41 protein-coding genes, 4 tRNA genes and 2 pseudogenes (1 of these 47 running past the window's edge) are annotated in these 57,671 nt (G+C 71.6%); 24 read left to right on the top strand and 23 right to left on the bottom strand.

Features of this window, described 5'->3' with window-relative positions:
• The 4 genes from ACWCXX_RS20625 to ACWCXX_RS20610 all read right to left on the bottom strand — a co-directional run.
• Nucleotides 1-1,500 carry the 5' portion of an MFS transporter gene (locus tag ACWCXX_RS20625; RefSeq protein ID WP_451129203.1) on the bottom strand. The gene continues 183 nt to the left of window position 1, outside the view, so only the first 1,500 of its 1,683 coding nucleotides appear in the window; its start codon is at nucleotides 1,498-1,500; its stop codon lies off the left edge, out of view.
• Between the two features lie 175 nt (nucleotides 1,501-1,675).
• The gene (locus tag ACWCXX_RS20620; RefSeq protein ID WP_451129297.1) at nucleotides 1,676-2,200 is read right to left on the bottom strand and encodes a DoxX family protein; all 525 of its coding nucleotides are present in this window, start codon (nucleotides 2,198-2,200) and stop codon (nucleotides 1,676-1,678) included.
• Nucleotides 2,201-2,238: 38 nt separating this feature from the next.
• Nucleotides 2,239-2,901, bottom strand: a complete 663-nt coding sequence (locus ACWCXX_RS20615; RefSeq protein WP_451129201.1) for a hydrolase — start codon at nucleotides 2,899-2,901, stop codon at nucleotides 2,239-2,241.
• A 122-nt stretch (nucleotides 2,902-3,023) separates the two neighbouring features.
• Nucleotides 3,024-4,910, bottom strand: a complete 1,887-nt coding sequence (locus tag ACWCXX_RS20610) for an amidohydrolase (protein WP_451129295.1) — start codon at nucleotides 4,908-4,910, stop codon at nucleotides 3,024-3,026.
• Nucleotides 4,911-5,363: 453 nt separating this feature from the next.
• Between ACWCXX_RS20610 and ACWCXX_RS20605 the strand changes: the two genes are divergently transcribed.
• Both ACWCXX_RS20605 and ACWCXX_RS20600 read left to right on the top strand, forming a co-directional pair.
• The gene (locus ACWCXX_RS20605) at nucleotides 5,364-6,335 is read left to right on the top strand and encodes an alpha/beta hydrolase (RefSeq protein WP_451129199.1); all 972 of its coding nucleotides are present in this window, start codon (nucleotides 5,364-5,366) and stop codon (nucleotides 6,333-6,335) included.
• 17 nt (nucleotides 6,336-6,352) lie between these two features.
• Nucleotides 6,353-7,072: an alpha/beta fold hydrolase gene (locus ACWCXX_RS20600; protein WP_451129197.1), complete on the top strand. Its 720-nt coding sequence runs from the start codon at nucleotides 6,353-6,355 to the stop codon at nucleotides 7,070-7,072.
• Nucleotides 7,073-7,143: 71 nt separating this feature from the next.
• Here the strand turns inward: ACWCXX_RS20600 and ACWCXX_RS20595 are convergent, their stop codons facing one another.
• Both ACWCXX_RS20595 and ACWCXX_RS20590 read right to left on the bottom strand, forming a co-directional pair.
• A complete protein-coding gene (locus tag ACWCXX_RS20595; protein WP_451129195.1) occupies nucleotides 7,144-8,295 on the bottom strand; it encodes a low temperature requirement protein A in 1,152 nt (383 codons plus the stop codon).
• Nucleotides 8,296-8,360: 65 nt separating this feature from the next.
• Entirely contained in the window at nucleotides 8,361-9,623 is a 1,263-nt protein-coding gene (locus tag ACWCXX_RS20590; protein WP_451129193.1) for an FAD-dependent oxidoreductase, read from the bottom strand.
• 233 nt (nucleotides 9,624-9,856) lie between these two features.
• Between ACWCXX_RS20590 and ACWCXX_RS20585 the strand changes: the two genes are divergently transcribed.
• The 6 genes and pseudogenes from ACWCXX_RS20585 (at nucleotide 9,857) to ACWCXX_RS20560 (ending at nucleotide 18,659) form a co-directional block, all read left to right on the top strand.
• A complete protein-coding gene (locus ACWCXX_RS20585; RefSeq protein WP_451129191.1) occupies nucleotides 9,857-10,432 on the top strand; it encodes a Dps family protein in 576 nt (191 codons plus the stop codon).
• A gap of 211 nt (nucleotides 10,433-10,643) precedes the next feature.
• Nucleotides 10,644-11,360, top strand: coding sequence for a GPR1/FUN34/YaaH family transporter (locus ACWCXX_RS20580; RefSeq protein ID WP_451129189.1), 717 nt, complete (start codon nucleotides 10,644-10,646; stop codon nucleotides 11,358-11,360).
• Nucleotides 11,361-11,773: 413 nt separating this feature from the next.
• Nucleotides 11,774-14,074: an ATP-binding protein gene (locus ACWCXX_RS20575; protein ID WP_451129187.1), complete on the top strand. Its 2,301-nt coding sequence runs from the start codon at nucleotides 11,774-11,776 to the stop codon at nucleotides 14,072-14,074.
• Nucleotides 14,075-14,628: 554 nt separating this feature from the next.
• Nucleotides 14,629-15,444, top strand: a pseudogene (locus tag ACWCXX_RS20570) (IS5 family transposase).
• A gap of 1,178 nt (nucleotides 15,445-16,622) precedes the next feature.
• Complete coding sequence (locus ACWCXX_RS20565) at nucleotides 16,623-17,954, top strand: hypothetical protein (RefSeq protein WP_451129185.1); 1,332 nt, start codon at nucleotides 16,623-16,625, stop codon at nucleotides 17,952-17,954.
• Nucleotides 17,955-18,173: 219 nt separating this feature from the next.
• Nucleotides 18,174-18,659: a DUF1269 domain-containing protein gene (locus ACWCXX_RS20560; protein ID WP_451129183.1), complete on the top strand. Its 486-nt coding sequence runs from the start codon at nucleotides 18,174-18,176 to the stop codon at nucleotides 18,657-18,659.
• Nucleotides 18,660-18,768: 109 nt separating this feature from the next.
• Here ACWCXX_RS20560 and ACWCXX_RS20555 read toward each other — a convergent pair whose 3' ends face one another.
• Together ACWCXX_RS20555 and fusA are read right to left on the bottom strand one after the other, a co-directional pair.
• Nucleotides 18,769-20,418, bottom strand: coding sequence for a hypothetical protein (locus ACWCXX_RS20555; protein ID WP_451129181.1), 1,650 nt, complete (start codon nucleotides 20,416-20,418; stop codon nucleotides 18,769-18,771).
• A 741-nt stretch (nucleotides 20,419-21,159) separates the two neighbouring features.
• Nucleotides 21,160-23,253: an elongation factor G gene (fusA, locus tag ACWCXX_RS20550; RefSeq protein ID WP_451129179.1), complete on the bottom strand. Its 2,094-nt coding sequence runs from the start codon at nucleotides 23,251-23,253 to the stop codon at nucleotides 21,160-21,162.
• A gap of 491 nt (nucleotides 23,254-23,744) precedes the next feature.
• On the opposite strand from fusA, the gene ACWCXX_RS20545 reads away from it, so the two are divergent.
• Nucleotides 23,745-24,377 carry a class I SAM-dependent methyltransferase gene (locus ACWCXX_RS20545; RefSeq protein WP_451129177.1) on the top strand — a complete coding sequence of 211 codons (633 nt, stop codon included), beginning with the start codon at nucleotides 23,745-23,747 and terminating at the stop codon, nucleotides 24,375-24,377.
• Nucleotides 24,378-24,414: 37 nt separating this feature from the next.
• Here the strand turns inward: ACWCXX_RS20545 and ACWCXX_RS20540 are convergent, their stop codons facing one another.
• Together ACWCXX_RS20540 and ACWCXX_RS20535 are read right to left on the bottom strand one after the other, a co-directional pair.
• Complete coding sequence (locus ACWCXX_RS20540) at nucleotides 24,415-24,747, bottom strand: hypothetical protein (RefSeq protein ID WP_451129175.1); 333 nt, start codon at nucleotides 24,745-24,747, stop codon at nucleotides 24,415-24,417.
• Nucleotides 24,748-24,860: 113 nt separating this feature from the next.
• On the bottom strand, nucleotides 24,861-25,739 hold the full coding sequence (locus ACWCXX_RS20535; protein ID WP_451129293.1) for a DUF2510 domain-containing protein: 879 nt from the start codon (nucleotides 25,737-25,739) through the stop codon (nucleotides 24,861-24,863).
• Between the two features lie 116 nt (nucleotides 25,740-25,855).
• Between ACWCXX_RS20535 and ACWCXX_RS20530 the strand changes: the two genes are divergently transcribed.
• The 6 genes from ACWCXX_RS20530 (at nucleotide 25,856) to ACWCXX_RS20505 (ending at nucleotide 31,952) form a co-directional block, all read left to right on the top strand.
• Entirely contained in the window at nucleotides 25,856-26,635 is a 780-nt protein-coding gene (locus ACWCXX_RS20530) for a crotonase/enoyl-CoA hydratase family protein (protein ID WP_451129173.1), read from the top strand.
• A gap of 265 nt (nucleotides 26,636-26,900) precedes the next feature.
• Nucleotides 26,901-27,947 (top strand): S66 family peptidase, encoded by a 1,047-nt coding sequence (locus tag ACWCXX_RS20525; protein ID WP_451129171.1) that lies wholly within the window; start codon nucleotides 26,901-26,903, stop codon nucleotides 27,945-27,947.
• A 126-nt stretch (nucleotides 27,948-28,073) separates the two neighbouring features.
• Entirely contained in the window at nucleotides 28,074-28,808 is a 735-nt protein-coding gene (locus ACWCXX_RS20520) for a FadR/GntR family transcriptional regulator (RefSeq protein ID WP_451129169.1), read from the top strand.
• Between the two features lie 197 nt (nucleotides 28,809-29,005).
• Nucleotides 29,006-29,773: a (Fe-S)-binding protein gene (locus ACWCXX_RS20515; protein WP_451129167.1), complete on the top strand. Its 768-nt coding sequence runs from the start codon at nucleotides 29,006-29,008 to the stop codon at nucleotides 29,771-29,773.
• Nucleotides 29,770-31,323 carry a lactate utilization protein B gene (locus tag ACWCXX_RS20510; protein ID WP_451129165.1) on the top strand — a complete coding sequence of 518 codons (1,554 nt, stop codon included), beginning with the start codon at nucleotides 29,770-29,772 and terminating at the stop codon, nucleotides 31,321-31,323. Before ACWCXX_RS20515 ends, ACWCXX_RS20510 begins: the two co-directional genes overlap by 4 nt.
• Complete coding sequence (locus ACWCXX_RS20505) at nucleotides 31,320-31,952, top strand: LutC/YkgG family protein (RefSeq protein WP_451129163.1); 633 nt, start codon at nucleotides 31,320-31,322, stop codon at nucleotides 31,950-31,952. The genes ACWCXX_RS20510 and ACWCXX_RS20505 overlap by 4 nt, the downstream gene beginning before the upstream one ends.
• A gap of 41 nt (nucleotides 31,953-31,993) precedes the next feature.
• Here the strand turns inward: ACWCXX_RS20505 and ACWCXX_RS20500 are convergent, their stop codons facing one another.
• The 3 genes from ACWCXX_RS20500 to ACWCXX_RS20490 form a co-directional block, all read right to left on the bottom strand.
• The gene (locus ACWCXX_RS20500) at nucleotides 31,994-33,895 is read right to left on the bottom strand and encodes a DUF2264 domain-containing protein (protein ID WP_451129161.1); all 1,902 of its coding nucleotides are present in this window, start codon (nucleotides 33,893-33,895) and stop codon (nucleotides 31,994-31,996) included.
• Between the two features lie 335 nt (nucleotides 33,896-34,230).
• Entirely contained in the window at nucleotides 34,231-35,760 is a 1,530-nt protein-coding gene (locus ACWCXX_RS20495) for an amino acid permease (RefSeq protein WP_451129159.1), read from the bottom strand.
• A gap of 85 nt (nucleotides 35,761-35,845) precedes the next feature.
• Complete coding sequence (locus ACWCXX_RS20490; RefSeq protein ID WP_451129157.1) at nucleotides 35,846-36,853, bottom strand: hypothetical protein; 1,008 nt, start codon at nucleotides 36,851-36,853, stop codon at nucleotides 35,846-35,848.
• Nucleotides 36,854-37,297: 444 nt separating this feature from the next.
• On the opposite strand from ACWCXX_RS20490, the gene ACWCXX_RS20485 reads away from it, so the two are divergent.
• Complete coding sequence (locus ACWCXX_RS20485; RefSeq protein ID WP_451129155.1) at nucleotides 37,298-38,731, top strand: FGGY family carbohydrate kinase; 1,434 nt, start codon at nucleotides 37,298-37,300, stop codon at nucleotides 38,729-38,731.
• A 523-nt stretch (nucleotides 38,732-39,254) separates the two neighbouring features.
• Here ACWCXX_RS20485 and ACWCXX_RS20480 read toward each other — a convergent pair.
• Together ACWCXX_RS20480 and ACWCXX_RS20475 are read right to left on the bottom strand one after the other, a co-directional pair.
• On the bottom strand, nucleotides 39,255-39,914 hold the full coding sequence (locus ACWCXX_RS20480) for a hypothetical protein (RefSeq protein WP_451129153.1): 660 nt from the start codon (nucleotides 39,912-39,914) through the stop codon (nucleotides 39,255-39,257).
• Nucleotides 39,915-40,065: 151 nt separating this feature from the next.
• Nucleotides 40,066-40,599 carry a DUF309 domain-containing protein gene (locus ACWCXX_RS20475; protein WP_451129151.1) on the bottom strand — a complete coding sequence of 178 codons (534 nt, stop codon included), beginning with the start codon at nucleotides 40,597-40,599 and terminating at the stop codon, nucleotides 40,066-40,068.
• Nucleotides 40,600-40,708: 109 nt separating this feature from the next.
• Between ACWCXX_RS20475 and ACWCXX_RS20470 the strand changes: the two genes are divergently transcribed.
• The 5 genes and pseudogenes from ACWCXX_RS20470 to ACWCXX_RS20450 all read left to right on the top strand — a co-directional run bounded on the left by ACWCXX_RS20470 (nucleotide 40,709) and on the right by ACWCXX_RS20450 (nucleotide 47,022).
• Nucleotides 40,709-43,342 (top strand): ATP-binding protein, encoded by a 2,634-nt coding sequence (locus ACWCXX_RS20470; protein ID WP_451129149.1) that lies wholly within the window; start codon nucleotides 40,709-40,711, stop codon nucleotides 43,340-43,342.
• A 50-nt stretch (nucleotides 43,343-43,392) separates the two neighbouring features.
• Nucleotides 43,393-43,466 (top strand) — tRNA-Pro (locus tag ACWCXX_RS20465).
• Nucleotides 43,467-43,736: 270 nt separating this feature from the next.
• The gene (locus tag ACWCXX_RS20460; protein ID WP_451129147.1) at nucleotides 43,737-44,750 is read left to right on the top strand and encodes a hypothetical protein; all 1,014 of its coding nucleotides are present in this window, start codon (nucleotides 43,737-43,739) and stop codon (nucleotides 44,748-44,750) included.
• Between the two features lie 152 nt (nucleotides 44,751-44,902).
• Nucleotides 44,903-46,040: pseudogene (locus ACWCXX_RS20455) on the top strand (hypothetical protein).
• Between the two features lie 139 nt (nucleotides 46,041-46,179).
• A complete protein-coding gene (locus ACWCXX_RS20450) occupies nucleotides 46,180-47,022 on the top strand; it encodes a hypothetical protein (protein ID WP_451129145.1) in 843 nt (280 codons plus the stop codon).
• Between the two features lie 22 nt (nucleotides 47,023-47,044).
• On the opposite strand, the gene ACWCXX_RS20445 is transcribed toward ACWCXX_RS20450, so the two are convergent.
• Nucleotides 47,045-47,120 (bottom strand) — tRNA-Trp (locus ACWCXX_RS20445).
• Between the two features lie 105 nt (nucleotides 47,121-47,225).
• Here ACWCXX_RS20445 and ACWCXX_RS20440 point away from each other — a divergent pair.
• Together ACWCXX_RS20440 and ACWCXX_RS20435 are read left to right on the top strand one after the other, a co-directional pair.
• Entirely contained in the window at nucleotides 47,226-48,632 is a 1,407-nt protein-coding gene (locus tag ACWCXX_RS20440) for a vWA domain-containing protein (RefSeq protein ID WP_451129143.1), read from the top strand.
• Nucleotides 48,629-50,470, top strand: coding sequence for an AAA family ATPase (locus tag ACWCXX_RS20435; RefSeq protein WP_451129141.1), 1,842 nt, complete (start codon nucleotides 48,629-48,631; stop codon nucleotides 50,468-50,470). Before ACWCXX_RS20440 ends, ACWCXX_RS20435 begins: the two co-directional genes overlap by 4 nt.
• 57 nt (nucleotides 50,471-50,527) lie before the next feature.
• Here ACWCXX_RS20435 and ACWCXX_RS20430 read toward each other — a convergent pair whose 3' ends face one another.
• From ACWCXX_RS20430 to ACWCXX_RS20415, 4 genes are all read right to left on the bottom strand, one after another.
• Nucleotides 50,528-51,742, bottom strand: coding sequence for a ribonuclease inhibitor (locus ACWCXX_RS20430; RefSeq protein WP_451129139.1), 1,215 nt, complete (start codon nucleotides 51,740-51,742; stop codon nucleotides 50,528-50,530).
• Complete coding sequence (locus ACWCXX_RS20425) at nucleotides 51,739-53,094, bottom strand: SDR family NAD(P)-dependent oxidoreductase (protein ID WP_451129137.1); 1,356 nt, start codon at nucleotides 53,092-53,094, stop codon at nucleotides 51,739-51,741. The genes ACWCXX_RS20430 and ACWCXX_RS20425 overlap by 4 nt, the downstream gene beginning before the upstream one ends.
• Before the next feature lie 36 nt (nucleotides 53,095-53,130).
• Nucleotides 53,131-53,203: transfer RNA gene (locus ACWCXX_RS20420), tRNA-Ala, on the bottom strand.
• A 6-nt stretch (nucleotides 53,204-53,209) separates the two neighbouring features.
• Nucleotides 53,210-53,283 (bottom strand) — tRNA-Gly (locus ACWCXX_RS20415).
• Between the two features lie 177 nt (nucleotides 53,284-53,460).
• On the opposite strand from ACWCXX_RS20415, the gene ACWCXX_RS20410 reads away from it, so the two are divergent.
• Nucleotides 53,461-54,714 (top strand): cytochrome P450 family protein, encoded by a 1,254-nt coding sequence (locus ACWCXX_RS20410; RefSeq protein ID WP_451129135.1) that lies wholly within the window; start codon nucleotides 53,461-53,463, stop codon nucleotides 54,712-54,714.
• 52 nt (nucleotides 54,715-54,766) lie between these two features.
• Here the strand turns inward: ACWCXX_RS20410 and ACWCXX_RS20405 are convergent, their stop codons facing one another.
• The 3 genes from ACWCXX_RS20405 to ACWCXX_RS20395 all read right to left on the bottom strand — a co-directional run bounded on the left by ACWCXX_RS20405 (nucleotide 54,767) and on the right by ACWCXX_RS20395 (nucleotide 57,281).
• Nucleotides 54,767-55,261 carry an FBP domain-containing protein gene (locus ACWCXX_RS20405; RefSeq protein ID WP_451129133.1) on the bottom strand — a complete coding sequence of 165 codons (495 nt, stop codon included), beginning with the start codon at nucleotides 55,259-55,261 and terminating at the stop codon, nucleotides 54,767-54,769.
• A 110-nt stretch (nucleotides 55,262-55,371) separates the two neighbouring features.
• Complete coding sequence (locus ACWCXX_RS20400; RefSeq protein ID WP_451129131.1) at nucleotides 55,372-56,271, bottom strand: hypothetical protein; 900 nt, start codon at nucleotides 56,269-56,271, stop codon at nucleotides 55,372-55,374.
• The gene (locus tag ACWCXX_RS20395) at nucleotides 56,268-57,281 is read right to left on the bottom strand and encodes an SPFH domain-containing protein (RefSeq protein WP_451129129.1); all 1,014 of its coding nucleotides are present in this window, start codon (nucleotides 57,279-57,281) and stop codon (nucleotides 56,268-56,270) included. Before ACWCXX_RS20395 ends, ACWCXX_RS20400 begins: the two co-directional genes overlap by 4 nt.
• Nucleotides 57,282-57,671 lie beyond the last annotated feature (390 nt).

Raw genomic sequence — 57,671 nt, 5'->3', positions numbered from 1 at the left:
AGCGAGATGCTCCGACCAGGAGGCGACGAGGTAGTTCTCGATGAAGTGGGCCGGATCCTGCCCGTCCTGATACAGGCCCCATGTGAGTGCGCCGGTGCGCCGACGGGCCCGACCGACGTGCTCCATGCGTTCTTTGAAAGACGTGCCGTTCTCCGGGGCGACCCGGTAGGAGACAGTGACCAGTACGGGGCCCACAGCCGGCCCCGGTTCGAACACCAGGGGTGGGACGGGCCAATGAACAGAGGGGGAGGGGTCGAACTCCTCCCCGTCCTGCAGAGGCCAGCGTCGCAGACTGAAGGCACAGACGATCAGTAGCGCTCCGGCGGACAGCAGAGGAACGGTGAGGCCCAGACCGGCGGCGAGCGTGCCCCACAGCGGTGCCGCCAGTGCTTGACCGCCCTGGAAGACAAGGAGGTAGACGGCGAGCCCGCGGGCCCTGACCCAGCCGGGGAGTTGCGTCTGCACGGCCGCGTTGAGAGTGGACAGGACGGCGATCCAGGCAAGGCCGGCGAACAGCAGCGCGAGCGTGACCAGCCAGGGGTTGCGTACGGTGGCCAGGACGACCAGGACACCCGCGAACAGCAGGGCCCCACAGCCCAGGGTCCGGCTGGCGCCCAACTTCCGGTTGGTGCGGGGCAGGACGAAGGCGCCCGCCACCGCCCCGACGCCCACGGCCCCCAACAGCAGCCCGTAACCACCTGAACCCAGGTGCAGGGAGCGGCTCGCGACGAGCGGCAGCAGTGCCCACAGAGCGGCGCCCCCGGGGATGAAGAGAATCGTACGGAGGAGAACCCGGCGAATGCCCGGGGCGTACCACACGTAGCGCCGGCCCGCGTCGAGGGCGGCCAGCAACTTCTCACCGTGAGGCACGGGAGTGCGGGGTTCGGGACGTCGCCAGAGCAGCAGGACGACGGCGATGCCGAGGTACGACACGGCGTTGAAGGCGAAGACCCACGCCGGATCCGCCGCTGCCACCACCACGCCGCCCACGGCCGGCCCGACGGCACGGGCCAGGTTCATGTTGACGCCGCCGAGGGCAGCAGCCTGCCCGAGCTGGTGGCGCTTCACCAGCTCGGGCTGGATCGCCTGCCACGCCGGGCCCATCAGTGCCGTCCCACAGCCCAGCAAGAAGGTGAGGACGAGCAGCAGTACAGGGGTGAGGAGACCCGCGAACGTCAACGCGGTCAGCACTCCGGATATCGCGAACAGCGCGCCCTGCGTCACCAGAAGCACCGTCCGGCGGTCGTAGCGATCGGCCACCACGCCGGACGGCAGGGCCAGGAGCACGACGGGAAGGCTCGACGCCGTCTGGACCAGTGTCACCAGCGCCGGGTCGTGCCCGATCAACAGCCATTGGGCCCCGACCATCTGCATCCAGCTGCCGATGTTGGAGACCAGCTGGGCGATCCACAGGGCGCGGAACACACGTGCCGCGAGAGGGGCCCAGGCCGAGTCCCGCTGTACGGGCCGGGCGGGTGGGGAAGGGGGCGTGAGGTTCATGCGTGTCCCTGCGGGAGTACGAACGCGTCCGCTCCAGGGCGGTGACGCGATGACGATGGGCCGGGGGTACGCCATACGGCGACGGCCGGCCCACCGACTCCCACCAGAGGCAGCATCTCTGGGAAGGCAGTGGACCGTGCCGTCGTTCTCCGCATGGTGCCGAGGAATCAACTCGTCACTCAGCGGACCGTGGGTGACGCGCTCCTTCTCCTGCGGGGGCCTTCCGGTGCAGCACCACGCGAGTCAGCAGGCCGCTCGCCGGCCCCAAGATGATCGCGGTCACGGAGATCCACACCGGCCAGGGGGTGACGGCCAGCGCGTGGTCCACGGACCATCGACCCGCCCCGGTGAGGGCCAGAGCGGCGGAGGCGACGACGAGGACGAGAGGGTACTCGTAGCCGTCGTTCTGGACCCAGAGCCCCTTGGGCCACTTCACGGTGCCGGCGACCGTCATCACACCCATGGCTGCCATCGCGGCCAGAGGGGTGAGCAGGCCGGCCGCCAGGAACAGGCCGGCGCCGATCTGGCTGGCTCCCGCAGTGAGCGCTGTCAGCCGACCACCGCGGAATCCGTCCCCTCGGAATTCCTCGGTCCCGCCTGCCAGCCCTTTTCCTCCGAGGTGGAAGCTCACCTTCTGCACACCGTGCCCAGCGATGAGGAATCCGACCACGAGCCGCAGGATCAAAAGTCCAGCGTCCATCATGTCCCTGCCTGTTCCCGACGTGTCCGTGGTGAGGGTCAGCCCGCGGCGTGAGCGCCGATGACAGCCTGCGCGTAGACCATGCCGAGGCCGTAGGTGCCGCCGTGCGCCTTGACCACGTCGCCCACCGCGGCGTACGTCTCGGTCCGGGCCCAGTCGCGCTGGAGCTCCAGGAGCACCTGCACCCAGGTGACCGGGATGGCGCCGGCCTGGATCATGCGCTGCACGGCGTGCTCGTGGGCCTGCGGGCTGACGCCGCCGGACGCGTCGGTGACGACGTAGACCTCGTAGCCCTGAGCGATGGCGGAGAGGGCGGGCAGGACCACGCACACCTCGGTCCACAGTCCGGCGATGACGAGCTTCTTGCGACCGGTGGCCTTGACCGCCTCGACGAAGTTCACGTCCTCCCAGGCGTTCATGGTGCTGCGGTCGATGATCTTCTGCTCGGGGAAGACCTCGGCCAGCTGCGGCATGAGCGGGCCCGAGAAGGACTCGGCGGCCACCGTGCTCAGGACGACCGGCACATCGAAGACCTTCGCGGACTTCGCCAGGCCCACGGTGGAGTTGATGATGGCGGTGCGGTCGCCGCTGCCGGTGCCGAAGAACATCTGCGGCTGGTGGTCGACGAACAGCACCGCGCAGTTGTCCGGCGTGAGCAGATCGGGGCTGGGGGCGGCGGTGACCTGGGCGATGTTGACCATGATGGGGTGCCTTTCTCGGGAAAGTGATGGCGCGGACCGCTGTCCGGGCCGTGGTGGTCCGTCCGATCGGACGGAGGGTTGGTGTCGGAAGGAGTGACCGCGGGTCAGCAACTTCCAGAAATTCAGAGGTCGAAGCAGGGATCGAAGGGCGTGCCCACTGCTTCCGGGGCCAGGCCGCGGGCCGTGCGCCACCGGCGGTGTTGCTCCGACTCGGCGACGGCTTCGCCGAGCAGCTCCGCCTGGCGGGCACCGGTGAGAGGTGTACGGCGGGAAGCCTGGTAGCCGCCGAACCGCGCGACCGGGCTCCAGGCCGGGACCGGCGGAAGTTCCTCGTCGAGCCCCTCGTACTCGGCGGCGGCGTAAACGATGCGGCCGCCCGTCACGGTCAGGAGCGATTCGATGCCGGCGATCTCCGGTTCGGCCACGGTGAAGTAGTCGTCGGACAGCACCGCGAGGTCTCCGTAGCAACCGGGCTTGAGAACGCCCTTGACCTCGTCCTCGCCGGTCAGCTTCGCGCCGGTGTGTGTGAACATCGACAACGCCGTCTGCCGGTCGACGCGGTTGGTCGGCGGCCGCAGCGTCAGGTCGCCGACGGAACGGCCGCTGACGAGCCAGTGCAGGGCAACCCAGGGGTTGTAGGTGGAGACCCGGGTGGCGTCGGTGCCGGCGCCCACGGTCAGGCCGCGGTCCAGCATCGCCCGGATCGGCGGGGCATCGGCGGCAGCCCCCGGCCCGTAGCGCCGCAGGAACGCCTCGCCCTGGAAGGAGAGACGGTTCTGTACGGACATCGCGCCGCCGAGGGCGCTGATGCGGTCGAGGCTCTCCGCGGAGACGGTCTCGGCATGGTCGAAGAGCCACCGGTTCCCGGCCGGGAACAACCCTTCCGCGGCGAGCTTCTCGAACACGGCGAGATCACGGCGGATGGTCTCGTCATAGGTGGCGTGCAGCCGGAAGCCCCACCCGTTCTCCATGAGGAGACGAACCGCCTTCTCGAATTCCCCCTCGTAGTCAGGAGCAAGTTCCGGGCGCGGTTGGGTGAAGTTCTCGAAATCAGCGGCCGCCCAGGTGAGATTCTCACCCGCGCCGTTGAGGCGCAGCCATTCGTCACCGTCCTCGGGCCGGGACGTCTCGATCCAGCGAGTGAGATCGTCGATCTCCTGACCCGCAGTCTGCGGAAAGAGATGATAGGAGATGCGCAGCGACAGCTGGCCCGCCTTGGCCAGTTCGATGACGGTCGCGTAATTGTCGGGGAAGTTCTGGAAACCCCCTGCGGCGTCGATCGCCGACGTGAGCCCGAACCTGTTGAGCTCGCGCAGGAAATGACGAGTGGAGGTCTTCTTGTCCTCGCCCTCCAGCACCGGCGCCTTGGCGAGAGTCGAGTAGAGGATCAGGGCGCTCGGCGCGGCCAGCAGCATGCCGGTCGGTTCGCCGTCGCGGCCCCGCACGATCTGCCCCCCCTTGGGATCGGGGGTGTCCTTGGTGAAGCCGGCGGCCTTGAGCGCCGCCCGGTTCAGGACGGCCGACTGGTACAGGTGCAGGACGAACACGGGAGTGTCGGGAGCCGCCGCGTTCAGTTCGGCGACGGTCGGCAGCCGTCGCTCGGCGAACTGCTCCGCCGACCATCCGCCGACCACGCGGACCCACTGGCCCTTGGGCGTGCGGGCTGCCTGTTCACGCAGCATGGCCAGTCCCTGACGCAGACTGTGCACGCCGTCCCAGCGCAGTTCGAGCACGTAGTTGAGGCCCCCGCGTATCACGTGCAGATGCGAGTCGTTGAGGCCCGGGATCACCCGTCGCCCGAGCGCGTCGACCACCTTCGTGTCCGGGCCGATGCGGCCGGCCACGTCCCTGTCGTCGCCGATGACCGTGATGACACCGTCGCGGATGCCCAGTGCCTCGGCGTGCGGCCGCGACGGGTCTCCGGTATGGATCCTGGCGTTGCGGACGACCAGATCGGCGGCATCATCGACGGGCTGTGGAACCAGCCCGCCAACGGGCATTGTTGACATCTTCTGGGACTCCCTCTGGAAAACGACTTCGATCCGAGCCATGGACCTGAAAAGGTGGACTTCGGCAACTGCGTCAGTCGATGAACGCATCACCGCTGGAATCGGACGGCGAAAAGTCCACCGGAAATTTTCACACCCTCTGAACGCCGAGATCGGACCGGTGCCGGTCGGCGGCAACCGCTGCATCACCACGATAGGCATGGTGTCTCCGGCGGGATTACACCCGAGTGCACAGGAATTTGCCTCACCGTGCACCGTGCTTCCCGACCCTGTCATGGGAGGCAGGAAGGGACAGGTGGCGAGTGCACAGCAGGGAAAAGAGCTGTGCACTGTCAGAGAAATCATCCTGGCCGACGGAATTAGCCTCGCGGGAAGTCACTTCGGGCGCCGCAGGCGGCGTCCGACCCGTCATGCTGGAAGCGCCGGCATGCTCTGTACATCCTGGAGACCGCTGTGTCTGATGCCACCAAGCCGGTTCAGCCTGTGCTGGAACCCGCCGCAGCCGCCTTCGCCGAGGCCACCGCCAACCCGCCCTATCTGTTCGACCTCCCCCCGGCGGAGGGCCGGAAGGCCGTGGACGAAGTCCAGTCCGGCAAGACCGACAAGCCGGCGATCGACGAGGAATGGATTACCGTCCCGGGCGGCCCGACAGGCAGCGTCCGTGCACGGATCGTCAAACCGGCCGGCACCGAGGACCCGCTGCCGGTCATCATCTACATCCACGGCGCCGGTTGGGTGTTCGGCAACGCTCACACGCATGACCGCCTGATCCGCGAGCTCGCCGTCGGCGCCGATGCCGCAGTGGTCTTTCCGGAGTACGACCTCTCGCCCGAGGCCCGTTATCCGGTCGCCATCGAGCAGAACTTCACCGTGGCCCGTTGGGTCGTCGAGCAGGGCGCGACGAAGGGGCTGGACACCAGCCGCATTGCGGTCGCGGGCGACTCGGTCGGTGGCAACATGACGGCTGCGTTGACCCTGATGGCCAAGGAGCGCGGTGGCGTTCCGCTGGTGCAGCAGGTGCTGTTCTACCCCGTCACCGACGCTTCCTTCGACACCGGCTCCTACCACCAGTTCGCCACAGATTACTTCCTGCGCCGCGACGGCATGCAGTGGTTCTGGGACCAGTACACGACGGACGAGGCGGAACGCGCAGAGATCACCGCATCTCCCCTGCGAGCGTCCATCGAGCAACTCACCGGCCTTCCCCCCGCCCTGGTGATCACGGCGGAAGCCGACGTGCTGCGCGACGAGGGCGAAGCCTACGCGGGCAAGCTCCGCGCGGCCGGCGTCCCCGTCGTCGCCGTGCGCTTCCAGGGCATCATCCACGACTTCGTCATGCTCGACGCCCTGCGCGAGACCCATGCGGCTGCCGCCGCCATCACGCTTGCGGCCGACACCTTGCACGTCGCCCTGCACAGCGCCTGACCACGAGGAACCACACCATGAGCACCTCCACTCCCACTGTCGTCCTCGTGCACGGCGCGTTCGCCGACGCGTCCAGCTGGATCGGCGTCATCACCGAACTGCAGAACAACGGCATCCCCGTCATCGCTCCCTCCAATCCGCTGCGCGGTCTCGTCGACGACGCCGCGTACATCGCCTCCGTGGTCGCCCAGATCGACGGTTCTGTCATCCTGGTGGGGCACTCCTACGGGGGCGCGCTGATCACTGTTGCTGGGGCCGCCGACAACGTCGTCGGCCTCGTCTACGTGGCCGCGTACCTGCTGGAGGAAGGCGAGAGCCTCGGCGAGCTCCAGGGCCGTTTCCCCGACTCACCCCTGGTCAGCAACCTCAAGCAGTGGACGTACCCGGCCGACGGCGGTGAGCCGGCTGTCGAGGTCACCATCGCGGAGGCTGCCTTCCCCTGGGTGTTCGCCGCGGATGCACCGACCGACGTGACGAAGGCGCTGGCCGCCACGCAGCGCCCACTGGCCGCAGCGGCCTTCGAGGAAACCGCCGGTGTCGCCGCGTGGAAGACCAAGCCCGCCTGGGCCCTGGTCGCCGGCGCCGATGAGGCGATCAACCCCGACGTCCAGCGGTTCGGCGCCCAGCGGGCCGGAGCGACGGTCGCCGAGGTCGCGGGAGCGTCTCATGCGGTCGCCGTTTCCCAGCCGGGCAAGGTCGCCGACCTGATCCGCGATGCGGTGCGGGCCACGAGCTGAAACGAGAAGAACCAGCTGCGCGGACGAACTCGGTTCGTCCGCGCAGTGCTGTCTTCGCCTGGCGTTCCATTTCACCGCCGTATGGACTCAGCCTTATCGGCGAGGGTGACGACGATGACCAGAGTCGCCGCCAGCAGGCCGGCCATCAGAGCCGGCGCAGGAGTCCAAGCCGCTCCCAGAACAGCGACCGTCCCCACGGGGAACGCGAACCGTTCGGTCCGGCCGTGCGGATGCGGCCGTACGTGGACGGTCCACACCGCGGTCAAGAAGACCGCCAAGGGCAGGGTGATCGCGACACCCGCCACCGACGGAAGGAACGGGGCGACGCTACGGCGGGTGATCAGCTCGGCGTACACCGCCAGGCCAGCCCCTTCGGCAGCCGCTGCCGCGAAGACCAGGTAATGGCCGTAAGCCCAGGTGAACCTCTTGCGATGACCTTGATGCGTTGTGGCGAGCAGGGTGTGAGCGGGCTTGGCGAAGTACAACCACCACATGGCGAAGACGATGAGCAGACCACCCCCGGCCAGTAGGTACAGTGCCGCGGCGTTGTGGTTCCGCCCGAAGGCGTCACGGACCGCTTCCGAAGCGGCCGCGACGGACTCGCCGAGCACGATGAGGACGAACAGCTCGTACCGCTCGGCGATGTGGCGCGGATGCCACGGGGTCATCCCGGCGGACTGTGCCCACACCGGCACGGCCACCTCGGCGGCGATCAGCACCGCGATGAGCGGGAGCCGGGCGGGGTCCGGCAGGAGGAGGGTGCAGACCCATCCCACCTGGCAACCCGTCACTCCGATGACGAAACGCAGAGCTGTCCGGCGCCGGGGAGGGTCCGACCGCGCGACCCGCAGCCACAGGACGGCCAGCGCGGTGCGCAGTACGACGTAACCCCAGATGACGACCCGCAGGTCACCCGTATCGGAAGCCGGCGGAATGCCGGCGGCGAGGACCAGGGAGCCGGTGATCTGAATCAGCACCGACAAGCGATAGGGGACGTCATCCGAGTCGTAGGCGGAGGCGAACCACGTGAAGTTCATCCACGCCCACCAGATCGCGAAGAAGACCACCGCGAACCGCAGGACACCAATGACGTAGTGCCCCTCGACCACTGCCGTGCTCAGACCGGCGGAAGCCTGGGCCACCGCGATCACGAAGCAGAGGTCGAAAAGGAGCTCCAGGGACGTGGCCGTCCTGTGCGGTTCACCAGGGTCACGACCGGGCATGCCACCGTTCCCGGTCCTTTCCCGCCTTCGTCCGGGCCACCACACGTCCACGGAAGGAAGGCGACTCAACCCAGCCCTCCCAGAGCGGCTTCCACCGTTCGACGGAAGGGAAGACAAGCAGGAACCCTGGACCGCATGCGCTCGACGGAGATCTCGGCATGGACAGCGACGTTCAGCCCGTACAGGACCTCCGCTCCCGCCGGTCCGGCAGAGGTGGCTCCGACAAGGACGCCACGGTCGGCATCCTCGACGAGCTTGACGAACCCCTCACGCTGTCGGCCCTGAGGTCCGCGACGCCCGAAAGAGTTGATCGGCAACAGGCTGGTGCGCACCCGAAGCCGTTGGTTCCGCGCCTGGCGTTCCGTGAGACCCACGGAGGCGATCTCGGGATCGGTGAAGATCAGGCGGGACAGCTTCTCGTAATCGGTGTCAGGACCGGGCCATCCCAGGATGTCCCGTACGGTTACCTCGGCCTGGTACATCGCGACATCGGTCGAGATGCCTCGGCCGGTGACGTCGCCGACCGCCCAGAGTCCCTTCCCGGCACGCATCTGTCCGTCCGTGGGCACGGCCCCTGCTGAAGCGTCCAGCCCTACGGTGTCGGCCCCCAGCTCCACGAGGCCGGCTTGCTGCTCCATGGCGACGAGCAGCCGTTCGGCACGTAGCGGTTCCCCGTCGCCGTCGAGGTGGACCGTGAAGCTTGTGCCGTCATGGCTGACCTCCGACACTTCCGTGGAGGTGAGGACGGTGACGCCATCCCGCAGCAGAGTCCTCTCAGCCAACATGCTTGCTTCCGGCTCTTCTTGCGGGAGCAGCCGGGGCTCCCGCTCCACCACCGTGACGGCACACCGGAAGCGCGCGAAGAGCTGAGCTGTTTCCACCCCGAGGCCACCGGCGCCCAGCACGATCAACGACTCGGGCAACTCCATGGCAGCCAAGGCGTTCTGGTCGGTCCAGTACGGAGTTCCCGCCAGCCCTCGTACAGCGGGAAGTCGAGGTTGTGCGCCGGTGGCCAGGACGGCACCCTGCCGGGCGTGGAAGGTGCGCCCGTCAACTGCCACCTTGCGCGGTCCGATGAGCCGTCCCTTTCCGCGTACGAGCCTGCTCCGCTTCACCATTGAAGGGCCAGCGGCGAGGTGAGCCGCCGAGAAGCGGGGCACGGGGCCGGTCGGCATCGTGGCGGCGAAGTATCCGGGGGGCAGGCGCTCGCTGCCGAAGAGCCTCGGCTCGATGCCCACCACGTCCAGACCGGCTTCTGTCAACGCGCTCGTGACGTATCCGCCTGCGTGTCCCAAGCCCAGGACGACCACGTCGGCCTGCTCGTTCACACTCGTTTCCCTTCCTCGTGCCTGACGGCTCATGTCGTCCGCGAAAACTAGAGGGGGAAACCCGTCAGCTTGTGCGCGTCGGCGCACGGGGACTTGCTCAGGAAAGAACGCCTGCGTATGTCCGACGCGCCGTGCGCTGCGGGACACCTTCACATGCGCTGACGGGCAAAGGCCGCCCTTCGCTGACACATAGCATCACTTGCGCAAACACCCCGAACCGCAGGAGGCGGACCATGACCATCGAAGCACAGCATGTGAGCAGCCAGCCACGGCTGCACCAGACGGGCCCCGTCATCCAGGAGTTCGGGACCGTCAAGCAGCTTCCGCTCGGTCTCTCCTACGACGCCCGCATGTACTCCTGCCAGAGGCTCAACAAGGTCCTGGCCGACACGCAGATCCTCTACGGCCTCTACAAGAAGCACCACTGGCTGATGCGCGGCGCGACCTTCTACCAGCTGCACCTGCTGCTCGACAAGCAGGCCGGGGAGCAGCTCGACATCGTCGACGCCCTCGCGGAACGGGTTCAGACCCTGGGCGGCGTGGCGGTCGGAGACCCTCGGCACGTCGCCGAGATCACCTCGATCCCCAGGCCCCCGGACGGCGTCGAAGAAGTACCGGTCATGCTGTCGCGCCTGCTGAAGGCCCACGAATCGATACTCATCGACGCCCGCGACGCCGCTGCCCGGGTGGGCGAGCTGGGCGACGACGGCACCAACGACCTGCTTGTCTCGCAGGTGATCCGGACCGGTGAACAGCAGGCGTGGTTCCTGGCCGAGCACCTGGTGGACACACCCCTGGTGCGTGCCTGAACGAGTCGGCCTCAGACGTCTGCGCCCCACTGCGACACCACTGGACACCACGCCGTGCCGCGTCGTGTCCGGTGATGTCGCGGGCTCCGACCAACAGTCTCCGATTCATGGGGAACGGGGCGCGCCTGCTGTCCGACAGGGTGTCGCCGTCCTCCGTCGGTGCACCGATCCGTCTCGCTCCCCGATCAGAACGGCTCACAGGAGAACCACCATGGACCACGACTCCGAACCGCCCGAACAGCAGACCCTCCGGGCCGCCCGGCACTTCGAGCCGGACTTGCGCCCGATGACCCGTATCAACCTCCGCCCCATTGCTTCCCCGATGCCGGTCGGCTTTTTTGCGGTGGCAATCGCGTCGGTCATCGTCGGAAGCCTGCAACTGGGTTTCCTTGGCGACGAGGCCCACCTGGCCGTGGCTCTGACCATCCTTCCGGCCTTTATCCTGCAACTGATCGTCAGCATCCTGGCCTTCGGAGCGAGGGACGTGCTCGCCGCGACGCTGATGGCCTGCTTCTCCGGAACATGGCTGGCGAGCTCCCTGGTCTTGGCGCTCGATCCGCCCTCGGGCACGCGCGTGCTAGGCGTACTCAACCTCGTGTTCGCCCTCTTCGCCCTCATGATGGCGTCCGTCGCCCACCGCAAGCGGTCGATGTGGCTGGTGCTCTGTGTCGCCGTGCCGAGGTTCACCGTGGCGGCGCTCTTCAACTTCACCGGCGCCACCTGGGTCGGCTACCTCTCAGGAGCACTCGGAATGCTCCTGGCGGTTGCCGCGCTGTACGCGGCGTTCGCCCTCATGCTGGAGGACATGAGGGGCGAGGAGGTCCTGCCCGTCGGACGTAGCGGCCCCGCCCACGAAGCCGTGGAAGGCAACCTGGCGGTGCAGCTTCGCAACCTGGAACGACAGGCAGGCGTGCGACGGACGCTGTGAACCCGGGGGCAGAGAAACTCGTTTCACTCGGTGAGTCGGCGGTAGCCGACGAGGCTGGAGCGCGAGGCTGTGGTGGGTGGCCCCACAAGGACGGCTCCGCCCAGGGTGACCTGCAAGGAACGGGCCCAGACCCGTTCCTTGCTCCGGCGCACGAAACGCCGGCGGACCGTCGGCTGTCCGACGGCCGCTCCCGCTCTGCCACACCCGGTCGCCCGCTCGCTGGGTGGCAACCCTTCCCCGCACCATCCACATCGGCCGGCCCATCCCGCCTGCGCCCGAGCCGCTCGTCCCCGAGCCAGGTCCTGTGCGTCCCGTCGCCCCAGGGCGCTCGCCGAACGACAAAAATAGCTGCCCGATACAATATTCCGGACATGCTCGGGCAGCCCGGCTTGAGCGGGGAGTCTGGAGGCAGAGTGGTCGGTGAGAGCACGGCGTTCGGGGCGCTCCTGCGGGAATTGCGGCTGGAAGCGTCACTGACGATCGAGGCTCTGTCCGCGGCTTCGGGTGTGAGCGTGCGGGGCATCGGCGATCTCGAACGGGGCCGGCGAGCCGCGCCGCAGCGGGGAACGGTGGCCGCGCTTGCTGAGGGTCTGGGGCTGGGAGAGGTGGAGCAGGAGCGGCTGTTGGCTGCCGCCCGGGCCGGCCGCAACCGGGGCTACAGCCCGTTGGGAGTACGCGCCTTCCCGCGCGGTATCGACGACTTCGTCGGCCGGCAGAAGGAGTTGTCCCAGCTGGCGGAGCTCGCCGACCGGGCTGTCGGTCGGCACCACTCTTCCGACCAGGCGGAGTCTGGGGCCGAGGCCACCGGGCGCCCGGTGGTGGTGACGGTGTCCGGGCCGCCGGGAACGGGCAAGACCACCCTGGCGCTGCACGCCGCCCGGGAGCTGTCCGACCGGTTCCCGGATGGGCAGTTGATGGTGGACCTGCGGGGTATGGACGACGTTCCGCCCGAGCCGCCCGAGCTGATGCTGGGTGTGCTCAAGGCCTTCGGCGTGGCCGATCGGGACCTGGCGAAGGCCGGCTCGCAGGGCCACCCTGAGCTGTACCGACAGGTGCTGGCCGACCGGCGGTGCCTGCTGGTGCTGGACAACGCCCGGGACGAAGCCCAAGTCCGTCCGCTGTTCCCCGGCGCCGGTGCCGGAATGGTGGTGGTGACCAGTCGGCGCATGCTCACCGGCCTGGAGAGCGTGCACCGCCTGGCTCTCGACGAGCTCTCCTCGGTCGAGGCCTCCGTTTTCCTGACCGCCTTGGTGGGCCGGGAGCGCGCGGCGGCGGACCCGAGTGCGCTGGCCGAGGTGGCCGAGCACTGCGGGCACCTGCCATTGGCCTTGCGCGTGGCGGGCAACTGGCTGGCTACACGCGCCGGCTGGTCAGTACGCCGTCTCGCGGATCGTCTCGCGCTGGAAGAGCGCCGCCTGGACACCCTGACCGCCGGCGACCTCCAACTGTCGGCGGTCTTCAACCTCTCCTACCGCCAGCTCACCCCCGGCGCCGCCCGCATGTTCCGGCTGCTTTCCCTCGTCGACGGGCCCGATACCGGCGTCGCCGGCGCCGCCCAGCTGACGGGACAGTCGCTGTTCGACGCCGAGGACACCCTTGAGGAACTCGTCGAGACCGGCCTCCTGGGCACGGACCGGGACCGCTACCGCTTCCATGACCTGCTGCGCCTGTACGCTCGCGGTCGGTTGCGGGCCGAGGAGCCGACCGGAGCGGGCGAGGCGGCCCGGTCGGCACTGCATCGCTGGCTGCTGGAGACCACCGTCATGGCAGGCCGTTGGTACGAGCCCGACCACGGTGCCCCGCCCGCCACCTGGCAGAGTGACGTCGATCTGTCCACCGCTGATCATGCCCGTCAGTGGCTCCAGACCGAGGGCGTCAACTGGCTGGCCGCTCTGCGTGCGGCCGCTGCTGCGGGTGACCACTCCACTGTGGTCGAGGTGGCCGAAGCCCTGCACTGGTTCTCCGACCAGTGGATCTTCTGGGGACATTGGCCCGAGGTCTTCGCCACTGCCGCCCGATCCGCCCAGGCCCTTGGCGATCCCCTTCTGGAAGCCACCCAGGTCAATTACCACGCTTGGGCCCTGCTCGTGTGCGAGGGACGTCACCGCGACAGCCTTGACCGTTCCGCCCAGGCTCTCGCCGCGGCCCGGCGCGCCGGCGACCTCTCTCAGCAGGGCTGGTCCCACAAGTACACGGCCTGGGCCTTCAGATTGCTCGGAGACTACGCCGAGGCGGCACGCCACAACCGCGAGGCGGCCACTCTCTTCGAGTCCGCCGGTGACCTCCACGGCGCCCTCCAGGCCCGAGTCGAGTACGATCAGCTCCTCGTGGACGGAGGACGCCACGAAGAAGCCATCACGGAGATCCTGGGCACGCTCTCCTTCCTCGACCAGGTCGGGGGCCGCATCGAGCCGCACATCGCCGAGTTCACCCGTACGAACCTGCGGATGGTCATCGGTGGCGCCCACACCTACCTCGAGAACTGGGACGCGGCCATCGAGCACTTGGGTATTGCCGTTGAACTCTGCCGCACCAACGGCAATACGGCCATGGAAAGCCGCGCTCTGGTCCACCTCGGCAACAGCCAACTGGCCGCCGGGCACCGTGCCGAGGCCCGGAACGCCTTCTCCCAATGCCTTGCCCTCGGCACCGCAGCCGATCCCAACCGCCTTTCCGAAGCCCGGCAACGCCTCACCGAACTGGACAACCGGTGAATCACCCGTGCCTCCCGGCCATTTCCGGCCGGGGACGGTCTCAGCAGCGACAACGGTGGCTGCGGTGCCATGATCGACGTCGAGACCGCGTAGGCGCGTCGTGATCCTGCCCGGCCGGGAGGGGGACCGCTTGGGGTCCAACCGGCCTTGACCGTGGCAGCGGGCGACCGCGATCGCGGTGGGCAGGGACCGGGGTGCGCGGAGCACGCTGAGGTGCGCCGAGAGGGCGGCGCCGGCTGCGGTGATCTGGCGGACGTCGGGGTGTAATGGTGGAGTCGGGTATTGGAACTGCCCGAATGCCTGGGGCTTGACCGCGATCACGGCACCGTTGGCCATGGAGGTCACTCGTCCCAGCCGAACGCGAACTGGCCTGTGGCACTGTCGCGACTGACGTTGCAGCGGTGAGGTGTTAGAGAGAACTCCGACTCGGCCCACCCTACGATCGCCGGAGCGAGGGCCGCCTCCACGTAGTCGACCTCAACGATCTCCAGAGCCCGAACTGAGATGAGGATGTAAGACCGCGTCCTATGTGGTGATCGCTCGTTGGGCTGTTCATGGGGCGGGATACGTGGAGTTGGATTGTTCCGGACGGGCTGTGGGAGATCGCGAAGCCGTTGATCCCGCCGTCGAGGGTGCGTCCGCAGGGCGGCGGGACGCGGGACACGCCTGATGAGACGCTGTTCGCCGCGATCGTCTACGTGCTGGTGAGCGGGTGTGCCTGGCGGGCTCTGCCGCCGTGTTTCGGGGTCTCGAAGTCGACCGCGCACCGCCGGTTCGTCATCTGGTCCAGGGCCGGTGTCTGGGGCCGGCTGCACGAGGCGGTGCTCGACCGCATCGACGAGTGCGGACTGCTCGACGTGACCCGCGTGGTCCTGGACTCCGCCCAGGTACGGGCCAAAAAGGGGGCGTACTCACAGGCCCGAGCCCCGTGGACCGGGGTAAACCGGGTTCCAGGATGCACGTCCTGTCGGACGCGAACGGACTGCCCCCGGTCGTCGGGCTCTCCGCCGCCAACACCCACGACAGCCAGGGCCTGAAGCCCAGGGGGCCGGCCTCCAATCGAGACACGACCCCCACCGCGGCTGGCACTACAAACCCGGAAAGCTCCACGCCGACAAGGCGTACGACATCCCCGACCTGCGGAAATGACTCCGCGGAAAACGGATCGGCGTCCGCAGCGCCCGCAAGGGAATCGAATCCAGCGAACGGCTCGGACGCCGCAGACGGGTCATCGAACGGACCAGGTCGTGGCTGACCGGCTACCGCCGACTCAACCACCGCTACGAACGCCACCCCCGCAACTATCTGGCCTTCCTCGGTCTCGCCGCCCCCTCTGCTGCTACAAACGACTCCTCCGACTCACCACATAGGACACGGTCTTAGCTCCGTTGACGGGCGGGGCGGAGGACCCGGGACGTCGCGCCTGGACATCCGCGGCGGGGGCGCAGGTGCTATGCGCCTGGACGCTGGCGGTAGCGGCGGGGGAGTGCTGAATCTGGACACCGGCGGCGCGGCGGTAGGGTCAACCGCCCTGACAGCGGCGTCTTCCTCGGTACTCTCGCGCTGTGCTCGGTCCAGGAGACCGAACCACTCCGCCTCGTTCAGCTCTTCGCCCGCCCATGCCTTCCATACGGTAACCACGGCGAGCGCCTCGCGCGTACGGTTTCGTGGGGGAACGCGGCAGTCGGAATACCGGGGAGGCGCCCAGTCGCGTATGCGGTGCGCCTTGAGGTCCCGTGCGCCGGGCAGGCTTCGGGCCACGGCCTCGAAGACCAGAGAGTCGACGCCGACCAGTTCGCCGTGACCGCGCCGAGCGCGTTCTGCTCGTTCCCGGAGTCCCCGCAATTCCGTGTACAGGTCAGCCCGTGCCGACCCCCCCACCCCCGTACCCTCGTGGTGTCCTGATCTTCATTCCGTCACCGGGCGCAGACCTGCCCACGCAGCCCTCTGACCGGGTCAGGTTGGTGGCCGACAGTCGATTGGCTACCCCTGCGTCCAGCTTGCTGTCGGCGTCCAAATCGGCAACGCGGCTGGCTACCGCTACCTACTTGGTCGCCGGCATCGTCAAGGCCGTCCTCATCCTTCACCACGCCTCAACCAGATTCCGGGAAGAGCTCGGTGTGCACGGATCGCCGGCGTGGATTGCGGAGCTTCTTCAGTAGATCGGCGCAGTGGTCGGGCCATCATGATGCCTGCGGGCTGCCACGGCAGGGCACGAGAGACGAGGGGCGTTCCGACGATCCATGGTCCCAACCGACCCCGCGAGACACTTCTTCATGAGCAGCCCCTCTCGCCGTGCATTACGCGCCTTCGCCGCTGGGGGGGCAAGGGGTCGCAGGTTCAAATCCTGTCGTCCCGACTCGTGGGAGTCGTAGCTCAGGGGCCGTATCGGAGAGATCCGATACGGCCCCCGAGTCGTTTTCGCCGTCGTGCCCCGGGCGGCCGGCGCTCCCGCTCACCCGAACAACCGGTTCCTCTCGACGCGTGCCGAGATCCGGGTTCCGCTGGCCACGGAGGAGGGGGCACACCGCGACCGGAGGAGGAACCCGTGGCCGAGGCCGGGCAGGACGGGGAAGCCGGTGCGCCCGAGGGAGCGGCGCGTGAGCTGCGGGAGCTGCGCGGACGCGTTGCCGCCCTGGAGGCCGGAGCGGCCGCGCCCCGCGGGCGGCACCGGGCGCGGTCGTTTCTCGCGGTGGTGCTCGTCCTGATCGGGTGCCTGCTCGCCCCGGCGGGGATCGTCGCCTCCTGGGCGGCGGACGAGGTCGGCGACACCGACCGTTACGTCGCGACCGTGGCGCCGCTCGCCTCCGACCCCGATGTGCAGGACGCCGTCGCCGACCGGGTGACCGACGCGCTCATGACGCGTATCGACCTGTCGACCCTGCTCTCCGACGTCGCCCCCCAGGACCGTCCCCGGCTGGAGAAGGCCCTGGGGCGACTCGGGAACGTGCTGGAAGGGGCCGTGCGCGGCTTCGTGCACGACAAGGCCCGGGAGGTCGCGGCCTCCAAGGCCTTCGAGAACATCTGGACCGAGGCGAACCGGGCGGCCCACGCCTCCATGGACAAGGCGCTGACCGGCAGCGGCGGCGGCGCGGTGCGGCTCGAAGGGAACACCGTCACGCTGGACCTGGGCCCGGTGGTCGACCGGGTGAAACAGCGCCTCGTCGACGAGGGAATGCGGGTCGCCGGACGGATTCCCGAGGTGCACACCGACTTCACGCTGGTGAAGTCGGACGACATCGAACGGGTCAGGACCTGGACGCGCCTCCTCCAGCTCGCGGGCGGCTGGCTCCCGGTCCTCGCCGTCCTGCTGGTCGGCGGTGGCGTCCTGCTCTCGGTCCGGCGGCGCAGGGCCCTGGTCGCCGGCGCCCTCGGGGTCGCGGCCACCACCGCGCTGCTCGGCATCGCCCTGCGTGCCTTCAGGGCGTTCTACCTGGACGCCCTGCCGCCGGACGTCTCGCGGGCGGCTGCCGGATCGGTCTACGACACGCTCACTCGCTTCCTGCACACGACGGTCCGGATGGCCGTTGCCCTCGGCGTCGTCGTCGCCCTGGCCGCCTGGCTCACCGGCACCGGGCGCCGGGCCGGTCTCGTCAGGAGTCTGTGGACCGCGGGCATCGGAGCCGCCCGGACCGCCGCCGACCGGGCAGGACTGCGGACCGGTCCGGTCGGCCCGTTCGTGCACCGGTGCCGGACCTGGATCGTCTGGCTCCTCGTGGCGGCGGGGCTCGTGGCGTACCTCCTGTGGCCCCATCCCACCGGCTGGGTCGTCGTCGGTCTGGCCCTGGCCCTGCTGTTCGCCCTCGCGCTGGCGGATTTCCTGGGAGCCGGAGCCGGAGCCGGAGCCGGAGCCGATGAGGCGGGGGAGCGTACGGGCTGATGCCCTCCGGGCCGGGCCCGTCGGCCCGTCGGCCGTGAAGGGCGGGCGCCGGATCCTGGCGGAACGCGCCCTTCCTCTTCATCCGGGCCCGTGAGGGCGTCCGCTCACCGTGCGGTTCCCCGCGCTCCCGCCAATCGAATCAGGCGAAATGCGCCCCATGTCGAATTCGCCTAGTTTGAGGTTTCGTCGATCGCGCACAATAGCGCCCGGAGGAGTCCCATGGCCACGTTGACCGTATGGAAGTTCGATACGCCCGAGGGGGCCGGCAGCGTCGAGAGCACGCTCCTGGACCTGCAGAAGCAGGAGCTGATCAAGGTGCTGGACGCGGCCACGGTCAGCTGGCCGGCGGAGGCGGGGAAGCCGAAGACGAAGCAACTGCACAACCTCGCGGGAGCGGGCGCCCTCTCCGGCACCTTCTGGGGGATGCTCTTCGGCCTCCTCTTCTTCATGCCGCTGCTCGGTGCCGCGGTCGGTGCCGCGGCCGGTGCGCTGGGCGGCAAGATGGCCGACGTCGGCATCGACGACGACTTCATCGACTCGGTCAAGTCGCAGGTGACCCCGGGTACTTCGGCGCTCTTCCTGCTCTCCCAGGAAGCCGTGGTCGAGCGGGTGCGGAACGCCTTCTCCGGCGGCCACACCGAACTGATCCACTCCAACCTGGACAGCGAGAAGGAGGCCAAGCTCCGCGAGGTCTTCGCGAACTGAGCCGACGGCCCCGGGGCGGGGCGGCGCGTGCGGTGGCACCGGTCGGGAACACTCGGCCGGTGCCCTGGCGCCGGAAGCGTCTGAATGCCCAATTTCCGTTCTTCCAAGGTCACTTGACACTAAGGTGCTCACCGATCCGCCGTTCGGGAACGGGGAGTGACGGATGGCGCTGGACGATGTCCTGGCACATTTGACCTTCAGGGAAAGATTCACTCGCAGGAGAGTGCGCTTCGAGCGCAGATCCGGCGTGCTCGCCATCCAGGTCGAGGGCGCGCCCGGCCCCGTCCGGCAATGGCTCGGTGCCCTGCTCAGGAGTTACCGGGGCATCGTGCCGGTCGACAATCCGAGCGGCCTCCGGGACGGGTGGGACGAGGAGGCCCTGGTCGTCGAGCAGTCGCAGGCGATGACCGAGGGGTGCGGGTACGGGGGCCGGGTGGCTCACGGCCTGCCGATAGTCTTCCCGCGCTTCGCCGCCGCGCGCACGGCGCTCTACGACTGGCAGCCCGTCCCCACCCAGTCCCGGCCGTGGCAGATCGGGGACCTGAAGAGGCAGATCAGGGAGGCGATCACCGAGGAGCGCCGGCAGACCCTGCCCGAACTGCGCCCCCGGCTCGACCCCCTCCTGGAGGACCCGTACGTCAGCGAGGGCAGGGGCGGACTGCTCGGCCTCCTGCTGAAGGCGGTCAACGCCTTCCGGTTCCCCCACCACCGGACGGTCCGCTGGTACGGCACCGAGCGCTTTCCCCGGCAACGCACCTTCGAGGCGGTCTGCGAGGAACTGGAACGCCTGCGCGACGAGCCGGCGGAGACGAAGCAGCTGCTGCTCGTCGAGGCGCTGCTCGCCGACATCGACGCGCACTACGGAGTGGTCCGCCGACTCAACCGGGCGCGCCGCCCCGTCCTCCTCCTGCCGGACGTGGACACCGTCCCCGCGCGGCGGATCATTCGGGACCGGCTCATCGCGGCGTACGACGGGGAGTCCCGCGGCCTGCGCGTGTACCCGGTGGTCGTCACCACCTCGGAACCCGGCGGGGCCGGCCTCGGCGTCTACTACGGCTTCCTCCGCAAGCCGGAGAGCTGCGGAAACGGCCTCCAGGTCCACGGCACGGAATGCCTGGGCGTCTCCGACGGCAGCGGTGTGTTCATGCCCGAGGCCAAGGGCATGTCCGAGATCTTCGCGCACATCGCGGAACAGAACAGGGCGGTCGCCGGCAAGAAGCACGCGACCGTCGCCCTGCTCATCCCGATGGAGTCGGACAACCCGGCGGTGCGGCGGCAGATCCTCAGCGAGGTGCAGGGCGCCTGCCTGGCCCAGGCCGGGGCGAACGGCGCGGACGCCGCGAAGCCGCCCATCCGCCTCGTCCTCGCGAACCCCGGCAAGGCGTACGGGCAGTGGAAGATGACGGTCGACCAGTTCACCCGGCAGGAGCCGGACCTGAGGGCCATCGTCGGCTACAACCGCTCGTTGCGGGGCGCCTTCACCGAGGCCAGGGCTGCCAAGGGCCGAGGCGGTGTCCAGCACATGCGCTCCGAGTCCCCCGGCGTCGAGGAACCGGGCGTCGCCCCCGACGAGTTCGAGGACTTCGCGGGCAACATCTGCCGCTCCAACGCCCGTGTCGTCTACTTCGCCGGCCGGGCCCTGCACCTGAAGCTCTTCGTGAACAAGCTGGCCACCACCTACTGCCGCGAGAAGAAGTCGTACACCGTGATCACCGGTTCCGACGCCACGGCGCTCGACCAGCGGCTCGACGACGCCCACCGCGCCCTGCTCCAGGGCGATCCGGGCTCCGGCAAACCGTCCGTCACCATCCGCTACGCCGCCCCGGCACACCCCGACGCGTGGTCCATCGAACTCGCGAAGTGGCGGAAGGACCCGAACCGGAGGACACAGCGCCCGCCGCCGTACCTCCGGGAGGCCCAGGACGCCATGACCGCCCTGCGCCGCGACATCACGGCCCAGGGCGGAGCCATCGGCGACGTCTACCTCGACGACGGCCGCACCATCGTCACGTACGACTTCGTCCTGACCGCGTCCAGGGCGCTGGCCCGAGCGGTTCACACCAGCGGGCAGGAAGTGCCGACGGCCGACCGGATCCGCAAGGACCTCGGCAAGCTGAACGCCGATCTGCGGGTACGGGGAGCCGGTGGCTGGGGCTGTCTCACCAACGCGGGCAACCCGTACAACAAGGCCCTGTCCGTGGTCCAGCTCGAACCCGGCTCGAAGAAGCCGACGTTCGAGGGGGGCCTGGCCGACCGGGCGCGCCCCCGCCCAGGAGGACGACTGCGTGATCCCGGCCCACCCGTAGCGGCGGGACGCCATGCCCGGGGAGAACCGCACCGCCCCGGGAGAACCGAGCCACGGCACATCCGCACGGGCCCGGGGAGGACCGTGCCCCGGACCCGCCATGTCCCGGGCCCGGCGCGTCGTCCCCGGCGCGTCGTCCCCGCCCCCGCCGTGCCGGTCCCGCCCCCGGCGGGGGCGGGACCGGCACGCTTCCCGCTACCGGACCGGTGCGCCGGAGGACACCGCGCCCGGAGCCGGGGCGTAGCCCGCGGGACGGGTGGTGAAGGTGCCCCGGCCCTGCGTCCGGCTGCGCAGCCGGGTCGCGTAGCCGAACAGCTCCGCCAACGGCACGGTCGCGGTGATCACCGCCGTGCCCGCCCGGGTGGTCGAGCCGGAGACCCGGCCGCGCCGCGCCGCCAGATCGCCGAGGACCCCGCCCACGGCGTCGTCCGGCACCGTGACCGTGACCTCCGCCACCGGCTCCAGCACCACCATCGCGCAGGCGCGCAGCGCCGCACGGAGCGCGAACCGGCCGGCCGTGCGGAACGCCATCTCCGAGGAGTCCTTGGAGTGGGTGGCCCCGTCGGTCAGCACGACCCGCAGCCCGGTCACCGGATGCCCGCCGAGCGGACCCTCGGCCAGGGCGTCCCGGCAACCCGCCTCCACCGCCCGGACGTACTCCTGCGGCACTCGCCCGCCGACGACGGTCGACCCGAACGCGAAGCCGCCGTCGTCGCCGTCGCGGTCACCGGTGACGTCCAACGGCGCCACGTCGAGGACGACATGGGCGAACTGCCCGGCGCCGCCGTCCTGCTTCACGTGCCGGTACACCAGCCCGGACACCCCGCGCACGACCGTCTCCCGGCAGGCCACCTGCGGCCGGCCGACACCGATCTCCAGCTCGTGGGCACGACGGATCTTCTCCACCGCGACCTCCAGATGCAGTTCCCCCATGCCCGACAGCACCGTCTGCCCGGTCTCGGGATCGGTCCGCACCCGCAGCGAGGGGTCCTCCTCGACCAGCCGGGCCAGCGCCGTCACCAGCCGTTCGGTGTCGGTGCTCCGACGGGCCTCCACCGCCACGGAGACGACCGGGTCGGCCGAGGACGGCGGTTCGAGGACCAGGGGCGCCGCCGGGTCGCACAGGGTGGTACCGGCCCGGCCGCTCCTGAGCCCGATCACCGCGACGATGTCCCCGGCCACCGCCGTGTCCACATCGGTGTGCCGTCCGGCCTGCACCCGCAGGATGCGGCCCACCCGCTCGGTGCGCCCGGCGCCCGCGTCCAGCACCGTGTCCCCCTTCCGCAGCGTTCCCGAGTACACCCGCAGGTAGTTCAGCCGACCGGTGGCCGTCGAGTTCACCTTGAACACCAGCGCGGCGAACGGCGCCGCCGGATCGGCCGCGCGTTCCCGCACCGCGCCGTCCAGGGTGCCGCGCACCGCCGGAACGTCCAGCGGGGAGGGCAGATAGGCCACGACGGCCTCCAGCAGCGGCTCGACACCGCGGTTGCGGTAGGCGGAGCCGCACAGCACCACCACGCCCTCACCGGTGCGGGTGAGGTCGCGCAGCGCGGTGCCCAGGGTCTGCTCGCGGAGCGCCGACCGCTCGCAGAACTCCTCCAGCGCCGCCGGGTGAAGCTCCGCCACCGCCTCCTCCAGGAGCCGCCTGCGCCGGTGCGCCTCCTCGCGCAGGGCGTCCGGCACCGGCCCCTCCTCGACACCGTCGCCGTCGGCCCACACCAGCGCCCGCATGCGCACCAGATCCACGACGCCGGTGAACCTGTCCTCGCTCCCGATCGGCAGCTGGACCACCAGCGGAACCGTGTGCAGCCGGTCCCTGATCGACGCGACCGCGGTGTCGAGATCGGCGCCGGCCCGGTCCAGCTTGTTCACGAAGGCGATCCGCGGCACCCCGTGCCGGTCCGCCTGCCGCCACACCGACTCGCTCTGCGGCTCCACGCCCGCGACGGCGTCGAACACCGCGATCGCGCCGTCGAGCACCCGCAGCGAGCGCTCCACCTCGTCGGAGAAGTCGACGTGGCCCGGGGTGTCGATGAGGTTGATCCGGTGGCCGTCCCAGACGCAGCTCACCGCGGCGGCGAAGATGGTGATCCCGCGGTCGCGTTCCTGGGAGTCGAAGTCGGTGACGGTCGTGCCGTCGTGGACCTCGCCCCGTTTGTGGACGGCGCCGGTCAGATAGAGGATCCGTTCGGTGACGGTGGTCTTGCCGGCGTCGACGTGGGCGAGGATGCCCAGGTTGCGGACGTCGGTGGGGGCGCCGGTGGGAGGACGGTGGATGTCGGTACGCACGGCCCATGGCCTTTCGGAGTGATCCGGAACGGGTCGGCGCGATTCCCGGACGAACCGGCCCGTGACCGGGCCGCACGGAGCCCCGTGACACGGCACCTCGCATCGAGGCACGACCGCGCGGGCGCGTCGGCGCCGGTGGTTCTTCGGGGGTCAGTCGTTCGTCGCGGGTGTCCGATGCGGGCCGCGCAGCCTGCACCGGGCGCACGAAGACACCAGGATCACCTCGTACCGTGACCGGGGGACGACGACAGCGGCGCGGTGGCGCACGACCGGTCTCCCCTCACTCGTCACGGTGCGCGCCACGATGCCGTCGTGGTGCGCGATTCGTTGCGACTGTAGTGAACCCGGGACCGGTCGGTAAACCGGATATTCGGCTGTCCCGTCTTCCCTGACGGCCTCATGTCCCGTGACGGGGACGGGCGTTGAAGGCAACGTCGATTGATGAAACGATCCCGGCACATGACACGGGCAAAGGGGAAGGAACCACAACGATGGACGAGGAGCACGGTCTCACCGCCGCCACGGTGTTCGACGCCCTGGGCGCGGACTACGAGCGGGCGTTCGGTGAATCCGCCGCCCATCACGCCTCGTTGAGTCGCCTGCTGGATCGGCTGGCGCCGCACAGCAGGGTCCTGGACGTCGGCAGCGGAACGGGGCGGCCGACCGCGCAGACCCTGGTCGAGGCGGGCCACCGGGTGCTGGGGGTCGACGTCTCGCCCGTCATGGTCGAGCTGGCGGCCCGGCAGGTGCCGGGCGCGGTCTTCGAGTGCGCGGACATTCTCGAACTCCCGCTGGAGGAGGGGAGTTTCGACGCCGTCTGCGTGTACTTCTCGCTGTTGCAGATGTCCCGCGACGAGCAGTCCCGGCTGCTGCGGAAAACGCGGCGGCTGCTGGTTCCCGGGGGGCAGCTGGTCGTCGCGACGGTGCCCCTGGACGTGGAGGACGTCGGGACCGTCTTCATGGGCCACCCGGTGCGGGCGACCAGCTTCGGCCCGGAGGAGTTCACCGAACTGGTCACCGGGGCCGGCTTCTCGGTCGTGTGGGAGCAGAGCACCCTGTTCACCCCGGACCACGAGGCGGCGGCGACCGAACCGCAGGTGTTCCTGCACTGCCGACGGGTCTGACGTCCGGGCCGCCCCGGACGCCGGGCCCGTCGTCGGTTCAGCGCTCGGCCGGCAGCGATTCCGGGGTGCGGCGCAGGTGCCGCACCCCGGAGCGCCGCCGGCCGGCGAGGGTGCCGGGGCGCCCGCAGGCGTGCAGCGGGTCCTTCCAGCGGCGCAGCGCCTGCCTGCCGCACCTGCGCCACTGCGCGGGCGAGAAGGGAACGGGCTGCCCGCCCCGCGTCACCAGCGCGTTCACCGGGGCCATCGGGTCCGCCGCCGCGGCCTTGGCGAGCAGTACGCCGATCACCAGCGGGGCCAGGGTCACGGCCAGGGTCGTACCGGCCGAGGCCACGTGCTGGAGGCGGGGGCGGTGCGGGGCATCAGGAAGCATGCAGCCATTGGACCGGCGGCGGCCTCCTCGGGGGATGGGCCGACATACTCAGCCCGGTGGGCCCTTCGTACTCATACGCATGTGTGTCCGATATTTGCGTTCGCTCCCCGGCCCTACGCGGTGGTGCCGGGGCCCGCGTCCGTTCCCGAGGCGGCCTTGATGCCCTTGGTGATGTCGTCCATCACGGAGAGCGGGGGCGCCTCGGAACTGACGTCGAAGCCGGAGCGGACGACGATCAGCATGTCCGGGGAGCGAGGGGACGGGAAGGCCAGCGACTGGACGTAGCCGTCGTCGCCGTTCTTCGTCACGACCTTCCAGCGGACCAGGTACCCCTTCTCGCCGGCCACGGTGACCGCCTCCGACCTGAGCTCCTCGTGCGAGGTGATGCCCCCGTAGATCTTCTCGCCGTACGAGTCGGAGGCGTTGGCGGCGATGTCCTTCAGTGCCGTGGCCCTGGGCGTCGTGGTGTCGAGCTTCAGCCCCTTCGCGGGCATGGAGAACACCCCGCCGCGCACGCACTGCTCGGACCTGTCGCCGGGGCAGGGGTACTCGCCCGTGGTCACTCCCGCGCCCGCGATCCCCGAGGTGCCCTTCCAGCCGTCGGGCACCGGGAGGCTGATGCCGCTGGTCAGGTCCGTGGCGTAACCGTCCTCGGCCTGCGGGGCCCGCCGGCCGGGGCCCTCGTCCCCGCCCTCGCCCCCGGGCGCCCCCGGACCGCGCCGGGGACCGTCGGACGGCGGGGCGGACGGCACCGCGGACGCGCGCTCCGGGGAGCCGCCGGAGCGGTCCGCCCACAGGAAGACACCGCCCCCGACGGCGGCGAGGGCCACCACGCCGGCGGTGAGGCCGATGCCGACGCGCATCCGGCGACGCCGGACCACGGCGGGCGGCACGCGGAGGTGATCGGTCCACCGGGCGCCGTCCCACCAGCGCTCGTGAACGGGGCCTGTTCCTGTGTGCCCGGGGTCTGGGTGCCAGCCGGGCGGACTCATCTGGGTCACGGGCCCCACCGTAGAACCATTGCGTGAGAATCGCATGAATCAGCTGTGCCGACGGGGACGGGGCGCTCTCCGCCGTCCCCGCGCGATCCTCCGAGGGAGGCCGAACAATGGGTGGAAGATCAGCCGTGCGGATCGAGCGCGACGGTGCCGTGTTCACGGTGATCCTGAGTCGGCCCGGGGTCCGCAATGCCGTGGACGGGCCGACCGCAATTCAACTGGCCGATGCATTCCGTGAGTTCGACGAAGACCCGGACGCGTCCGTCGCCGTGCTGTGGGGCGAGGGCGGTACGTTCTGCGCGGGTGCCGACCTGAAGGGCATCGGTACGGAGCGGAGCAACAAGGTCCTGGCCGACGGCGACGGGCCGATGGGGCCGACCCGGATGCGCCTGAGCAAGCCCGTCATCGCGGCGGTCTCCGGTCATGCGGTGGCCGGGGGCCTGGAACTGGCCCTCTGGTGCGACCTCCGGGTGGCCGAGGAGGACGCGGTGTTCGGGGTGTTCTGCCGTCGCTGGGGCGTGCCGCTGGTGGACGGTGGAACGGTACGGCTGCCGCGCCTGATCGGTGAGAGCCGAGCCATGGACATGATCCTCACCGGGCGGCCCGTCCCGGCCGCCGAGGCGTACGCGATGGGGCTCGCCAACCGGATCGTGCCGCCCGGCGAGGCACGCGGAGCGGCGGAGCGGCTGGCCCGGGAGATCGCCGCCTTCCCGCAACTGTGCCTGCGCCACGACCGGTTGTCGGTGCGCGAGCAGCACGGCCTGAGCGAGCCGGAGGCGCTGACCGCGGAGTACCGGCACGGTCTGGTGCCGCTGACGGCGGGGGAGACGCAGGCCGGGGCCGAACGGTTCGGGAGCGGTGCGGGCCGCCACGGATCCTTCGACGACTGAGACGACTGAGACGACTGAGACGACTGAGACGACTGAGACGACTGAGGCGTTTGACGGGCGGACGGAAGGGGCGGACGGAAGGGGCGGACGGAAGGGGCGGACGGAAGGGGCGGACGGAAGGGGCGGACGGAGGGGGCGGACGGAGGGGGCGGACGGAGGGGGCGGACGGAGGGGGCGGACGGAGGGGGGCGGGCCCGGCCGGTCCATGGCCGGCCGGGTCGAAAACTCCGACGACGTCGTCTTCGGAGCCGCCTACGCTCACCGGATGTCGATCAACCAGTACCCCGCCAAGCCCCGGCCCGGTGACCGGGTCGCCGTGCTGTCCCCCTCCTCCGGCCTCCCCGGCATCCTGCCCCTGCCCCATGAGCTGGGGCTGCGCAGGCTCCGCGAAGAATTCGGGCTAGAACCGGTGGAGTACCCGACGACGCGGAAGATGGGCTCCACTCCGCGGGAACGGGCCGCCGACATCCACGCTGCGTTCGCCGACCCCGACATCAAGGCAGTGATCGCAAGCATCGGCGGCGACGACCAGATCACCGTGCTGCCGCACCTGGACCGCGATCTGCTGCGCGCCAACCCCAAGCCCTTCTTCGGATACAGCGACAACACCAACCTGCTGGTGTTCCTCGACAACCTGGGCATCGTCGGCTATCACGGCGGCACGGTGATGTGCGAGCTGGGGCGTCCAGGCGCGATGCACCCGCTGACCGCCGATTCCCTGCGGGCCGCGCTCTTCACCCGCGGCGCCTTCCAACTCACCCCCTCCAAGGAGACCAACGGCGCGAACGGCCGGTGGGAGGAGCCGCGCACCTTCGACTCCGAACCCGAGATGCACCCCTGCGGCGGCTGGACCTGGCACAACGCCGACGGCCGGACCGTGAAGGGCGCGAGCTGGGGCGGAGAACTGTCGATCCTGTCCTGGTTGCTGATGGCCGGCCGCGAGATCCGGCCGGTGGACAGCTACGCGGGGCGGGTGCTGTTCCTCGAAACGTGCGAGGAGATGCCCTCGGCGGAGGAGGTCTACCGGATTCTGCGGAGCATGGGGGAGCGGGGCCTGCTCGCGCAGTTCCCCGCCCTCCTCATGGGCCGGGCCAGGAACTGGTCGTTCGAGCAGCCGCTCGACGCCGAGGCGGGGGAGCGGTTCCGCGAGGAGCAACGGCAGGCGGTCCTGCGGGCGTTGGGCGAGTACGCCCCCGGCACCATGGCCGTCCTCGATGTCGACCTCGGCCACACCGACCCCCAGCTGGTCATTCCGTACGGCGGGCGGATCGAGGTGGACGGAATGGGCCGCCGCATCGTCGTCACCTACTGAGCCGGAGCGGGGGAGCGGGCAGCGCCGGATCTTTGGTCCGACCATACGTGGTGTGTGACATAGTTGAAGATCGGGCAGCAGAAGCGACGGCAACCGGACGATTCCGGCCGAGGCAGGGGGTGACGGATGCCCGTCGAATGGCAACCCGTACGACAGTCCCGTACGCATGAACTCGTGCTCCAGAGCATCGAGGAGCGGGTGTTCGCCGGTGAGCTCCGTGCGGGCGACCGGCTGCCGCCCGAGCGCGAGCTCGCGCCGGTGCTCGGGGTCAGCCGGTCCGCGTTGCGCGAGGCGCTGAGGGTGCTGGAGACCATCGGCGTACTGGTCGCCCAGCCGGGCCGGGGGCCGGACGCCGGGGCGCGTATCGTGCGCAACCCCGACGACGCGCTCGGGCGGCTGCTGCGCCTGCACTTCGCCCTGGGCAGCTACAGCCTGGAGGACGTCCTGGAGGCGCGGGTCGTGCTGGAGCGGTCCAGCTTCGAGGCGGCCGCGCGGCACGCCTCGGCGGAGGACCTCGACGAGGCGGAGACGCTGGTCGCGCGGATGGGGGAGCCCGGCATCGGAGTGGCCGAGTTCAACGACCTGGACACCCGCTTCCACGTGCACATCGCCCGCAGCTCCGGCAACGAGCTGACCTCCACGCTCACCTCTGCCGTCCGCGAGTCGGTGCGGCCCCTGATCCTGCGGGCGCTGGAGGAGGCGGAGGACTGGCCGGCCACGGCCGCCGCGCTCGACACGGAACACGCCGAGCTGCTCGGTCTGGTGCGGGCGGGCCGGGGCGCGAAGGCCGCGGACCTGGTCGAGCGGCATATCCGCAACCTGCACGGCACGCTGGTCGACGAGAACTCCGGCCGCGCGTAAGGGCCCGCCCGACAGGGCCTGGGCTCGGGCCCGGACTCCGGCTCGGCCTGCGGAGTCCGGCGCCGTGCGTATGTATTTGTCAGGTGCATGACCTTAGGCATCCGCGTCCCGTCCGGTGTGCGCGGCATCGTCTTCACGATTCGGACCGAGGCTAGTATGGTCGGACCATAAAACTGGAGAAACGATCGGAGAGACCCATGCGCATCGGACTCTTCGCCACCTGTCTGGGAGACACCCTCTTCCCCGAGGCGGTGAAATCGACCGCGGTCCTGCTCGCCCGCCTGGGCCACGACGTGGTCTTCCCGCCGGGGCAGACCTGCTGCGGCCAGATGCACGTCAACACCGGCTACCAGCGCGAACCCCTGCCCCTGGTGCGGAACTTCGCGGACCAGTTCGGCGACGCCTCGATCGAGGCCGTCGTCATGCCGTCCGGGTCCTGCGCGGGCTCGGTCCGTCACCAGCACGAGATCGTCGCCGAGCGGTACGGGGACCCGGCGCTCCGGGCGGGCGTCGCCACCGTCAAGGCCAAGACGTACGAACTGTCGGAGCTCCTCGTCGACGTCCTGGGCGTCGAGGACGTCGGCGCGTACTTCCCGCACCGGGTGACGTACCACCCCACCTGTCACTCCCTGCGCATGCTCCGCGTCGGTGACAAGCCGCTGAAGCTGCTGCGCGCCGTCGACTCCATCGATCTCGTCGAGCTGCCGGAGGCCGACTCCTGCTGCGGATTCGGTGGCACCTTCGCCGTCAAGAACGCCGAGACGTCCACCGCGATGCTCCAGGACAAGATGCGCAACATCGCCGCGACCGGCGCCGGGGTCTGCACGGCGGGCGACTCGTCCTGTCTGATGCACATCGGCGGCGGACTCTCCCGCATCGAGTCGGGCACCCGCACCCTGCACCTCGCCCAGATCCTCTCCGCCACCCGCACCTCGCCGTACGTCCCGACGGAGGCCGTCCGATGAGCAGCACCTTCCTCGGCATGCCCGCGCCCCCGCCCCGTTCCCCGTACGGAACGGGCAATCTGCGCGGCGACCGGAAATTCCCCCGGGCCGCGCACGACGAACTGCGCAACGAACAACTGCGCCGCAACCTCGGCCGGGCCACCCGCACCATCCGTGCCAAACGCCTCGACGTCACCGGCGAACTGCCCGACTGGGAGGCGCTGCGCGACGCCGGTTCGGCCATCAAGACCGACGCCATGAACCGGCTCCCCGAACTCCTGGAACAACTGGAGCGAAAGGTCACCGAGCGCGGCGGCGCCGTCCACTGGGCGCGCGACGGAGCCGAGGCCAACGAGATCGTCGCCCGGCTGGTCGAGGAGACGGGCAGCAGCGACGTCATCAAGGTCAAGTCGATGGCCACCCAGGAGATCGGCCTCAACGAGCACCTCGAATCGGTCGGCATCACCCCGTACGAGACGGACCTCGCCGAACTGATCGTCCAGCTCGCGCACGACAAGCCGTCACACATCCTGGTGCCCGCGATCCACCGCAACCGCGACGAGATCCGGCAGATCTTCCTCAAGGAGATCCCGGGCGTCGACCCGGGCCTGGACAACGTGCCCGCGCATCTCGCCGCCGCCGCCCGCGCCTATCTGCGCGAGAAGTTCATGACGACCGGGGTGGCGGTCTCCGGCGCCAACTTCGGCATCGCGGAGACCGGAACCCTGTCCGTCGTGGAGTCCGAGGGCAACGGCCGCATGTGCCTGACGATGCCCGACACCCTGATCACCGTCATGGGCATCGAGAAGGTGCTGCCGCGCCATCAGGACCTCGAAGTCTTCCTCCAGTTGCTGCCCCGTTCCTCCACCGGCGAGCGGATGAACCCGTACACCTCGCTGTGGACCGGTGTGACACCGGGCGACGGGCCGCAGAACTTCCACCTGGTCCTGCTCGACAACGGACGCACCGCCGCACTCGCCGACCGGATCGGCCGCGAGGCGCTCAACTGCATCCGCTGCTCGGCCTGCCTCAACGTCTGCCCGGTGTACGAACGGACCGGCGGCCACGCGTACGGCTCGACGTACCCCGGACCGATCGGAGCCGTCCTGACACCGCAGCTCGCGGGGATGCACGCGGCCAAGGACGACCCCAACAGCTCGCTGCCGTACGCCTCCAGCCTCTGCGGCGCCTGCTTCGACGCCTGCCCCGTCAAGATCGACATCCCCTCGCTGCTGGTCGAGCTGCGCCACCAGAACACCGAGCAGGCCGGGTTCACCGCCGAGAAGCTCGCCATGAAGGCCGCGGCCACCGTCATGAAGCACCCGAAACTCTTCACGGCGGCGCAGAAGGGCGCGGGGCTCGGCCGTGTGATGGGCGGACGCGACGGGAAGATCTCGCACCTGCCGCCGCCGTTCGACGGCTGGAGCGACAGCCGGGACACCGCCGCCCCGCCGAAGCAGACCTTCCGCTCCTGGCTGGCATCGGCCGAGGGCGCCGCGACGATGCGGGCCGCCGCAGCCGAGCACCGCGGGAACGAGAAGAAGGACGAGAAGAAGGAGGAGGGGAAGTGACGACCGCCCGTGACACGGTACTGGGCCGGATCAAGGACGCCCTGGCCCTCGCCCCCGCCCGGGACGTCACCGTCCCGCGCGCCTACCGCACCGGCCGCACCCTCCCCGACGACGCGCGCCTGGCCCTCTTCACCGACCGGCTCGTCGACTACCGGGCGACGGTGCACACCTGCACCACCGACCGCACCGCACAGGTCCTTGCCGAGGTGCTGCGGGAACGCGGGGCCCGGCGGATCGGGGTGCCGGCGGGGCTCGACGAACGATGGCTCGACGCGTACGACGGCGAGGTCCAGCAGGACTCCGGCACCGTTCCGGCACCCCGCCTCGGCGAGCTCGACGGGGTCGTCACGGCCTCGGCCGTGAGCTGCGCCGAGACGGGCACGATCTTCCTCGACGGCTCGCCCGACCAGGGACGCCGGGCGCTGTCCCTCGTGCCCGATCTGCACGTGTGCGTCGTCGACCTGTCGACGGTCGAGGTCGGCGTGCCGGAGGCGGTGGCGCGCCTGGTGCCCGGACGGCCGACCACACTGATCAGCGGCCCCTCGGCCACGTCCGACATCGAGCTGGAACGGGTGGAGGGCGTGCACGGCCCGCGCACCCTGGCGGTGGTGATCCGGACGGACGCGTGAGAGAGCGGGGCGCGCGGCCGTCGGGCCGCGCGCCGCGGTGCTCAGCCGTGCGTGACCGACAGCGGCCCGAAGGCGACGCGGGTCGTCGCCGGGTCCCCGGCCCAGCGGACCTCCACCGTGTCCCCGTCCACGTCCACTCCGCTCACCACCGCGTCGAGCGGCGTCGCGCCGGGCTCCGAGCTCAGCGAGGCGAGCGCCACCAGCAGCACCGTGCCCTCCGCCGCCGCGGACAGCCGGGGCACCACGGCCCAGGGGGTGTACGCGGTGCCCTGCGGCGCCCGCACCTCGTCCCGCGTCTCCCAGCCGTACAGGCCGTGCAGCGCGGAGAGCGCCGTGTCGTCCCGGCCGGTCGCCCAGCCCGTCTGCTCCACCCGGGCCCCGGGCGGGGCCCCGAGCACCCGGTGCACCCGCAGTTCGTACCGGCCACGGGCCACGGTGACGCTCTCCACGCGCATCCCCGGCACCATCGGCGGCGCGGACGTGAACACCGGCCGGTGCCAGGAGGCGGCCCACCCCCAGCCGTCGCCCGACCCGGCGCCCAGTGCGCGGACGACACGGCGACCGCTGCGCACCCCGGCGACGACCACGGCCAGATGGTTGTCCGCGACGTTCCCCCGTGCCGTGGGACCGGTCACCGTGGAGTACGACTGCCGGCTGTACAACGGGTCGTCCTGCACCTGAGCCTCGCCCTCGTGCGGGCGCACGTGGTCGCTGCCGTGGTTGTGCAGCCGTACGATCCCGTCCGCGCGGGTGGACTGGACGAGCAGCCCGGGGGCGGGCAGCGCGAGCACCCGGTCGGGGCCCTCGCTCGGCGCGGGCTCCTCGGTCGCGGTCCACAGCGGGTGGTCCTCGGGGGCGAGCAGCGCGACGAACGCCTTGGACGCCCAGTACGGCGAGGCGGGGCCCGAGTAGTTCTGCAACGACGCCTCGTGCGGGCCGTGCCAGCCCAGGTTCAGCAGCCCGTCCGCACCGGCCGCGCCCCGGTCCAGGAAGTAGCGCAACGCCCCGTTGACCACCCGCCGCGAGACGCCGGGCGTCAGCGGGGTGTGCCCGGTGACGGCGCCGAGCGCGACCGACGAGGCGGCGGCGAAGCGGTACGGCAGCGAGCGGCCGAAGTGGATCGGCGCGCCGTCGCCGCCGAACAGCAGGGAGAAGCCTTCCAGGTGCTCGCGCAGCCGGGCGCCGTAGTGCGCGGACAGCTCCGCGTCGCCCGACAGGTGCGCGTCCAGCACGGGGTAGAGGTGCAGCGCCCAGCCGTTGTAGTGGTCGAAGGCGCGTCCGTCGCCGTCCGAGTACCAGCCGTCCCCCCGGTACCAGCCCTCCAGCAGGTCGAGGGCGCGCTGCTTCGCCCGCGCCGTCTCCGCGTCGCCCCGGCCCACGGACTCCAGGAACCCGGCCACGGAGTAGGGGAACAGGCACCAGTTGTTGGGGGCGGGGGTGTGGAGCAGCGCGTCGCGCAGCCACCGCGCGGCACGGTCCTGCACCTCGGAGTCCAGCCGGTCCCACAGCCACGGCCGGGTCAGCCGCAGCCCGATGGCGACCGACGCGGACTCGACCATGGGCTGGCCGAAGACGGAGTGGTCGCGGATCAGCGGCCAGGACTCGGCGTCGTCCCGGCCGGGGGCACGGGTGCCGGCCGCGAGCCCGTCGGCGTACCGGTCGAGCCAGCCGTGCGGGTCCTCGCCGTGCGCGCCCGCCACCCGGAAGGCGGCGGCGAGGAACGTACGGGCGTAGCCCTCCAGGCCGTCGGAGCGCACCCCGGACACGGACGGCCGGCCGGGCAGGTCCAGCAGCGCGCCGCCCGGGGTGGCCCACCGCCAGGCGGCCCGGAGCAGTCCGTCCGCCGCGGCCTCCCAGTGCGCACGGGTGTAGCCGGTGTACGGGCTGGCGGTCCGGTCGTCGGCGGGGAGTCCGAGCGGGGAGCCCGGGTGGGGAGCGGTCATGCGGGAAATGCCAGCCTTTCGCGTCGTACGGGATGGACGGATCCGTCGCCCGCGGTCCGGTGGCCGGCCGTACCGGTCGTCGCGGCTCGTCACCCCGCGGACCGGGCGTGCGTCTCCCCGACTCCTGAATCGGGATCACTGGGAATCCTGATCGACTGATCGATATGGGTCAAGAGATTGATCGAATATAAATCAAAACGGTCAAACGATCACTCAAGGGGTGTGCCGATCCCCGCACGCAGCACCCCGCACATGCCTCGGCCCTCCCGGACCACCACCCGCAGCCTGTTGTCCGCTGCGCGCCGTGATCGGGAGGGCCGGAGAGGGGAGGAGGGTCAGACGATGCCTTCCTCGATCTCCGCCTGCTCGCGGGCGTTGCCGTACGCCGACGGGGTGCTGTACGAACGGCGGGCGACGAACCACCACACGGTGGCCAGGACCAGTACCGCGATCAGCGCGATCGACGCGTAGTTCATCGAGTCGACCGTCACCGGGGACGACTGCGGCAGCAGGAACAGCACGGTCACGATGGCCACCCACACGACGGCGATCCAGCCGATCGGCTTGCTCCAGCGGCCCAGGTGCCAGGGGCCGCGTTCGAAGCGGTTGCCGGAGCGCAGTTTCAGGAAGATCGGGATCGCGTAGGCGGGCGTGATGCCGATGACGTTGATCGCGGTCACCGCGCCGTACGCGGTGGCGGAGTACAGGGACGGCAGCGCGAGCACCCCGGCGACGACGACCGACAGCCACACCGCGTTGACGGGGGTCTGGGTGCGGGCGCTCACCTTGTGCCACAGCGCCGAGCCGGGCAGGGCGTTGTCACGGCTGAACGCGAACACCATCCGGCTGGCGGCGGCGACCTCGGCGTTGCCGCAGAACAGCTGGGCCGCGATCACGATCAGGAGCAGGGCGGTGGCCCCGGAGGTGCCCAGGGAGTCGATCATGATCTGGGCGGGCGGGACGCCGGTGGCGCTCTCCTGGGTGCCGACGTAGTCCTGGATCGCGAAGGTCAGTCCGGCGAGCAGGACGAAGCCGGCGATCCAGGAGACCCAGATCGCCCGGACGATGCCCTTGGCGGCCGTCACCGAGGCGTTCGACGTCTCCTCCGACAGGTGGGCCGAGGCGTCGTAGCCGCAGAAGGTGTATTGCGCGAGCAACAACCCGATCGCCGCGACGTACAAGGGGTTCTCCCACCCCGTGTCGTTGACGAACTCGGTGAAGACGAACGACGGCGACTGGTGGTTCGAGGGCACGATCGCGAGCACGGCGACGATCACCGCGACACCGATGAGGTGCCACCACACGCTGATGGAGTTGAGCACACTGACGAGACGGACGCCGAAGAGGTTCAGCACCGCGTGCAGCAGCAGGATGCAGACGAAGATGATCATCGTCTTGCCCGGTGTGGGGGTGAAGCCCCACTGCAGGTTCATCAGCGCGCCGGTGAACAGCGCGGCACCGTAGTCGATGCCCGCGATCGCGCCCAGCAGACCCAGCAGATTCAGCCAGCCGGTGTACCAGCCCCACTTGCGGCCGCCGAGCCGGTCGGCCATGTAGTACAGCGCCCCCGAGGTCGGGTAGGCGCTGGTGACCTCGGCGAGCGCCATGCCGACGCAGAGAACGAAGAGACCGACACCGGCCCAGCCCCAGAGCATCACCGCCGGGCCGCCCGTGGACATGCCGAAGCCGTACAGGGTCATGCAGCCGGACAGGATCGAGATGACGGAGAAGCTGATGGCGAAGTTGCCGAAGCCTCCCATGCGACGGGCGAGCACCGGCTGGTAGCCGAGTTCGCGCAGCCGTTCCTCCTCGTCCACCGGATGGGAAACCTCCGCACCCGACCGGGCCGGGGTGGGTATGGACATCGGGAAAACCTCCATGAGCGGGATGGGCAGGGATGGGAAAAAGGGGGGACGGTTCAGGCAGGGGGCGGCGTCGCGGCGCGACGGATCAGCCGCGCGACCTCCGGCCCGGGGCGCGGGACGCGGCGAGGCAGCGGCTGCGGGCACGCAGGAAGACGTCCTCCGCGTCTCCCGGAGCCTTGCCGCCACGGGTGCGGTACGCCCAGGGAACCGAGGTGAAGTAGGGGCCGAGTTCCTCGAACACCGCCGCGGCGTCGGCGAACTGGAGGGCACCCCACAGAGCGTGGGCCAGATAGTTGAGGTCGAGCAGGGAGTGGGAGATCGGAGCCGTGCGGCGGAACCAGAGCTCCAGCGCGCGGACGGCGTCCCGCTCGGCGTCCTCGGTGACCCAGTGGAGGTCGAGTGCCTTCTCGTGGCCCTGCTCGCGGCGGTAGCGCTCGACCCGCACATACAGCGGAAGCACGTGCAGCGCGGAGCCCTCGGGGGCCGAAGAGGCCGCCCACTGAACGAAGTTGACCGCCTCCGAGAGACTTCCGCCGGCCTTTCGCGCGTACACGAACTGGAGCATCCGGTGGTAGGCCTCGCGGTTGTACGGATCGCGCTTGTCGGCCTCCGCCAGCAGCCCCCACGGGCCGGGGAACAGCATCGGTCCCGGCGGGTGCAGCCGGTGTTCCTCCAGCTGCTGCCGCTCGTCGAGCTGGGACAGGGCGAGCAGGCACACCCACGGCACCGGGTCGGTGGGGGAGGCGTTCGCGGCCGACCGACAGGCCGTCCAGGCGTCCTGCCACAGCTCCCGGGCGCGGTGGTGGCCCTCGCGGTGGGCCCGTACGGCACGCTCGACGACGACGCGGGCATGCATCACCGCGGCGGCGATGCTCCGGGGCTCCTCGGCCAGCCAGGCCTGCACCGCGTCCGAACCGGCGGCAACCGCGCCGAGCACCTGGGTGCGCTGGGTCCACAGGGTCCAGTCCGGAGTGCTCTCCAGCAGACTCCGCATGGACAGCCAGCGCCCGGTGCGCAAATCCTGTAAAGCGACACGTAAATCGTTGTCGTGGCCGGCCGGATGGTAAACCGGCCGGAAATCACTGTTGGCCATGGACTCGCCCTGTCCCCGTGCGGCGGGACGGCATGCGACGGATGGAAGTTCTTCTCAGCACGTCACGCAACCCGGCGGTGACGTGGGGCTCGTGCGGAAGCGGAAGGGCCGGGAATCGGAAACCCGGTTCTCGGCGAAGGGTGTCGGTCTCATCAATCCTCAAGGACGTGGGGGGTGAAGCAGCTGTTGAAAAACGAACTGCTCGAAAGCGTCCGGTTGTTGCTCGGCGGTGAGTGTAGAGGCAGTTGCTCCGTTTTCCAGGTCGATTCGCGGATCTTACTCAAGTAGACATAATCCCGCAGAGCTTGACCCTCACTCAGAGAGCTCCGGACGAGGGGCTGTTCGGCCCTTGACGTACGCGGTGGTCTGCACCACTCTGGGCGGCGCAGTCCAATGATCACGATTCCGTTCAAGCCGCAGAGCTTCCGCACAGCTGGAGTGTCGATGACAGGCCCGGTACTCGCTGTGGACCAGGGGACGTCGGGAACGAAGGCCCTGGTGATCTGCCCCGAGCGCGGTGTGATCGGTTCCGCTTCGGTGCCGGTGAGGACCCGTCACGGCAGCGGGGGAGCGGTCGAGGCCGATCCCGGGGAACTCCTCGGTTCGGTCGTCGAGGCGGGCCGCCGCGCGTTGCAGGAAGCTGCTGAACCGGTCGTCGCCGTCGGCCTGGCCAACCAGGGCGAGACGGTGCTCGCCTGGGACCCGGACACCGGGCGCCCGCTCACCGACGCGATCGTCTGGCAGGACCGGAGGTCCGCCCCGATCTGCGTCGAACTCTCTTCCCACGACGAGGAATTGACCCGGCTCACCGGGCTGCCCCTCGACCCGTACTTCGCCGCCCCCAAGATGGCCTGGATCCGCCGGGAACTGACCCGCGAGGGCGTCGTCACCACCAGCGACTCCTGGCTGGTCCACCAGCTGACCGGCGCGTTCGTGACGGACGCGGCGACCGCGGGCCGCACCCAGCTGCTCGACCTCGACCGGGCCGCCTGGTCGCCCGAGGCCCTGGACGTCTTCGGCCTGGCCGACGAACGCCTCCCCGCCGTCGTCGACTGCGACAGCACGGTCGGCACGACGACCGCCTTCGGCGGCGAACTCCCGCTGACCGGCCTGCTCGTCGACCAGCAGGCCGCCCTCCTCGCCCAGAACGCACTGGACCCGGGCAACGCCAAGTGCACCTACGGAACGGGGGCGTTCCTGCTCGCCCAGACCGGAACCACTCCGCGCCGCGGCTCCACCGGACTGGTCAGCTGCGTCGCCTGGCGGCTCGGCGGCAGCACGAACTACTGCCTCGACGGGCAGGTCTACACCGCCGCGTCCGCCGTCGACTGGCTCACCGGCCTCGGAGTGATCTCCGGCGCGGCCGACCTCGACCCGGTCGGCGCCACCGTCCCCGACTCCGGCGGCGTCACCTTCGTCCCGGCACTCGCCGGCCTCGCCGCCCCCTGGTGGCGCGGCGACCTGCGCGGATCGGTGACCGGCCTCGGCCTCGACACCACCGCCGGACACCTGGCCCGCGCCCTGTGCGAAGGCATCGCGGCACAGGTGGTCGAACTCGCCGACGCGGTCGCGACCGACCTGGGCTCCCCACTGACCTCGCTCCGCGTCGACGGCGGCCTGACCCGCTCCGCACTGCTCATGCAGACCCAGGCCGATCTGCTGCAACGCCCCGTCGAGGTGTCCGCGCTGCCCGACGTCACCGCGCTCGGCGTCGGGGCGGTCGCCCGGCTCGGCCTCGACCCGCGACTGCCGCTCCGGCAGGCCGTGCCCGAATGGAAACCCGCCGCCGTGTACGAACCCCGGATCGGCGCCGACGAGGCGGCCGAGCGGCTCGCCCGGTTCCGGGCGGCCGTACAGACCCTCCTGGACCATGCCTGACAGGTACGGGAACCACGCAATGCCCCCACGATCACGACGACCGGCCCCCCGCCGGCCATCGGCCCACCGCACGACGAGGAACGGAGTCTTCGCTGTCGGCAACCTGCTGCACGGCGCGGCGAGCGCCGCCGTCGCCGCGGTCGGGGGCCGGGCCGTCGCAGCGCCCCTGCTGCGTCACCTGGCGACGGGTCCGTGGCCCGAGTGATGTCCGCCCGTCGCGGCCGAGCCCCCGTCGTGCTGGATCGCGCCGAATTTCGTCGGGCCCGACGGCGACGCTCCGCCGCACAACCGCTTCAGCCTGCGCACCACCCGGCGGCTGTCCTCGCCGCTGCTCGTCGTCCGGCAGGGCGACCGGGTGCTCCACCGGCAGCGGCTGCTGCGGCCGGCCGTGCCGGGCCTCCCGTTCCACCTGCGCGCCCACTGGCTCGACGGGGTCGATCCGGAGGGCGGAACCGTACGGATCGAAGCGAACTGACAGAGCATCAGGAATTTCGGTACACCGCAGGGCCGGGAAACCGGGGAGTCAGGGAATCAGCAGCCAGTCCGAACCGATCGCCGCGACCAGGCCGAAGGCCAGCAGCCAACTGCCGAGCCGGGTGCGGCCGTTCCTGCTGAGCTCGACCACGATCCCGCACAGGATCAGCGCGAGCCCGTACACCCCGACCACCAGCACGGACGAGCGGCTGGCGATCCGCAGCGCGAGGACCACCGCCATCGCGGCCATGCCCACCGCCGACAGCACCATCCGCAGCCGCCTCGCCTGGCGCGGGGTCAGCCTCCGGGCGGCGCTCTTGTCGGCCGTCCCGTGGTCCGCCTCGGAAGTCGTCCCGTCGACCGCCTCGGGGTCCGTCGCGGGAGCCGCTTCGCGGACCGTCCGGGGGGTTGTTCCAGGGGCAGTCGTGGGCGCCGTCTTCCCGGTCGCCCCGGGAGCCCCCTCGCCGGCGGGCGTTCCGGGGTCTTTCGCGGGAGTCCCCTCACCGGCCGTCCGAGGGGCCTTCCCGGGCGCCGCTCCGTCGGACGCCCCGGGAGTCTCCCCGTCGGCCTTCTCGTCGGTCTTCCCGTGCGCCGCCCCGCCGGCCGACTCCGCAGCGGCCTCCGATGCGCCCCCGGACTCGCCCCCGGATTCGTCCTCGGCGCCGGTTATCGGGGTGTCCACGACCTGGTCCTGGTCAGAAGTGCTCATGACGCGCGATCGTAATGGCTGCGGGCCGCCCTGTTCACCGCTCCCGGCGACGGACGACGGGCGACGCGGCGGAGAAGCGATGCGGACGCGACGGGCACCGGTCGCTCCCCGGCCCCCGGGCACGGTCGGCGCATCCCGCGCCGCAGCCGCCCTACCGGCCGGGGGCCCGCAGACGCGGTGCCTCGGCGGCGGCGTCGACGGGTTCGGCACCGGCAGGCCCGGTACCCGCCCGTTCCCCGACACCGGACGTCCCTCCCGCCACCCGGTCGGCCAGCTCCTCGGCCCAGCCGGTCAGCCCGCCGACATCGAGCCCGTACGGCCGGGCCGGTACGAACGGGGCGAGCGCCGCTGCCCCGCGCCGCAACAGCCGGGCCCCGCCCACCGCGTTGCCCCGGGCCGCGTGCGTCAGCCCCACGGCCAGCTGCGCCAGGCCCCGCCACAGCTCCCGCTCCGCCTCCGGACCCGACTTCCACGCGTCCTCGAACACCTCGTGCGCGTGGAACGGCATTCCCGCGTCCAGCAGTCGCTGCGCCTCCCGCACCGTCTGCTCGGGCGTACGGACCACGCCCTCGGGCTGCCGTTCGACCCCTGCCGCCCCGTGGGGAAGGGGACGCCCCAGCCCGTCGCGGGGACGCGCGCTGCGCGCCCGGCCCTCGGCGTCACGGTCCCTGCGCGTCTCGTCCATTCCACGATTGTGCCCCGCACCTGCGGCGAACTGTCGGAACCACTGTCCGTGGACCCTCGGGCACGACTAGTGTCGAAACCAATCCGTACCACCCTAGGGGAGGGTAGGCATGAAGCCGTCCCGGCCGCTGTACGAACGCGAACCGGAACTTGCCGCTGCCGCACAGGCCGTGGACGCCCTGTGCGGCGCCCAGGCCGTCGGCGGGCTGCTGATCTTCAGCGGCGAAGCGGGCATCGGCAAGACCGCACTGCTCGGCGAGATCCAGGTCATGGCCGCCGACCGGTGCACGATCTGGTCCGCACGCGGCGGCGAAACGGTCACGTCCGTGCCGTTCCACGTCGTGCGCCAGCTGCTCCAGCCCGCGCTCGACCAACTGCCGCCCGACGAGGTGCGGGACCTGTTCGGACCCTGGTACGAGATTGCCGCGCCCGCGCTCGGACTCGCCGAACCGAGCGGCCCCCAGCCGGACCCGCAGGGCGTGCGCGACGGCCTCGACTTCGTCGTCTCCCAGCTCGCGTCCCGGGCGAGCCACCGCCCGCTGCTGCTCATCGTCGACGACGCGCACTGGGCGGACGGCGAATCCCTCGCCTGGCTCGCCTCGTTCACCGCCCGCCTCGGCGAACTGCCCGTACTGGTCGTCCAGGCCCACCGCCCGGAGGAGCTGGCGGCGCGGGTGAAGGAGAGCGGGCCGGGCAGCGGCCACCCGTCCCAGGTACGGGTCGCGTTGCGCGCCCTCACCCCGGACGCCACCGCCGAACTGGTCCGCGCGGCCCTCGGTGAACACGCCGACGACCCGTTTTGCCGCGAGGTGTGGGCCGTCACCGGCGGCAACCCCTACGAGGCGGTCGAACTCGTCGCCAAGGTGCAGGACCGCGAACTGGCGCCGCTGGAGGAGTCGGCCGGGCTGCTGCGCGAACTCGGCGCCTCCGCCCGCGGCAGCGGCCTCGTCGCCCGGCTCGAACGGCTCGGCACCAACGCCAACCGCTTCGCCTGGGCCGCCGCCGTCCTCGGCACGGAGATCTCGCAGAGTCTCGCCGCCAGCCTCGCGGGCATGAGCCCGGCCGAGGCCGCCGACTGCACGGAGCGGCTGCGCGAGGCCCGTATCGTCACCGGCTTCGATCTGCTGGAGTTCGTCCACCCGCTGATCGCGAGCGCGGTGTACCGCTCCATCCCGCCGGCCACCCGCACCGCCATGCACGGCCGGGCCGCCTGGGCGATCACCCGGGCCGGACTCGGAGCCGCCGCGGCCTCCCGGCACCTGCTCGAAGTGCACCCGGACGACGACCAGGAACTGGTCGGCCAACTCCGCGACGCGGCCAGGCAGCACCTCGCGGTCGGCGCCCCGGACGCCGCCCGCCGCTGTCTCGAACGCGCCCTGCAGGAACCACCGAGCCCGCAGGTGAAGGCCACCCTGCTGTACGAACTCGGCTGCGCCACGCTGCTCAGCTCCCCGGCCACCACCGTCCAGCACCTGCGCGCCGCTCTCGACATGCCCGGCCTGGACGAGGAGCAGCGGGTCGACGCCACCTACCGGCTCGCGGCCGCGCACTCCCACAACAACCAGCTGAAGGAAGCGGCCCTCGCCCTCGCCGCCGAGGCCGCACGCACCGCCCCCGGCCCCGGCCTGATGCGGCTTCAGGCCGGAGCCTTCCTCTGGGAGGGCATGCAGGCCGCAGAGGACGACGGACCCGCCCGCTCCGCCCGGCTCGCCCGCAACGCCGACCATCTGCACGGCCGTGACAACGCCGAGCGCGCCCTGCTCACCATCCGCGCCTTCGACGCCATGATGCGCGGCGAGAACGCCCAGCTCGTCGTCGACCTCTGCGAACGCGCCCTGATCGACGGCCACCCCGCCCGGGGACTCGGCTGGACCGACGCGGAATGGGGATTCGAGCTGCCGACCCTCGTCGGCATCACCTACGCCTTCACCGACCAGCTCGACCGCGCCGAGCAGCTCTTCGGCGAGGCCGTCCGCGCCTTCGAGATCTCCGGATGGAGCGGCGCGCATCTCGCGTTCGCCCACACCCTGCTCGGCCTCGTCCACCGGCGCCGCGGACGGCTGGCCGAGGCCGAGGGCTTCCTCCGCGAGGGGCTGCGCCTGGCCGACCGCGTCGGCAGCGGACTGCCCGTCCACTGGGACGCGGCCTGTCTGCTCATCGACACGCTCCTCGCCCGCGGGCGCGTCAAGGAAGCCCGCGAGATCGCCGACCGCTACGCCTTCGGCTCGCCCTACCCCAGCGCGATGGTGCTCCCCGACGGCCCGTGCGTGCGCGGTCGACTGCTGTTGGCCGAGGGCCGTACGAAGGAGGCGATCTCCGAACTCGAAGCGGCGGGGCAAGCCCTCGAACCCCGGGGCAGGTTCAACGGGGTGTGGGCGCCCTGGGCCGGTGACCTCGCCCGCGCCCTGGCCGAGGAGGACCCGGAGCGCGCCGCCCGGCTCGCCGCGACGGCCCGGGTGCACGCCGAACGCTTCGGCACGGACACCGCGATCGGCGAGGCCCTGCGCTGCGTCGCCCTCTTCGCGGAGCCCGAGGACGCCACCCATCTGCTCGCCGAATCCGTCCGGCACCTGGAGGCGTCCCCGTCGGCGTACGAGCACGCGCTCGCCCTCGTCGACTACGGCATCGCGATCCGCTCGACGCGCGAACTCGCCAGAGCCCAGAAACTGGCCACCGCGTGCGGTGCCGAATCCCTGGCGAACCGCGCCCACCAGGCACGGGCGTCGATCCGGGCCGCGGAGTGAGGTAATGTTTGTCCTGCGCGGCCACCCGGGAACACCGGGGGGAATCGCATCGGGACGTGGCGCAGCTTGGTAGCGCACTTGACTGGGGGTCAAGGGGTCGCAGGTTCAAATCCTGTCGTCCCGACTCGAAGGAGTCGCAGATCAGGGGCCGTATCGGAGAAATCCGAAACGGCCCCTCGGTCGTTCCCGGGGACAGGCCGGGGACCGGCACGCTCGGACGGTACCGGGGGCGGACACGACCGGTCCCCGTGCAACGGCACACCCGACCGGACCTTCCGGCGGCCCGGCACCCGGCGCACACCGGGGAACACGCCCCGGGCACGGGACCGTCCGGCCCGCCACCGGCCCCACCACACCGCTCCGGCACTCCGGAGCCGACAGGAACGAGGAGCACATGAACCCGCGCCTGCGCCGAAAGCGCGTCGTCGTTGTCGCGGCGGCAGCCCTGGCCCTCACGGGCGGGGCGCTGGCCTGGGGCCTCGGTGCCCGCGGCGGGTCCGGCAACGGCCTCGACGACGCCTGCCACGGCTCCGTGGCCGTCGAGGAGGCCCGAAGCTTCTTCGACGGCGCCGAGTTGGAGGGCGACGGGCACACGGGGGAGTGGGTCGGCCACGAGACCGAGTGGTGCTCGGTCCGGGCCAAGGGCGACGACCGGGGCAGCGCGCTGCGGCTGCAGATACGGCCCGCCGCCGCGCACCGGACCTCCGGAGCGGCCGAGGAGCCCGGGGCCGCACCGATCGGACACGGCTGGAACGGCTCGGTCGTCATCCGCGGCCGACCCGAGGCCGCGGTGCTCGTGGACTGCGCCCCGCTCGCAGGCAAGGGACTGCTCGTCCTCGCCGAAGCGACGGAGGACGCCGACGAGCTGACGGCCGACCAGATACGTGACGTCGCCCGCCTCGCCACCGAGACCGCCCGCCGCGCGGCCGGACGCTTCCACTGCGAAGGCCCCCTGGGCACCCGCCCCAACACGGTCGACCGGACCGGCGTCACGATCCGCCCGGTCGCCGAGGCCACCGCCACCTGCCGAGACGTCGTCAGCCCGCGCAACGCCCGGCTCGTGCACGTCACCACCGTGACCGAGTACCCGGCCGGCCGTTCCCTGACCGAGGAGTGCGGGGTGAAGCGGGGCGAACGCGGCGGCGTGCGCCTCAACGCGTACTACGGCCCCTCCGCCCAGCAGGAGATGTACCTGGACGACCGCTACCCCGGCAGTGTCACCGGCTCCCGGACCCGGTCGCACAGCTGCCGGGGCGCGCTGGGCACCGCGTACTTCAAACTGACCCCTCCCCCGCTCGGTGACGGCCGGCCCGCCCCGCTCGATGCCCCGACGGCCGAGGTCTTCGACGAACTCCTCGCGGCCTTCGCCAAGAGCTCCGGGGCGCGCCACGGATGCCCCATTTCCTGACGTAACGTCAGATGCCATGGTCCGTGAGACCGTTGCCGCGGAGTGCGACCGTCGTCCCCGCCACGGCTGTGATCCCCGTGTGATCAGCACGCCGTACTCTTCACCCGGCCAGGGGGTTCGGAGAAGAACACGGTCGAGGCGGGGGACGGCACATGGCATATCGGCGTGCGGTGATACCGGCACTGTTCGGAGGGGTGCTGCTCACGGCGCTCCTGTGGTGGGCGGGGGAGAGCGTGCACGCGCTGCGCCTGCAGGGTGCCACGGACGCGCTCGGGGGCCGGGCCGCCGCCGAACTCGAACACTGGCTCACCCCCTGGTCGTACGACCCTCCGGCCCGGCTTTGGGGCGGCGCCGACGTGCCCGGGGGAACGGCGGGGGGGCGACAGCGCCCACTACCTCGCGCTGTACGGGACCGCGTTGCAGATCAGGTTCGCCGCGGTGTTCGCCTTCTTCCTGCCCGGGGCGCTGCTCCTGCTCCGCAGGCTGCCGCCGGTGCACGGCCGGACGTCGGCCACCCTGCTCGCGGTGTGGGCCTGGGGGATCGTGGCGGGGACGCTGGCGGTGACCGTCTCCGCGCCGTGGCTGATCGCCGCGTACGGGCACGGCAGTCACCGCTTCCTGCCTCAGCTGGCGAGCGCGGTCTCCGCGGGCCGGCAGAGCCTGGTGGTGACCGCGCTGGTCGCCGCGGCGGGGGCGGTGCTCGCGGCACGGATCACCGTCAAGGGCGCCGGTCCGCTCCCGAGGGAGGCCGTCCCGGCACGCGCCGCCCGACTGGCCGCCACCGCCGGGGCCGCGGTGATCGCGCTGTCCCTGGTGGTCCTCTCGCACCAGTCGGTCGCCGCCGCCATCCAGACGGTCTCCCCGGCAACCGGACTCCTCGCCGAACCGGGCGACCTGCTGCGCCAGTGGCTGCTGCTCGGCGCCTGGTCGAGCCCCGCGGGCTCCCCGTTCGGCGACTGGCTCCTGTACCGCGCCGCCGATGCGCTGCTGCTCGCCGTGGTGTGGTGGGCGCTGCGGCTGCTGCCCGGACTGCTCACCCGGGCCACGGTCCCGGCGATGGCGGCCGGGGCGGTCTGCGCGACCGTCCTCGGGCTGCCGGCGAGCCGGCTCCTGCGGGTGGCGACGGACGGCACGGGCCCGTACTGGGGTCTGATGCACCTGTCGGCCACCATCGGCAGCGGCGTCCCGGCCGCCCTGACCTTCGGTCTGCCGGCGGGAATCGCGGCGGCCGTGACCCTGCGGGCGGCGGGACGGAGCCGTGGCCCCGCCCCCGGCCCGCAGGCCCCGTGAAACGACCGTCGGCCCGTCCGGTCGCGGGAGACCCCGGGCACGAGGGCGGTTCTGCCTGGTGGGGCGGGGTCCCGTACTCTTTGCCGGGGCCGCTGCGATCGGGGCGGGCACGGCCCGGGGAACGCGAGGGGGCGGGGCCATGCAGCACGACCGCGACACGGACAGGGCACTCGACGTACTGGTCCGTCTGGTCGAGGCGGACGACACACGGCAGGCGGTGAGGGAGCGGATCGGGGTCGCTGAGCGGCCGGGCGCGACCGTTCCCGGGCGCTGGGACGCCGAGTCGCAGCTCTCGCCCGACGCGCTGCCGGCCTCCGTCCGGCTGTGGGTCCTGGAGGAGGACCGGCCGGAGACGAACGAACTCCTCGTCATGGCCGACGGGTTGCCCCGCGGACTGGAGACGGCGGTCCTCGACGGCGAACCCTTCGGACCCGGTCGGCAGGACCCCGTCCCGCTGGCGAAGACGCTGCGGGAATGGCCCCGCCCGGAAGGCGCCCGGCGGCTTCCCGAGGAGGAAGTCGTCCCCGCGCTACGGGCGGTGAGGACCATGCGCCAGGGCCGCCGGGCCGCCCGCTCGACGGGCCGCAGGCACTGGCCGCGCGTCGTCGGGGCCGACACCGAGCAGCCGCTGCCCGGATACGCGCGATGGGCGCTCGCGCTGCGGCCCGACTGTCCCCCGGCCCTGCGGGAACGGTTCTCCGACCACCCGGGCTACGCCCACCGGATGCGGGCCGGGGGCATCGTCGACGGCCCGGAGACCTACGTACGGGAGTGGGGTCCGGCCCGCACGGTACTGCGCGCCCTCGACACCGGCCGCTGGGCGTTCCCCACCCGGGCGGGGGAGGCCGAGGACATGCTGCGGCCCCTGGTGCACGGCTCGTTGGGGACGAACGTCGAGGCGTGGGCCGTCCTGGCACAACTGCTGCCGACGTTCACGGGAACCGTTCCGGAACTGATCGTGACCTCGGGCGCCATCGCCTGAGACGAGTGACGGAAAGGAGGGAGGCGGGGCGGCTGGAGTCGAACCAGCGTGTTCCGGTTCTGGAGACCGGTGCGACTGCCCCTGCGCTACGACCCCGCCCTGCGGCCGATCATAGGCGACCGTCCGGGCGGAAACACCGTCGCCCACGAGCAGCGGGCAGTCCTGACAGCGAGGGCGACGGGCACAGAGGGGGGACATCCGGGATGGCGTACGGGGAGCGCGGGGGACGGCCGCGCCATGTGATCGACCTGACGGATCGGCACGCACTGGAGCGGTGGCGGCCCGCCGACGAAGCGGTGATCGCGGAGGGGCGGCGGCTCAAGGAGGCCGCGCTGCTGGACCTCGGGCTGTCCGGTTCGGTGGTCGCCTCCTGGCTCCACGCCAAGTGCCGCCACCAGATACCGACCACGGCGGTGGACACCGCCGCGGTGGTGGCGAGCGGCGATGGGACCTGCCTGCTCGTGTACAACCCGGAGTTCTTCGTCTCCCTCGGCCTCGACGGGGTGAAGTTCGTCCTGTTCCACGAGGCGCGACACCTGGTCCACCGGCACCTGTTCGTGGAGGAGGAACTGCGGAACGACCCGGTGTTCACACTGGCGGCGGAGGTCTCCATCAACCACGTGGCGATGGTCCGGCTCGGCACGGACGAACTGCCGCTCCGGGACGGCGGACCGGTGGGCATCGACCCGCGCGAGATCCACGCGGCCTACCGGGAGGACCTGCTGGCGCACGGCCTGGAACCGGTGGACTACCCGGTCTTCGTCGCCACGGACATGTCGGTGTACGGCGAACTGAAGCGGATGGCGCACCCGCCGGTACCCGCCCCGTCGCTGTGCGTCCGGCTCGCACCCGGCCACGTACCCGCCGACCAGGAGACCGTCGACGCCACGGTCTCCTCCGTACTGCTCAACTCTCTGCTCGCGGCACGCCGCGGCCATGCGGTGGCGGAGGCGGAGATCGGCGAGCTGATGGACCGCACGGACGGGGCGTCGGAACGGGCGAGCCGGATGTGGGGCAGGCTCGGCGCGGGCCTGCTGCGCGGACGGACACCGCGCACGGGACAGGTCGACTGGTGGCAGCGGTGGCTGGTGGACGTCTTCGCGTCGAAGCTGCGGGACGGCGAGCGGCTGGTGTACCCGAAGAAGCGGGGCGCGCTGCTCGCGGCGCTCGGGCACGACCCGCTCCTGTCGCGGTGCGGCCCGGTGCGGCACAAGGTGCTCGTCATCGCGTACGACACCTCGGGATCGATGCCGAACCACGTGATCGACTGGCTGACCGAACTGGTCGGCGGGATCGACGGAGTGGAGGCGCACTGGCTCTCCTTCGACGCCGTGGTGATGCCGTTCCGCCCCGGCGAGCGGGTGTACGGCGGCGGGGGGACGAGCTTCGAGGCCGTCGCCGACTACGTGGAGGGGCGCACGCTCGTCGACGGCCGGCCCTTCGAGGAGACCCCGGACGCCGTCGTGGTGCTCACCGACGGCCACGCGCCCCGCATCACCCCGGCCGAACCCGACAAGTGGATCTGGCTGATCACCGAGGGCGGCGACGACTGGCCCGATTCCCACCACCCCCCGATGGCCTGCCATCGCGTCACGACAGGATCGAGATGACCACGCCCCGCACCGTTCCGTGGCGGCCCAGCGCCACCTACCCGCAACCGCCCGAGGGCTGGACGGGCGTGTCCCGGCTGGAGTCCTTCATCGACGCGATGATCGACATGGGACAGACGGGCCAGGTCTTCGGCGGGCACGGCGTCGGCAAGACGGCGACGTTCTTCTCGCACATCGCCGAGGCGTACCCGGACGCCGAACTGGTCTTCGTCCCGGCCGCCAACCTCACCCCGGACGACCTCCTGGTCAACGCCCCGGTGCGGGACCGGCGGACCGGGGAACTCGTGCTGCGGCAGCTGGTGATGGACCGGCTGAGGCCGGGGAAACCGTTCGTCCTGCTCATCGACGACTCGCTGCAGGCCGGCGAGTCGATCCAGTCGCAGCTGATGCAGATCGCCTGCAACTGGACGCTCGGCGGATACGACCTGCGGGCCCTGGGCTGCATCGGCGTCTTCCTCACCGACAACGAATCGCTGAGCGAGACCGCCGCCCGCCGCGGCGACCTGGCGATCCTGGACCGGATGGTCACCATCAGGATCACCGCGAACGACACGGCCTGGCGGTTCGGACTGGCCGCGAAGTACCGGAACCGGGACCTCGGCCCGGTGTTCTCGCTGTGGGCCTCGCTGAGCCCCGCACTGCGCGAGCTGCTGTCGCCGCGCACCCTGGACCACATCCTCGCCAACGCCCAGGAGGGCTTCCCGCTGAGCTGGGGGCTGCCCCTGGTCAACGGGGAGCGGCTGAGGCTCCTCGAACCGCTCCCCGACGGCCGCCCCGGGCCGAACCGCACCCCGGAGATCCTGGACCGGATCGCCCGCGCGCTGGACGTGCCGAACCCGGCCCGGATCGCCGACCCCGTGCGCCGGGTGGTGCGGGCGGCGCTGCGCAACCGGTGGACCGTGCTGCTTCAGGGACCGCCGGGATGCGGCAAGACCGAACTCGTCCGGCAGACGGTCCGGGAGGGCCTGGACGGGCGGGAGCCGCTGTACTTCTCGCTGCCGGTGACCAACGTCGAGGACCTCTGCGCCCCGGTCCCGACCCCCGACGGGTCCCTGGAGAACCTGCTGGCGGCCGTGTTCACGGACCCGGGGCCGAAGGCGATCGTCTGGGACGAGTACAACCGCCCCAAGGACAGGGCGGCGTTCGCCAAGCTGATGGAGATCACGCAGGAGTGGTCGCTGGCGGGCCGGCCGATCGACGGGCTGCGGGCGCAGATCGCGGTGCAGAACCCGCCGTACCACCTGGGCCGCAAACTGCTCGTGGCGCGGAACAACATCGCCCAGGCGACCCGGTTCACGGCCTCGCTGACGGTGGAGCCCGGCGACATCCCGGCCAACGAGTGGCTGATCGAGAAGTACGGGCCGGTGGCCGAGACCGTGCTCGACTGGTGGAAGCACGACATCGACGAGGACGGCCGGGCCTGGATCACCAAGCGGACCATCGAGCGGCTGATCAAGCTCCACCAGCGGGGGCTTCCGCTGGAGATGGGCACGGTGTACCTCGGGGACGGCGAGTACGCCCCGGTGCAGCTGACCAGCCTCGTCGACCGGCTGAACAACCGGCCGGTGACGGGACTGCGGGAGCTGGCCCGGCAGGTGGACGCCTGGGAACAGCGGCTGCGACGGGCGGCGGACCGCTCCTCGGAGGGCGGCGACGACAGCGACGTGGTGCACCAGATCATCGCCAACGCCGAGCTGTCGCAGCTGAAGAGGCATCGCGAGGCGGTGACCAGGCTGGTGGCGCTGCTGCCGCCGAAGCTGCGCTCGACCTACCTGGTCGGCGCCCCGGAGCCGTACCAGCGGTTCTGGATCGAGGTGTTCGCCGCGATGCCCCGCTGAGGACCGGCCGTGCCTCCCGGCGGATCCGCAGGGGCGTGTCGGGGCACGGCCCCGGAGCTACCGGTCCCGGGGCGGGGGCGTGCGGTGGACGCTGCGGACGGCCGCGACATCGGCGGAGAGCGCGGGCCTCGGCAGGTGCGCGCTGAACGCGTCCAGCCGGTGACGGACGCTGGTCGCGATGCCCTTGCCGAGGACGAAGCGGGTCGGGGTCGCAGCCCGGGGCGCGGCGTCCAGGAGCCGGTGGGCCTCGCGGCTGCGCAGACCGGTGTGGGCGAGGACGAGATGGGTGAGGCGGTGCCCCCGGGCCGCCAGGCTCTCGCCGATCGCGGTCGCGGCATCGAGGTCGAGGCGGTTGTCCGCCGCGCCGAGGGTTCCGGCGGCCCGGACCCTGCCGAGGTCCAGGAGTTCGACGCCCGCCCCGGCCGCCGAGGCGACGAGCCGGGCGGCGGCCCGCGGCCCGACACCGTTGCTGGCGACGGAGAGCCGGGCGGTACGGCCGTACGGCGCGCGCTCCAGGGCGTCGGCCAGGAGCAACGCCCCGTCGTCACCCAACCGGGCCGCCGACGCGTACAGTTCGCCGACCGCTCCGGCGGCGAGCAGCGCGGCGAGCGGTGCGGCGCCGGTGCGGCCGAGCGGGTTGCCGCCGACGAAGAGCCGCTCCACGCGGCGCCCGGAGGCGGCGGCCCCGAGCAGGGCCTCGGCGAGCACCGTGAGGCCCGCCGGATCCAGGCCGGTCTGCACGAGGTCGAGGGTGCGCAGCCCGGACGCGGCGGCGACGAGGTCCGCCGCGGCCCGCCCGCCGCCCGTGCCCAGCGGATTGCGCTTGAGCCAGACCCCGCTGACGACGTGTTCGGAGGCGCGCAGACTGTCCGCGATCCGGCACGCGCCGCCCGCGGTGATGCCGTTGCAGCCCAGGTAGAGGGTCTCGACGCCCGCCCCGACGGTCCGTTCGGCCACGTCCGTGGCCCCGTCGTCGCCGAGCCCGTCGGTGCCCAGGAGCAGATGCCGGACCCGGGCCGGGCCCGTGGTGTCACCGAGGGCCTCGGCGATCAGGGCGGCTCCTTCGGGGCCGAGGGCCTGCTTGCACAGGTCGAGCCGGCCGTCGGGCATCGCGGTCCCGGCCGGGAAGTCGAGCCGCCGGTCGGTGGCCGCGCCGCCGCGCAGCCAGTCGATCAGCGGGCCGAGGTCGGCGATCGAGCGGGGCAGGACGTGGGGGACACCCGCGAAGGGAGCGCCCCCGAGGGGTTCCCGGGGTCCGGTGGGACCGGTCACCACGCCGCCTCCCGGTAGTCCTTGAGGAAGACGCCCGACACGGGCGAACCCGCCTCGCCCCGCACGATCGGGTCGTACACCCGCGCCGCTCCGTCCACGACGTCCAGCGGGGTGCGGAAGCCCTCGGCGGCGAGCCGGTTCTTCTTCGGCAGCGGGTTCTCGTCGGTGATCCAGCCGGTGTCGACGCTGCACATGTGGACGCCCCGCGCGGCGAGTTCGGGTCCGCTGGTGCGGGTGAGCATGTTGAGCGCGGCCTTCGCCATGTTGGTGTGCGGATGCCCGGCGGTCTTGCGCCGCACCGCGAAACGGCCCTCCACGGCCGTGACGTTGACGACGTACCGGTTCGGCCGGGGCGAGGCGAGCAGCAGCGGCAGCAGCCGGTCCACCAGCAGGGCGGGGGCGAGGGCGTTGACGAGCTGGGTCTCCAGCAGCTCGGCCGGGTCCAGCTCGCCGATCCGGGCGGACCAGGAGTTCACGGGGGCGTGGTCGGGGAGCAGACCCGCCTCGTCGGCCTCCGTGAGGACCAGTGCGAGCGCCCCCGAGGCGGCGGGGGCCGCCAGGGCCCGCATCGGCGCGTAGCCGGGGGCGGCCCAGGCGCCCTCGGGGAGCGCCGCGGTCTCACCGGCGGCGAGCAGCGCGTACGACTCGGGCGGGCGGCGCACGGTCTGGGCGGCGTTGTTGACGAGTATGTCCAGCGGTTCGCCGTCCCGGTGGAGCCGTTCGCACAGGCCCAGGACCTGGCGCGGGTCGCGCAGGTCGACGGCGACGACGGTGAGCCGGTCGAGCCACGCCCCGCTGCCGGGCGCCGCGCGGAACCGGCGCAGGGTGTCCTGCGGGAAGCGGGAGGTGACGAGGAGTTCGGCGCCGTCGCGGAGCATCATCAGCGCCAGCTGGAAGCCGATCTTGACCCGGCCGCCGGTGAGCAGCGCGCGGCGCCCGGTGAGATCGGTGGACAGGGCGCGGCGGGCGGTGTTGTCGGCGGCGCAGTCCGGGCAGAGCGCGTGGTAGAACGCGTCGGCCCGGTGGTAGAACGACTTGCAGACGTAGCAGCGCCGGGGCCGGTGGAAGGTCCCGCCGCCCGCCGCGTCCTCGCCGGACAGCGGCGCGTCCTCGCGCCGTGCGGGCGCACCGGTCGCGGTGGCGGCGACGACCGCCGCGTCGGCCTCGGCACAGGCGTCGCTGCGGGCCTTGCGGCGGCGCGTGCGGCCGTCGCGGGTGAAGGACGCGGCGACCTGCTCGGCGCGCAGGCGCACCGGGTCGTCGACGGGCAGGGCGCGCAGCTTCGCGACCGTACGGTCGAAGGCCGCCAGTTCCTCGTCGCCGATTCGCTCTTCGTCACCGGTCAGCGCCATGCCCCCCGCCTCCGTGCCCGTCGTCGCCCGCCCCGGTGGTCCCGGCCGGATTCGAACCGGCGTGTTCCCTCATGCGAAGAGGATGCGACTGCCTCTGCGCTACGGGACCGGGCTGCCCGGACGGTCGGATTCGAACCGACGTGTTCACGACTTGGCAAGTCGGCGCGACTGCCTCTGCGCTACGTCCGGACAGTGCCGATAATCATACCGACGGTGTCCCGGGCACGGTCCGGGCGGGTTCCCGGCCGCACCGTCCGGCCGTTCGGCGGCGTTCTGGGCGCATTACGCTGGACTGGACACGGCAGCTCGACGCGGTACGGAGCCCTTCGCTTCCGTGCGAAGGCCCGTATGCCCCCGGGAGGCATGATGAGCCAGCAGCCGGTGCTCCTGCCCTACACCGACCCGGCCTTCGTGGCGGACCCCTTCCCGCTCTACCGGCAGTTGCGCGACGACGGACCGGTACGGCGCGCCGTCATCGCGGGCGGCCTGGAGGCGTGGTTGGTCACCCGGTACGAGGACGGTCTGGCGGCCCTGTCCGACCCACGCCTGAGCAGCGACCTCCGCGACGCGTCGGACCCCCGGCTCCTCGAACTGCTGCCCGCCACGGACCGCGAGTCCGCCCTGCGCAGCATGCTCCGCTCCGACCCTCCCGACCACACCCGGCTGCGCCGTCTGGTGTCCAAGGCGTTCACCGCGCGCAGGGTGGCCGGGCTGCGGCCCCGGGTCCAGGAGATCGCCGACCGGCTGCTCGACGCGATCGGGCCGGACGGCCGTGCCGACCTCGTCGAGAGCTTCGCGCTGCCGCTGCCGGTCACCGTGATCGGCGAACTGCTCGGCGTGCCCGTCGCCGACCGGGACGACTTCCGGCGGTGGACCGACGAGATGATCCTGCGGGGCGCCGAGCAGCCGGATCCCGCCCGCACGGACCGGGCGTGGCGGCGGATGCGCGACTGTCTGGCCGGGCTCCTCGGGGAGAAACGGGCCCGGCCCGGGGACGACCTGCTCAGCGCGCTGATCGTGGCCCGGGACGAGGAGGGGCGGCTCGACGAGGACGAGCTGATCGCCATGGCCTTCCTGCTGCTGGTGGCCGGCTACATCACCACCGTCAACCTGATCGGCAGCGGCATCGCGGCCCTGCTCACCCACCCCGACCAGCTGCGGATGCTGCGGGACGATCCGGAGCTGCTGCCGGGCGCGATCGAGGAGTTCCTGCGGTACGACGGCCCGGTCAACCCGGGCATCGCCCGGTTCGCGCGCGAGGACGTCACCATCGCGGGCGTGAACGTGCCGCGCGGCGCGACCGTGCTGATCGCATCCGCCATCGCCGACCGCGACCCGGAACACTTCCCCCACCCCGACCGCCTGGACATCTCCCGGCGGGACAACCCCCATCTCGCGTTCGGCCACGGCATCCACTACTGCCTGGGGGCTCCGCTGGCCCGGCTGGAGGGCCAGATCGCCATCGGTACCGCCCTGCGCCGCCTTCCCGGCCTCGCCCTGGCCGTGCCGCCCGAGGCCCTGCGATGGCGGCCGGGAGGTCTGCGCGGCCCCGAGCACCTGCCCGTCACCTTCACCGCCGACGCCCCGGCCCGTGGTGGCGGACCCGGCGCCGCCCGGTGACGGTCCGTCCGGGACGCCCGCGCGGACGCCGGGCGCCGCCTCCGTCCCCGACTCAGCCGATGAGCTTGGCCAGGAACGCGTCGAGGTTGGCCCTGGTTCGCTCCACCTGCTCCTCCATCGTCAGGGACTCCTTGAAGCGGGAGCCCGGCGCGGGGGTCTTCTTGCCCCGTACGTACAGCGAACAGGCGAGGTCGGTGCAGACGTACAGGCCGACCGAATTCCCCTCCCGGCCCGCGACCCCGGTCTTCCGGGCGGTCATCAGGGAGACGCCGTTGCCCGGGTGCGTGGTCAGACAGAGCGAGCACATGCTCCGGTGGAGGAAACCGCGCTGCCGGGAGGGGAACCGGAGCGTCACCCCGATGAGCTTCCCGTCGTACTCGGTGACGAGATAGCTGCGTCCGGGGGCGGAGAGGTCGCGCCACCCCAGGAAGTCCAGGTCGTCCCAGGGCTGCTCCTCCAGGTCGCGGGGGAGCGGCAGCCGCTTGGCCTCCCCCTTGGAGCAGTTGACGAACGACGCACGGATGTCCTGTTCACTCATGGCCTTCATGCCGGGGACGCTAATCCCGCCTATGAACACTAGGCAAATGGTTAATGGGGCAAGGAAGAAGTCGGTCCCGGGACGGCCCGGCCCCGGCGCACAGGGCGGAGTCCGCCCGGTCAGACGGACAGCCGCAGGGAGGTCGCCGAGATGCCGAGCCGCACCGTCTGCCCCCAGGTCAGCTCCAGCGCGTCCGCCTCCATCCCGTCACCGAAGGCCACCACCCGGTCGGACTCGACGGTGAGACGCAGTCCCTGTCCGCGCTCCAGCTCGCCCGCGACCAGCGAGGTGCCGGTCGCCGGGGACGGCCAGGCCTCGCGCACGAACCAGAGCAGGCGCGGATCGGTGGGTGCCGGGAGACGGAGGCCGCTGCGCCGTTCCTGCCACAGCGAGCGGAGCCACCCCGTGGCGCCGGTGCCCGTGCCGACCAGGACGCCGGAGGACGCCTGCGGCTCGGCGGGGGAGTCGGGGGTGTCCGGGCCGAGCCGGTAGCGGGCGGTCTGATGGCCGGATGGTCCCAGGTAGATCTCGTTGAGGGCGACCAGGCGCTGCGTGTCGTCGGCCACCGCCTCGACCATGGTGAGTTCGTCTACCGTCCCGCCGGGGGCCGCGGCCGCCCTGAGCAGGGCGGCCGCGTCGGAGGGCCGGTGACGGACGAGCACCCCCGGATTGCGCCCGGGGTCGGTGTCGATGCCCACGACCGGCTGGCCGGAGAGGTACTTGGCGGCATTGGCCACGAGCCCGTCCTGCCCGACGACGACCACCACGTCCTCGGGCCCGAACAGAAAACGGTCCAGGTCCGCGCGCTCCACCCGGGACTGACGCCACTGGAGCGGCACGGCCGCCGCCACGTCGGCGAGCGCCTGCCGGGTCTGCCGGTGCCGCCGGGCCACCTCGTCGATGGAGCGGCCGCGGCTGGAGAGGAAGAACGCGGCCTGGCCGTGCGTGCCGTGGCGGGCCAGCAACTCCTCGTACTCGGTGGTGCGGTGGACCAGTACCGCGCGCGGCGCGAGGCTCATGCCCGGGTCGCCGGGCCGGACCGGCCGAGCCTGCCGAGCAGGGCGGTGAGCACGTCGGGGGAGAGGGTGATGCTGTCGATGCGCGGCAGGTTCTCGGCGAGCCTGGTCGCGGCCAGGGCGTGCAGGGTCGCCTCGTCCACCTCGCCGTGCACCCGCAGCCAGGCGGCCTGGGCCTCGGCCCGTGCGGCGCCGACCTCGCGCGCCGCCTCGGCCTCGGCCCGCGCCAGGCGCACCTTGCGTGCCGCCTCCGCCTCGGCCCGTACCCCGTCGGCCGCCGCGTTCTCCTCGGCCTCGCGACGGGTGTTGGTGCCGCGCTGCTCGACCAACTGCTCCTCCCGTCGCGCCAGTTCGATCTGGCTGGCGAGCTCGTTCTCGGCGATGGCCCGTTCCCGTTCCACGGCCACGGCGCGGCGCTCGTAGGTGGCCCGGTCGGCCTCCTGCTGGATCTGCTCGCGGGCGGGGGTGCGCAGGGCGCGCTCCACCTCGGCCTCGGGGCGGATGGCGACCACCCGCACGGCCACCACGTCGATGCCCGTGGCGGGCAGCCGCGGTTCGGCGGCGAGCCCCGCGGCGACCCGGTCGCGCACCGACGCGACCCCGTCCACCAGGGCCTCGGCCAGCGCCGTCCTGGCCAGCACGTCCAGGGTGTGCTGCTGGGCGGTCTCGGTCAGCAGCGTGGCGATCTGCTCCAGCGGCGCGCCGCGCCAGGCCCCGGTGTCCGGGTCGATCGAGAAGTCCAGCCGGGCGGCGGCCTCGGCCGGGTCGCTGATCCGGTAGGTCACGGTGGCCTGCACGGTCACGTCCTGGAAGTCGGACGTGCGGGCGTGGAAGGCCATCGCCAGCTCGCGGTCGTTGACCGGGACCTCGGAGAGCGCCGCGGTCAACGAGCGGTACCAGAAGCTCAGCCCGGGACCGTCGTGGGCGAGCCGGCCCCGCCTGTGGTGGCGGATGTGTGCGGTGGGCGCGGAGCGCAGATGGCGCAGACCGAAGCGCCTGGTGATGTCGGCCATGGCGGCCCCCCTCTTTTCTCGTCAGGGCGACGGTAATGGGGCGATTCATTATCGTCAAGAGGACGAGAATGATCGGTCGGCGGCTCCGCCCCGGCGGTTCGCTCCGCCCGCACCCCGGCACGCCCGCCCCGGCGGCCGGGAGGGCCCGGCGATCGCGGCGCCGATACCCTTCGTGCCTCCGGTGGCGAACGCCGCCCGCCCCGCGAGGTCGATCGGATTGCCGGTGTCCGTCGTCCGCCCGGCTGTCTCCGGAGTGCGCGTACGGCCGGGGTCGCGCCGACCGGTCCCGGCGATCTGCCGAGCGTTTGCTCGGTGGAACGGTCGTCGGGGGCACGGAAGGGGCGAAGGGGTGCGGAACCGCGGGCGGCCGGTGACTCCCCGGGGAGTCAC

This window comes from Streptomyces sp. NPDC001732, from assembly GCF_053596315.1.
This window is presented reverse-complemented; position numbering and strand designations above follow the sequence as displayed.

Coding starts and splice junctions, on each gene's coding strand:
- ACWCXX_RS20615 (WP_451129201.1), bottom strand. CDS start 2,901: ATGGTCAACATCGCCCAGGTCACCGCCGCCCCCAGCCCCGATCTGCTC.
- ACWCXX_RS20435 (WP_451129141.1), top strand. CDS start 48,629: ATGACCACGCCCCGCACCGTTCCGTGGCGGCCCAGCGCCACCTACCCG.
- ACWCXX_RS20470 (WP_451129149.1), top strand. CDS start 40,709: ATGAAGCCGTCCCGGCCGCTGTACGAACGCGAACCGGAACTTGCCGCT.
- ACWCXX_RS20495 (WP_451129159.1), bottom strand. CDS start 35,760: ATGTCCATACCCACCCCGGCCCGGTCGGGTGCGGAGGTTTCCCATCCG.
- ACWCXX_RS20545 (WP_451129177.1), top strand. CDS start 23,745: ATGGACGAGGAGCACGGTCTCACCGCCGCCACGGTGTTCGACGCCCTG.
- ACWCXX_RS20540 (WP_451129175.1), bottom strand. CDS start 24,747: ATGCTTCCTGATGCCCCGCACCGCCCCCGCCTCCAGCACGTGGCCTCG.
- ACWCXX_RS20480 (WP_451129153.1), bottom strand. CDS start 39,914: ATGAGCACTTCTGACCAGGACCAGGTCGTGGACACCCCGATAACCGGC.
- ACWCXX_RS20425 (WP_451129137.1), bottom strand. CDS start 53,094: ATGGCGCTGACCGGTGACGAAGAGCGAATCGGCGACGAGGAACTGGCG.
- ACWCXX_RS20500 (WP_451129161.1), bottom strand. CDS start 33,895: ATGACCGCTCCCCACCCGGGCTCCCCGCTCGGACTCCCCGCCGACGAC.
- ACWCXX_RS20510 (WP_451129165.1), top strand. CDS start 29,770: ATGAGCAGCACCTTCCTCGGCATGCCCGCGCCCCCGCCCCGTTCCCCG.
- ACWCXX_RS20475 (WP_451129151.1), bottom strand. CDS start 40,599: ATGGACGAGACGCGCAGGGACCGTGACGCCGAGGGCCGGGCGCGCAGC.
- ACWCXX_RS20490 (WP_451129157.1), bottom strand. CDS start 36,853: ATGGCCAACAGTGATTTCCGGCCGGTTTACCATCCGGCCGGCCACGAC.
- ACWCXX_RS20405 (WP_451129133.1), bottom strand. CDS start 55,261: ATGAAGGCCATGAGTGAACAGGACATCCGTGCGTCGTTCGTCAACTGC.
- ACWCXX_RS20515 (WP_451129167.1), top strand. CDS start 29,006: ATGCGCATCGGACTCTTCGCCACCTGTCTGGGAGACACCCTCTTCCCC.
- ACWCXX_RS20600 (WP_451129197.1), top strand. CDS start 6,353: ATGAGCACCTCCACTCCCACTGTCGTCCTCGTGCACGGCGCGTTCGCC.
- ACWCXX_RS20520 (WP_451129169.1), top strand. CDS start 28,074: ATGCCCGTCGAATGGCAACCCGTACGACAGTCCCGTACGCATGAACTC.
- ACWCXX_RS20525 (WP_451129171.1), top strand. CDS start 26,901: ATGTCGATCAACCAGTACCCCGCCAAGCCCCGGCCCGGTGACCGGGTC.
- ACWCXX_RS20530 (WP_451129173.1), top strand. CDS start 25,856: ATGGGTGGAAGATCAGCCGTGCGGATCGAGCGCGACGGTGCCGTGTTC.
- ACWCXX_RS20595 (WP_451129195.1), bottom strand. CDS start 8,295: ATGCCCGGTCGTGACCCTGGTGAACCGCACAGGACGGCCACGTCCCTG.
- ACWCXX_RS20560 (WP_451129183.1), top strand. CDS start 18,174: ATGGCCACGTTGACCGTATGGAAGTTCGATACGCCCGAGGGGGCCGGC.
- ACWCXX_RS20400 (WP_451129131.1), bottom strand. CDS start 56,271: ATGAGCCTCGCGCCGCGCGCGGTACTGGTCCACCGCACCACCGAGTAC.
- ACWCXX_RS20535 (WP_451129293.1), bottom strand. CDS start 25,739: ATGAGTCCGCCCGGCTGGCACCCAGACCCCGGGCACACAGGAACAGGC.
- ACWCXX_RS20440 (WP_451129143.1), top strand. CDS start 47,226: ATGGCGTACGGGGAGCGCGGGGGACGGCCGCGCCATGTGATCGACCTG.
- ACWCXX_RS20450 (WP_451129145.1), top strand. CDS start 46,180: ATGCAGCACGACCGCGACACGGACAGGGCACTCGACGTACTGGTCCGT.
- ACWCXX_RS20585 (WP_451129191.1), top strand. CDS start 9,857: ATGACCATCGAAGCACAGCATGTGAGCAGCCAGCCACGGCTGCACCAG.
- ACWCXX_RS20410 (WP_451129135.1), top strand. CDS start 53,461: ATGAGCCAGCAGCCGGTGCTCCTGCCCTACACCGACCCGGCCTTCGTG.
- ACWCXX_RS20395 (WP_451129129.1), bottom strand. CDS start 57,281: ATGGCCGACATCACCAGGCGCTTCGGTCTGCGCCATCTGCGCTCCGCG.
- ACWCXX_RS20580 (WP_451129189.1), top strand. CDS start 10,644: ATGGACCACGACTCCGAACCGCCCGAACAGCAGACCCTCCGGGCCGCC.
- ACWCXX_RS20460 (WP_451129147.1), top strand. CDS start 43,737: ATGAACCCGCGCCTGCGCCGAAAGCGCGTCGTCGTTGTCGCGGCGGCA.
- ACWCXX_RS20485 (WP_451129155.1), top strand. CDS start 37,298: ATGACAGGCCCGGTACTCGCTGTGGACCAGGGGACGTCGGGAACGAAG.
- ACWCXX_RS20620 (WP_451129297.1), bottom strand. CDS start 2,200: ATGGACGCTGGACTTTTGATCCTGCGGCTCGTGGTCGGATTCCTCATC.
- ACWCXX_RS20610 (WP_451129295.1), bottom strand. CDS start 4,910: ATGTCAACAATGCCCGTTGGCGGGCTGGTTCCACAGCCCGTCGATGAT.